The following is a 55,334-nucleotide window of genomic DNA, read 5'->3' as shown; positions in this document are numbered from 1 at the left end:
GGCGTGCAGATGGGCACTCGCTTTATCGGTACGTACGAGTGCGACGCTAGCGAAGAGTTTAAGCAAGTACTTCTTGCGGCCAAAAAAGAGGACATCGAGTTAATCAAAAGTCCCGTAGGCTACCCAGCGCGCGGCGTTAGGACAAATTTGATAAATCTAGTCGATAAACGCCAAGGGCCGAAAATCAGCTGCGTAAGCAACTGCGTAAGTCCGTGTCAGCGTGGCAAAGAGGCCAAAGAGGTAGGATACTGTATCGCGGATCGCCTCTACGACGCCTTTGAGGGGCGCAAGGAGACTGGGCTATTTTTCACGGGCGCAAACGGCTACAAGCTAAACGAGATAATAAGCGTGAAAGAACTATTTGAAAAACTGATAAATGGCGAAGATAATTAGAAAAATTTTTGTAATTTTATTTTTATTGGCGGCGGCGTTTGCGAACGACGGCTTTTTTGATAAATTCGACCGCGAATTTGACGGCGCAAGTAGCAAGAAAAAGACGGAATTTCATCAAGAACTGCGCGTGCTGTACGTTAGATCCATCATGCATAACGACAAGGAGCTAACCGCAAAGTCTCTGCAGCGTCTGATAAAAAGCGCAAAAGCTCTGGGGCTGGATACGAAGTCGTACGAAAAAGAGCTAAAGGGCCTGCCGCAGCCAAAAGCTGCACCTGCGCCTAAAAAAGAAAAAGAGGCGCCAAAGCCTAAGCAGCCCGAGGTAAAAGATCAAAAAGAAGCCAAACAAAAGCCCACCGAGCTAAAGCAACTCTCTGCGCCGGTAAACAAGAAAAACCCGGCCGAGCAGGACAAGCTTACGCTAGTTTCCGTGATCAGGGGTAGCGATAGCTTGGAGCTAAAATTTAATAGGCAGCTAAGCGGCAGCGATATCAATAAATTTACCCTAAATCAAAAAGGCTTATATAGGGATATATACCAGTTTAAGGGCGTTTGGAGCGCCGGAACGGTAGAGAGTATAAAAGGATTTTTGGTCGATGAGGTCCGTATAAGTCAGTTTGACGCGAGCACCGTGAGGGTGGTTTTCGTGAACAAATTTGAGATAAATTTAAAGCTAAGGGCCGAAGATCGGTCGCTAGTTTTTAAAAAGGCCTCTCCCACGCAAGAGCAAAAATCCGTAAAAAATGAAAATTTAAACTCCAAACAATCCGCAGCAAAAGACAATCATCAAAAATCGCAAATCTCGCAAAAACAAAACGTAGAAAAAACGATCGACCTGAAGCAGGCTCAGATACAAGCTAGGCAGATGGCCGAAAAGAAAAAAATCGAACAAGCTAAGCTAGAACAAAAGCAAGAAGCCCAAAAAAACGCGGCCAAGCCAAAGCCTGAAATAGCGCAAGCGCCGCAACAGCAAAAAACCGCTCAATCTCAAGCTCAAAATCAAAAGCTCGCTCAGCAAAAGCAGGAAAAAGCTACCGCGCAGGCCAAGACGGATGCAAAAAGTACTCAAAGCACCACTAAAAAAGACGAGCAGGAAATTGTGCTGGCGCCCGTAAAAACTACAAGCGCTAAAAAAATTACAAGCGCTAAAGGCAAAGTTATCGTCCTTGACGCTGGGCACGGAGGCGACGATCCTGGCGCCATAAACGGCTCTTTAAAAGAAAAAAACGTCGTGCTAAGTATCGCGCAAAAGGCGGGCAAGGAGCTACAAGGACGCGGCTACAAGGTTTATTACACGCGTAGCAAGGATAAATTTATCAACCTTCGCGACCGCACGAAATACGCCAACGACAAGGCTGCAGATCTCTTTATCTCCATCCATGCAAATGCCGCACCAAACAAGACTAAGGCGGCGACTATGCGCGGTATCGAGACGTTTTTCCTCTCGCCGGCTCGTTCCGAGCGCAGCAAAAACGCCGCCGCGCTGGAAAACAAATCCGACATCGAGGAGATGAACTATTTTTCTAAGCAGACATTTTTAAATTTCCTTAACCGCGAGAAAATCATCGCCTCAAACAAGCTCGCCATCGACGTTCAGCGCGAAGTTTTAGCGCGAGCTAAATCGGTGAGCTCAAAGGCATCCGACGGCGGCGTTCGCGAGGCGCCTTTTTGGGTGCTAGTAGGCGCGCTGATGCCAGCGGTGCTGCTTGAGGTCGGCTACATCACTCACCCAGACGAGGGCGAGCTCATAAATAACTCAAAATACCAAGACGCCCTAGCCAAGGGGCTTGCGGACGGCATAGACGTCTATTTTTCAAACCAGCAATGAAAAGCGCGCGAGTCGTTTTTAAAGACGGCATTCCATTTAGTCCCGAATTTGACGACATTTACTTTAATGCAGATGATCCCATAGGGCAAAGCGAGTACGTTTTTAACTCCGTTTTTGATGAAATTTGGGAGAAAAAGAGCGAATTCAACGTACTTGAGACGGGGTTTGGCGCGGGGTTAAATTTCCTCTGCGCTTTTAAAAGATTTAAAAACTCGGATAAATTTTTAAATTTCGTAAGTATCGAAAAAACGCCGATCGCTAGAGACGATCTAGCCAAAATTTACGCGAATTTTAGCGAGCTTGCGGATGTTTCTGGCAAGCTTTTGGATGCCTATCCGCCGCTTGTTTGCGGATTTCATAGGCTAAATTTGTCCCCAAACGTCACGCTTACTTTGTGCTTTGGCGACGTGGACGAGGTTTTGGACGAGCTTAGCTTTATCGCGGATGCCGTTTTTATGGATGGCTTTGCTCCCGCTAAAAACGAAGCTATGTGGAGCGAGCGGGTTTGTGCTAAAATCGCAAATTTATGCGCTCCCGGCGCCGCTGTTTGCACGTATTCGGCCTCGGGCGCGTTAAAAAGAGCCCTGCAAGATAGCGGCTTTGAGGTAAATTTGCTAAAAGGCTACGGCAAAAAGCGCGAGATGCTACGTGCTAAATTTGCGGGCGAGCGACAAGCTAGAAGCGAGATTTGGTTTAGCAGATTTGATCCCGCCACAACGATCGCTCCAAAGACGGCGCTAGTTATCGGCGGCGGCGTGGCTGGCTGCGTTTGCGCGTTTAAGTTGCGCGAGCAAGGTTTAAAGGTCACGATCGCCGAAAAGTGCGGCGACATCGCGCTAAACGGCTCTGGAAATCACTGCGGGATTTTGATGCCGCTTATCACGAAACCAACCGTAAATTTAGGCCGCATGCATATGAACGCCTTTTTGCAGGCGGCGCGCTTTTACGGCCAAAACCTCGGCGCCCAGGAGATAGAGTTTTGCGGTGCGACGGACTACGCATACGAGCAAAAGACCCTGGAGCGCTTTTACGAGTGGCGCGAATTTGACGCGGATAACGGCGTTTTTGAGCTAAAATTTGATGACGAGCCTTACGCTAGCGCGTTTATCTTTAACGGCGCAAAAGCTCGCCCTAGAAAGATGTGTAAGGCTGCAAGCGCAGACATAAAAACGCTTTTAAACTGCGAATTTACGGGCTTTGAGGCGCTTGGGGGCGGCGCGGTTAGAGCGCACTTTAAGGACGGACGAAGCATTGACGCCGACGTGCTCGTGCTTGCTATCGGCAGCGAGAGTATGGAGCTTTTTGCGGACTACGACATCAGGCTTAGCTCTGTGCGCGGCCAGGTCACGCATATCGAGCCGACCGTCTGGACGTCTGCGCCTTTTAGCGCCAAAGGCTACATTTGTCCGCCTGTAGATGGCGTGCAGGTGATCGGCGCGACTTATGATAGAAATCTTTTTTTGGACGAGTCGCGCCCTAGCGACGACGAGAAAAATTTAGCCGACGTCGCCGAGTTTTTGGACGGCAAATTTGCAAAAAACGAGCGACTAAATTTAAGTGGTGCGCAAGATACAAATTTGACCATCGGCCGAGACGGCGACGCTGAAAATTTAAATCGTTTAGAAGCGAGTAGGAACGATATAAATTTGAGTAAAAACATAGGTTTGTGCGCCAAAACCGCGAGTAACCCCGTACAGGCGCGAGATGCGTCAAATTTGGCTAGGCCTGAAAACAACAGCTCAAACATCGCGCCTAAAGTACTGCAAAACGTCCGAATAATTGGCTCAAAAGTCGGTTACCGTAGCTATAGCGGCGACCGCTTTCCGCTTATCGGGCGGCTTTACGACGAGCATTTTTATAAAGATACCTACAAATCGCTACTTTGGACGAAAGGCAAGTCCAATCCGCATCCAAAATACGTACCTAACGTATATGCGAGCACCGCTCACGGCTCGCGCGGGCTTTGTACGGCCGTGCTTGGTGCGGAGCTCATCTGCGATCTTATTTTCGACCGTCCGCTTTGTATAGAAAAATCGCTTTTTGACGAGCTTCATTTGGCGAGATTTCTCGTTAGAAAGCTCAAAAAAGGGCTGAAATAAGCGCAATCTCAAATCTCTTAAATTTTATTTGCGCGACGCTGCTTTATGTTCATAAACCAAATTTGTCAAATTTGGAATAAGGGGCGCAATATTCGTATATGTAAAGGCAAAGTAGGGGTTCATTAAAGGAAGAGAATTTGACGCTCTGTCACAGAGAAGCGGCAGTGAAAGAAAAGCGGTTTTTGGCGAGCTATAAAAAGCCGTAAATTTAGTAGAACGCAAAAAGTCCCAACGGCTAAAATAGGCGAAATTCGCCTATTTTTTACCAAAAAAGTCGCCTGCGATCCTAAAAATATCGTCCACGATCGAGCCGTCTTTGTTCTGATCTAAAAACTGCGTTAGCATCGACATCATGTAGCCGCTATCTGCAGAGCCTTGCAAATTTGAGGCTTTTAGCTGATTGTTTAGCATGCCTGCGATCATCGGCGCGATCATCGGTAGCAAGGTTTTGATAGAGTCCGCGCTGATGCCCAGCTGCGAACCCACGTCGCTAGCTAGAGCCCTGCTGTTTTCTTTTGAGCCCGTTAGTACGCCAAGCAGCTCGTTGCCCTCGGCGACGCTGATGTTTTGCGGGGCGTCAGTCATCTCGTCAAGGTTTGAGCGGCGGATCATATCTAGGAAATTGGACGAATCCGCGTCTGATTTAAAATTTTCGTTCGCTCTTTGCATGAAAATCGGCGCAATCTTAGAAACTACGGCCTCTACGTCGTTTGCCGCCAGTCCGCTTTTTTGCGACATCGCGTCTATCATACCGCTGGAGTTGCTCAAAAGTAACTTTAATATATCCATTTTTATCCTTTTGATTTTTCGATAGTTTAAACTCGGCCGCCGCTTGTTTGAGTTGAACGAAACGGTGGCCAAGCAAGCCGGGAGAGCGGCTTATTTATAATTTTTTATTGCCGCGTCCAGGATCTCTTTCGCGGCATCGGCGTCTTTAAATTCTTTAACCTTGACCCATTTGTTAGGCTCTAAAATTTTATAAGTTTCAAAGAAGTTTTTGACCTTATTTAGAGTGGCTTCAGGTAGGTCTTTGTAGCTCTTGATCCCGTCAAATCTCGGGTCGATCTTGGTTACCGGTACGGCCAGTAGCTTCTCGTCCATACCTGCTTCGTCCTCCATCACGAGCACGCCGATCAGGCGGCACTGGATCACGCTACCTGCTTGCAGCGGATATTCGTTTAGCACCAAGATATCGGCAGGATCGCCGTCTGCTGCGAGCGTGTTTGGTACGAAGCCGTAGTTTGCCGGGTAGAACATCGCCGAGTAGAGCACGCGATCGACTACGACCGCGCCGCTATCTTTGTCGATCTCGTATTTGATGTTCGAGCCGTATGGGATCTCGATCACGGCGTTGATTTTGTCCGGGTTTGAGCCTGCTTTGATTTTTGAAACGTCCATTTTAATCCTTTGTAAAGCCCCTATCTCGCCAAAAGATTTTGAGATAATTGCCTTGAAATTTAAGTAAGGGATTATATAAAATCTCGGCTAAATTTGGAGTAAAACGAGAACTTTTGCGAGCTAAAATTTGATGGGTCTTACTACGGCAAATTTGAAGCTAGAGCGCAAAATTCGCTTATCAGCAAAGTAGGGTTGGAAAACTTAAAATTAGAGGAAATTTAAGGCGGCGAACCGCCCTAAAATTATTTGATTATTTCGATAGTTTTTACGTCGATAGAGGTTTTCATAAAGTCCTTATCAACCTCGCCGTAGATACGCACGGGCGTGTTTTCATCGACGGTTACGCCTCTCCAGTCTTTGTGATCAATCTCGACTTCGATCGTGTCGCCGTTTTTATCGACGAACTGGTAGTGCTCGGGGCGAAACTCGGAGACGATCTTGCCCTCAAGCACGACGCGAGCGTCATCCGGTAGCGCTATGGCTTGTTTTACCGTGCTTGCGCTCATGGCTCCCTTGCCGACGAAGCCGCCTTTATTTGTCGTACTTTGCGCATTTGAGCTAACGCCCGTAAATCCGCCCGCAGCAAACATAGCGCTTGCAAGAGCCGCTGATAAAACTATTTTTTTAAACATTACGCATCCTTTAAATTTGATGTGATTTTCGTGAAATCATAGGGCGAATTTTAATGATATTTCGTGAATTTTTTGTTAATTTGGATTTATGGAAAGTTTAAATTTAGAGCCTAGCTTGAGGCTCTAAAATAATGTTTATAGGTTATTTACGAGAGCTTCGACGTCGGCTACAATAGGCTCGATCGCACGCTCGCCGTTTACGACGTAGAGCAGGCCTTTTTCTTTGTAAAATTTGCGTATCGCCTCGATCGGCTCTAGATAAACCTTCATGCGGTTGTTGAAAACCTCGTTGTTGTCGTCGGCTCCGCGTGCTCGTCCGAGTACTCTCTCGCGTGCGACGGCTTCGCTAACGTCCACTTCGATCACGCCTTTTAATGCGATCTCGTTTTGCGCGGCTAGAACCTTGTCTAGCTCGGTCATCTGCTCGACGCTGCGCGGGTAACCGTCGATGATGACGTTTGATTTATCTGAGCTTTTGATCGCCGAGACGATCGCGTTTACGACGACATCAAGCGGGACTAGGTTGCCCTTTGAGATAAAGCCGTCGATTAGTTTGCCAAGCTCTGAACCGCTGGCAACCTCTGCACGAAGCAGATCACCGGTCGAGAAGTGCGCAAATTTGGTATCTTCTTGCGCGATTAGCGATGCGTCGGTGGTTTTGCCGGAGCCTGGAGCGCCGATGATTAAAAATAGTTTTTTCATAAAATTTCCTTTAAAACGGCTTGTCTTTTTCTACTTATACTTCGTTGGATTTTAAATTTTAAGCTCGATGAACTACATGTTCTATCTGCGCTTAAAATTTAAAATCCGCCTCGTCTAAGCGAAAAATGCTTCACCTTCATTTTTGTTATAAAAAGTTAAAGCAGAAATATCGTACGACGATTTTAATGCTTTGCTTTTTCTTTCAATAAAAAATAAAATCAACTAAATTTGTAGCGGAAGTATCGCCAAGCTAGACTAGGCGGTTTTAAAATTTAAGCGTGCGCTAGGCGTATAGCCTGCGGAGCGCCAAATTTTAAAACCAACGACGTATAGCGCGGCGAGACGACGCTTTCAAGCTTATTTTTCTTTTTCTCGCAGCCTTAACCCCAACTCCCTTAGCTGCTCGCCGCTAGCTTCGCTAGGCGCCTTAGTTAGCGGGCACTGAGCGCGCTGGGTTTTAGGGAAGGCGATGACGTCGCGGATCGAGCCGGTTTTGTTTACTAGCATATTTAGCCTGTCAAAGCCGATCGCGATACCGCCGTGCGGAGGCGCACCGAAGCTTAACGCGTCAAGCAAGAAGCCGAATTTCTCGCGTTGCTCGGCCTCGTCGATGCCTAGTAGCTTAAATACCTTTTGCTGAACGTCGTTTTTGTGTATCCTCACGCTACCGCCGCCAAGCTCATAGCCGTTAAGCACTACGTCGTGAGCGACCGAAAGGATGTCCTCGAGATCGGGCTCGTCGATGTTTTTAGGCATGGTAAACGGATGGTGCATGGCTGAGTAGCTGCCGTCGTCGTTTTGCTCAAACATCGGGAAGTCAAGCACCCATAAAAACTCCATTTTGTTTTGGTCGATGATGCCCATTTGCTCGGCGAGGAAAATCCTAAATCGACCCATGTAGTCAAGCACGACTTTTTTCTTGCCGGCGCCGAAAAATACGACGTCGCCGACTTTTAGCTCGCAGCGAGCTACAATCTCGTCAAGGTCGCTTTGCTCGAAAAATTTGCAAAGCGGTCCTTTTAGCCCATCCTCTTTCATCTGGAAGTAGCCAAGGCCTTGAGCGCCGAATTTACGGACGAATTCCTCAAAGCGGTTCATCTCGCGCTTACTAAAGATATTATCGCCGTTTGGCACTTTTAGCGCTTTGACGCGGTTTTTCTTAGGCTCGCTCGCGATCTTGCTAAATATTTCATTTGACGAGCGCGCAAAAATGTCGATAACGTCGATCATCTTTAGATCGTAGCGCAGATCGGGTTTGTCGCTGCCGTAGGTCTCGGTAGCCTCTTTGTAGCTCATTCGGCGGAAAGGTATTTGGATGTCGTATCCGCAGGCGGCAAAGACGTCTTTTAGCATGGTTTCGGCCATATTTAGGATGTCTTCTTGCTCGATGAAGCTCATCTCGATATCTATCTGCGTAAATTCAGGTTGTCTATCCGCGCGCAAGTCCTCGTCGCGGAAGCATTTTGCGATCTGGAAATATTTATCAAAGCCAGAGCACATCAAAAGCTGTTTAAAAAGCTGCGGGCTTTGCGGTAGGGCGTAAAACTGACCCGGATATACGCGGCTAGGCACTAGATAGTCTCTTGCGCCTTCCGGCGTCGCGCGGGTTAAAATCGGCGTTTCAAACTCGATAAAGCCCATTTTATCTAGGCTGTTTCTAGCCGCGATCGCCGCTTTTGAGCGCATTTTAAAGATATTTTGAAGTTTCTCGTTTCTAAGGTCTAAAAATCTGTATTTTAGTCTGATGTCCTCGTTTACGCTCTCGTCGCCGATGACGAAAGGCAGCGGCTCGCTCGGGTTTTCTACTATCACTTCGTTTGCGACTACTTCGATCTCGCCCGTTTTTAGGCGCGGATTTACCAGGCCTTCGCCGCGAGCGCGGACTTTACCTTTTATCCTTAGCACGTACTCGTCGCGAACGTGCGATGCGGCCTCGTGAGAGCTCTTGCTATCTGCCGGATCGCAGACGATCTGGATCAGTCCCGTGCGATCGCGCAGGTCCAAAAATATAACGCCACCGTGGTCGCGGTAGGTATTTACCCAGCCGCAAAGCGTAACTTCTTTGCCTATGTCGGCACTGCTTAAATCAGTGCAGTAATGGCTACGCATTTTCACTCCTTTTGCTGTTTTTAACGCGCCGATTATACTAGAATTTTGCTTGCTCCCAGCTTTTTTAAAACAAAATGTGATAAAATCCGCCCTATGAAAAAAGAGAATTTATTGCTTCCTTCCGAGATAAAAACGGTCGGATTAGTCGCGAAAATCAACGGCGACGCGGTCAAAAACGCGCGAATTTTGCGCGAAATTTTGGCTAGGTACGGCGTTCAAATTTTGTTTGAAAACGCGCTCGCTAAACATCTAAATTTAAAAGAGGGCTCGAATTTGCAAGGATTTGAGGTGCGCGAGCTGGCTAAAAAGTGCGATTTTTTGATCTCGCTCGGAGGCGACGGCACGATCATCTCGCTTTGTAGAAATGCAGCCGAGATTTCACCCTTCGTGCTGGGCATCCACGCGGGCAGGCTAGGATTTTTGACCGATATCACGATGAATGAATGCGAGAAATTTTTCGCCGAGTTTTTTGCGGGTAAATTTGAGGTCGAAACCCCTTTTATGCTTGACGTTTTTTTGCACAAAAAAAGTGGGGAAATTTTGCATAAAATCGCATTTAACGACGCCGTAATCGTGGGCGAAAAGGTGGGTTCTATGACGCACGTGGAGGCTTTTTGGAACGAAAAATACTTTAACGCGTATTTTGGCGACGGCGTCATCGTCTCTACACCCGTGGGTTCAACCGGATACAACATGAGCGCGGGCGGGGCGATAACCTATCCTTTGAGCGAGGTGTTTTTGGTTACGCCCGTTTGCTCGCACTCGCTCACGCAGCGCCCGGTCGTGCTTCCGCGCGGATTTGAGATCAAATTTAAAACTTCAAGCGCGGCAGTGCTGGTTATCGACGGGCAGGATAGGTATAAGATGAGCGAGCTTGAGAGCGTGAGCATGACGCTAAGCGCGAGTACGGCGAGGCTAATCCGCCACGTCGGGAGAGATTATTTTCAAATTTTAAAAGAAAAACTGCATTGGGGTTATAATGATTGAGCGGATTTTGATAAAGCAAAATTTGAGTTTTGAAAACGTCGAGTTAAATTTCGGGCGCGGACTTAGCGTATTTACGGGCGTGAGCGGCGCGGGCAAATCGGTCTTGATGGGTTCGATAATGGCGGTTTTGGGGCTAAAAGATAGCGAAGCAAAGCTGATAGAGGCCGACGTCTCGCATAAATTTAACCTTGAGGAATTCGGTCTTGAGAGCGAGGAAATAAATACCTTTAAGCTTTTTCGCGACAAAACGACGCGCTACTTTATAAACTCGCAAGCCGTTTCTAAGAAAAATCTCGCCAGCATCGCAAAAGAGCACGTCAAATACCTATCCGCAAAGGAAATAAACGAATTTGAAAACGAGAGATTTTTAAATTTGCTTGATAGCTTGCAAGCCAAAAAAGACGCTAAATTTAACGAAATTTTGAGCGAATTTAGGCTCAAATTTGAGGAATTTAGCCAGATCTCGCGCGAGCTGAAAAAAATAATCGACGAAGAAAAAAGGGTGGAGGAGCTAAAGGAATTTGCCTCTTTTGAAATCAATAAAATAGAAAGCGTGAGTCCCAAAATCGGCGAATTTGACGAGCTAATGGAGCTAAAAAAACGCCTTAGTAAAAAGGATAAAATTTTAGAAGCGTGGAATAGGGCGGAGCAAATTTTTAATTTCGAGCAGGCCGTGACGGACGCGCTAAATATCAGCGATATCGATAGTAGCTTCTTTGAAGAGGCGATGAACGAGCTGCGAGTAGCGCGCGAAAATCTAAACATGGACGAGCTAGAAGACGTAGATATCGAGGGCGTGCTAGACCGCATCGAGGCGATAAACTCGCTCGTGCGTCGCTATGGCGGCGAGGAGGAGGCGCTCCAGACGCTAAAAACGCGCAAAGCCGAGCTAGCAAGATACGAAAATATAAGCTTTGAAAAGAGCGAGCTGGAGCGTAAATTTAAGCAAAACGAAGCCGCGGTAAATGCGCTGGCGGACAAAATCAGCCAAGCTCGCGTGGCAAATTTAAAGGAGCTTGAAGCGCTCATAAATTCGTTTCTAAAAGAGCTTTATATGAGCGAGATTTCATTAAAGATAAATAGTAAAACCCTAGACGCCGCCGGCAGGGACGAGGTAAATTTGAGCCTAAACGAGACGGCGCTAAAAAATCTAAGCTCGGGCGAGCTAAACCGCTTAAGGCTAGCTTTTATAGCGAGCGAAAGCAAGATCACCGGAGGCGGCGAGGGCGTCATAATCCTAGATGAAATAGACGCGAATCTAAGCGGAAAAGAGGCGATGAGTATCGCAAACGTGCTGCTAAGCTTGGCCAAATTTTATCAAATTTTCGCTATCTCGCATCAGCCGCAGTTAAGCTCTAAAGCCGATTCGCATTTTCTAGTCGAAAAGCGCGGCGAAACCTCGAACGTAAGGGAGCTAAAAAACGAGGAGCGCGTAAACGAGCTGGCCCGTATGATAAGCGGCGAACGCATAACTGAGGAAGCGATAAATTTCGCCCGTCAACTTTTGGTTGTTTAAGTTTGGCTTAAAATTTAGGTTGAAAAAAGAAAAGTAATGGTATATTTGAAAAAAATTTTGAACGAGAATAGATGGAAAAAAATAAAATTTTAATAGTAGAAGACAACAAAGCGCTGGCTAGACTGATCGCCAAAAAGATGGAAGATAAGGTCGAGATGGAGATCGATGTGGCGTACACTATGGCTGAAGCGCAAGCTTTTTTAAGCGATCCAAAAGAGTATTTTATCGCGCTGCTTGATCTAAATTTACCCGACGCTCCAAACGGCGAAATCGTGGACTACGTCATCTCAAAAGGACTGCCTAGCATCGTGCTAACGGGTAGTATGGATGATGCCACCAGAGAGAGCTTCATCCATAAAGACATCGTAGACTACGTCTATAAAGGCAATATGGACGATATAAATTATATATTTAAGATCATAAATCGCCTAAGCAAAAATAGACAATATAAGGTAATGGTTGCCGAGGACTCGGCGCCTTTTAGAAATAATCTTAAAAAAATCCTAACTAGCCTTCAGTTTCAGGTGTTTACCGCCGCTCACGGCGAGGAAGCGATGAGTTATTTTGCCGATAACCCCGACATGAAACTTGTCGTTTGCGACTATAGGATGCCCGTAAAAGACGGCCTTGAGGTGCTAAAAGAGATAAGAGCTGCGGGCGATAAAAATCAAATCGGCGTTTTAATGATGACGAGTCCGAGCGAAAACGTAAACGGCGCGATATTTTTGAAAAACGGAGCGAATGATTTTATCGCTAAGCCCTTTGTAAAAGAAGAGCTTATTTGTAGGGTAAATAATCTAATCGAAGCGATGGAAAACATAAATCAAATCGCCGATTTTGCGAACAAGGACTTCCTGACGGGCGTTTATAATAGAAGGTATTTTTACGACGATATGAACGAATACTTGGCCTATGCCGAGGAGCGTGCCGAGCCTTATGCGGTGGCGATGCTGGATATCGATCATTTTAAACAGATAAACGATACTTACGGTCACGACGGCGGCGACAGGGCGTTAAAGACGTTAGCTAAAAAGCTGATCGACGAGACCAAAAAAGGCGATTTGGTAGCGAGATTCGGCGGGGAAGAATTTTGTATCGTACTAAAAAATGTCTCAAACGAAGAGGCGGTTAAATTTTTCGTAAATTTAAGAGCTAGCATCGCAAACTGCAAAGTGCGACTAAAAAAAGAGCAGATAAAATTTACCGTCTCTATCGGAGTGGCCTTTAGTAGAAGCGATTATAGATTAGATGAGCTTTTAGAGCTTGCCGACGAGGCTCTTTATAGAGCAAAAGAAAACGGGCGAAATAGGGTAGAAATAGCCTGATGATAATAGACACTCACTGTCATTTGGACGATGAAAGCTTTGATAGCGATCTGGTAAAAGTTATAGCAAATGCCCGAGAAAACGGCGTCGGCGGGGTGCTGATACCTGGTGCTGATATTAATGATTTACCAAAAGCGGCTAAAATAACCCGCGAATTTGAAAATGTATTTTTTGCCGTCGGAGTTCATCCGTATGATAAGGATGGATTTAACAAGGACGTTCTTTATAAATTTGCAAAAGACGAAAAGTGCGTTGCCGTGGGCGAGTGCGGGCTTGATTACTTCCGCTTGCCTAAAGACGAAAATGAAAAAGAGCTTGAAAAAGCGGAACAAAAGCGCGTGTTTAGAGCGCAGCTTGATATGGCGGTAGAGTTAAATTTGCCGGTCATTTTGCATATTAGAGATGCAAACGAAGATAGTTTTAATATCTTAAAAGAGTATGCAAGCAGGCTGGTCGGAGCGGTTTTGCATTGCTATAACGCTTCGCCTTTGCTTCTAGAGCTTGCAAAGATGGGCGAGTTTTACTTTGGTATCGGCGGGGTTTTGACCTTTAAAAACGCGAAAAATTTGGTTCAAATTTTGCCCCAAATTCCGCGAGATAGGTTGCTACTTGAAACCGACGCGCCGTATCTGACGCCTGAGCCCTTTAGGGGGGGCCGTAGAAACGAGCCTGCCTTTGCGCGTCTTGTCGCAACAAAGATGGCCGAGATTTTAAATTTAAAAGAAGAAGAGGTAATGGAAATAACAACGAAAAACGCGAAGAAAATCTTTATGAAATTTAACACGTAATCAAGGAGAAAAATGAAAATCTTTAGAGTAATAATGCTGTGTCTAGCATGTACGGGGTGGCTTTTCGCGACCGCGGCTAGCAACGACGCAGAGCAAACCCAAAAGATGATATTAAAAGAATTCGACATAGACGCTAAATTTTTACAAAGCTCTCACTACGCTTCTATAAAAAATTCCATCAAGGACGGTAAGAGAAAAGAGTTTACCGATACCGTCAAAAACGGCTACAAACACATCCCGATGCTTCAAAAGATCATAAAAGACTCAGGTATACCGGAGTCGTTTTTATATCTTGCTATGACTGAGTCCGGGTTTTCAAATAATATAGTTTCCAGTAAAAAAGCTATCGGAATTTGGCAGTTTATGGAGTCTACGGCGAAGCTTTACGGCCTTAGAGTCGATAAGTACACCGACGAGCGAAAAGACCCGATGGCAGCCACCGCCGCAGCTACAAAATATCTACAAAGCCTAAAAAACGACTTTGGCAAATGGTATCTTGCGATGATGGCCTATAACTGCGGCGAAGCAAGGTTAAGAGAGGGCATCAGAAAAGCCGGAACCACTGATCTAGCTACATTGCTAGACGATAAAAAAAGCTACATCCCAAAAGAGACGAAAAGATTCGTAAAGAAAATTTTAACTATCGCGCACATAGCCAAAGAGCAGGAAAATTTACTAGCTAAAACGCAGGCTCTAAGCGGTACGAATGGCATAGAATTATCAAAAATAGACGTTCCGGGCGGCACAACGCTAATGGAGGTCGGAGACAGCATAGGGCTTAGCCTAAAAAAGATGAAAGAATACAATATGCATCTAAAATTCGTCTACACTCCGCCGACGGAAAAGCCTTATTATCTTTATATCCCATCAAACAAAAAGAAAATGTTTAGCGATAACTTCGAGGCGGCGCAAAATAGAAAATTTGAGATTTATACCGTCAAAGAAAGCGACACGTTGCTAACTATAGCTAAAAAAACTGGCGTAAATCATAAAATCATAAAAGAGTATAACGACCTTGCCTCAAATGAGATCAAGCCTAATCAAAAGCTAGTCATACCAAGCGAGCAAAACGTCAACTACCTAGCCGAGTACATGGTTAAAAGCGGCGATACGCTCGGGGAGGTTTCGCAGAAATTTGACGTAGCGCTTGAGGATTTAAAAGAAGCTAATACGCTTATGAGCTCAAACAGCTCGATCGGAGCCAAACTTGCCGCAACCGAGTAGGGCTAAATTTATATTTTTTAGTCTATTTTTCGTATTTTTTATGAGCGGCTGTTCGTTCTTGACTTCGCCGTTTGGCGGGATAACCGGTAGCGGCGGCTCAAAAAAAAGCGGCAAGATAAATAGCTCAAAGGGCATGCATGAAGCAACCATGCGCCCATACACCATAAACGGTAAAACCTACTATCCAACCGTCGTAAAAGTCGGCGATAGAGCTAGCGGTATAGCCAGCTGGTACGGTCCGGATTTTCACGGTAAAAAGACGTCAAACGGCGAGACCTATGATATGCACGCTATGACGGCGGCGCACAAGACTCTGCCGATGAACACGATGGTGCGCGTGACGAATATAAAAAACGGTAAAAATATCATCGTACGTATCAACGACCGCGGACCTTTCGTTGCAGGGCGCGTGATAGACCTGTCAAAAACGGGTGCGGTGAAACTTGACGTGTTTAACGCCGGTACGGCTCCGGTTTTACTAGAGGTCGTCGGCTTTAACGGCAATGTCGGCGGAGCAGCGGTCGTAGCATCGTCGCAGCCTAGCTCAAAACAACCTAGCTCGCAAAAACCGAGCGCTCAGACTAAGTCGCAGCCGCAACAACAGCAACAACAAACTTTTGTTGGCGGTATTTTCATGGTGCAAATCGGTGCATTTAAAAATTTAAGCGGCGCAAATGCCTTTAAGCAGCAGCATGCGGGGCAATACGGCAATGGCGCTTATGATACCGTTATAAAGTCCTACGAGCTTGACGGCGGTAAAATTTACAGAGTATTTATAAGCGGCTTTAGAAGCGAAGAGGAAGCAAAAGACTTCATAAGCGCAGGGCACATCTCTGGCGCATTTTTCGTGAGGGAATAAAATGCAAAGAAAGACAAAAGAGACGGATATTAGCCTAGAGCTTGAAATTTACGGTAGCGGTAAAGCCGAGATAAACACAGGCATAGGATTTTTCGATCATATGCTCGAGGCTTTTTGCAAGCACGCTCTTTTTGATATGAAGCTTGTCTGCAGGGGCGATTTGCACGTGGATTTTCATCATAGCGTAGAGGATGTGGGTATCGTCATCGGGCAGGCTTTGCGCGAGAAAATTTATCCGCTTAGCGGAGTCGAGAGATTTGGCGAAGCAACGGTGGTTATGGATGAGGCAGCGGTAAACTGTGCCCTTGACCTCTCAAATCGCCCGTTTTTGGTATATGAAAGTATAAACGAGGGCAAAGTCGGCGAATTTGACGTAGAGCTGACAAACGAATTTTTCCAGGCTCTGGCTTTTAATGCCGCGATTACGCTGCATATCTCTAAAATCCGCGGACGAAACTCTCATCATATTTTGGAGGCTAGCTTTAAGGCCTGCGCCGTCGCGCTAAGAAGGGCTCTGGCCAAAAACTCCAGAGTCGGCGTACCTAGCACGAAAGGCGTGCTATGATAGAGATTATATTTTTAGACGTCGATGGTTGCCTAACCGACGGCAAGATCGTCTATAGCCCAAACGGCGACGAGCTTAAATTTTTTGACGTCAAGGACGGATATGCTATCGAGAGCTGGCTAAAGCTCGGGAAAAAAGTCGCGATCATCACGGGCAGAAGCTCGCCTATCGTCGAAAAAAGGGCGCAGGATTTAAAGATAACGCACGTCTATCAAGGCGTTAGCGATAAGCTTGAAGTCGCAAAACAGATACTAGAATTTGAAGGGCTGGAGTTTGAAAGCGCTGCAGCTATAGGCGATGATTATAACGACTACAAGCTGCTAAAAAGCGTCGGATGGAGCTTTAAGCCAAAAAACGCAATCAAAGAGCTTGAAGTAAGAACGAAACTAAACTACAAAGGCGGCAACGGCGCGGTGCGCGAGATGATAGAGATACTTATCCGTAGCGAGGGCCTAATGCAAGAGTGGGCTAAACGTTGGTTATAAGGATTTTTTACCTAGTCGTTAGCGTTTTTAGCGTGGCGATGGTTTATTTGGCGATTGAGGAGCCTTACTATAGCGATCTTTTAAGCGGCGGCGAGGTGAGCGCGAGCATGCAGATGAGCGTGGTCACGGACTACGAGATGAACGCCACTGCAGTAAACGCCAGATATGAAGCCGATACGTGCAATAGATATAAAGATAGAGACGAGTGTTTAAAATTTAAAGGCGTGGCGATAATGGGCGACAAGGAGCACAATATCAGTTCGGATGAGGCGATTTATCAAGAAGATTTATTAAAATTTAAAAATAATGTTAGATATATAAACAACGAAAACCTTAAATTTGTGTCTAATGAAGCCACTTATGATATAAAGAAAAAAATAGCCATCAGTAATACCCCGTTCGTTATGACTCAAAACGGGGATAAAATTACCGGCAATAGTTTAATTTATGATTTGAATTTAAAAACAACTAAAATAAAAGGATTTCAAGGATGGATAGAGCAAGAAAGGCGATAGGAACTCTGCTGGTATTTTGCTTTCTGCCGTTATTTGCCGAGCAGGTAGAGGTTAATGCCGATAATTTTTTTGCCGACGAGAGTAAATTTATGGGCGAATTTAGCGGCAAAGTAAAAATCACCAAAGGTAAAGACGTATTGACGGCGGACAAGGTTATTATTTATTTTGATTCCAAGAAAAATCCAACCAAATACGTAGCCTCGGGCAACGCCAAATTTAGAGTATTTATCAAAAATAAAACATACGACGGTAGCGGTAGCGAGCTTATTTACGAGCCTGCGCCGAATTTATATACGATAAACGGCAACGGATTTTTACACGAGATAGAAACCGATAAAAAAGTCTACGGCGAAAAGATCACCGTCAATCAAAACAGCGGAACGTATAACGTAAACAGCGGCAAAAAAGAGCCGGTTAAATTTATATTCCAGGTCGAGGACAAAAAGTGATCCGCGTTTTAAACGCAAAATTTCTCGTTTCAGCGCCCGACATCTCGCTGGCTCCGCCTGCAAATTCTAGCGAAGTAGCGTTTTTGGGGCGCTCAAACGTCGGTAAAAGCAGCCTCATAAACGCCCTGGTTAATCAAAAAGGCCTAGCCAAAAGCAGCTCGACGCCGGGCAAAACGCGCCTCATAAATTTTTTCGAGGTCGAGTATGCGCGCGGTATCAAAAACGAGCAAGGCGAACTAAGCGAGGAGAGGGCAAATTTGACCTTCGTCGATCTGCCGGGCTTTGGATACGCCAAAGTGGCTAAAAGCATGCACGCGCAGTGGAAAAAAAACCTTGACGAATATTTAAAATTTAGAGCCAACATCAAGCTTTTCGTGCATCTCATCGACTCGCGCCAGTTTGATATGCAAATCGATAGGGACGTGAATGATTATCTGCAAAGCTTCCTGCGCCCCGATCAAAAAATTTTAAATTTTCTCACAAAATCAGACAAGCTAAATCAAAGCCAAAAAAGTGCGGTTTTAAAAGTCTATCCGGGCGCGCATTTCGTTTCGGCGCTTAAAAAAACGGGCGTAGAAAAGGCAAATGGGCTTATATATCTAAACGCGCTGGGGCTGTAATGAAATCAAAAAGCCGCAGGCAAATTTTGGCATTTTTACCATCAAATTTCCTAGCTAAATTTGCAAATTTAGCTAAAAACCTATAACGATGCGAACGAGTGCGGCGATGCGAAGACTTGGCGCGGAGAAGCGGTTTTTAAAGCAGCTTGCTTGGGTTGCTTTTCTTGTGTTTTATCAGAGCATAACGACCGTATTTACGCATCTGCCGCCTCTTATAGGGATATTTTTTACTTACATGATCATGCTAACCTTGCAAAAACAAAAGACGCTCAAGGAGTTTGGCAAGGAGTGGTATTTTTGTCTATTTTACCTCACTTTTGCCGAGCAGGCGCACGGATTTGCTCTGTTTTCGGCGGTGATTGCGTTTATGCTTTTTTATTATTTGATGTCTGATTGGCTCATCGTTACGCTAAAATCAAGAGAGCTTTTGACTGTCGGATTCGTCGCTAGCGGTTATGTTTGGACTTGTGCCACCAGCTCTTTTATCTCTTACGCGGCAAATTTGCCGATGCTAAAATTTGACTACGAGTACCTGATCTACGTCGGCGTAGAGTCCGTTTTAGCGGTAGTTTTGTTTAAGGGGCGCTTATGAGGATGCGTATAGTGTTTGGCATCATATTTAGCGTCTGGGTGCTTTTGCTGGTGCGCGTTTATTATCTTAGCGTCAAATCAAACGACTTTTACGAAGAGATCGCCGAGCAAAATGCGGTAAAAACGCAGTATCTAGCTCCCGTTAGAGGACTGATTTTGGACGCCAAAGGCCGTCCGATGGCAGTAAATCGCCTCGGTTTTTCCGTCGCGTTAAAGCCGCATCTAAGCGGCAAGAGGGCGGAGATTTTAGACGCCGAGCTTGCAAATTTACAAAATTTGTTTGAGGACTTAAACGTCACGAAACTAAAGCGCGAATACGTCAAGGCCGACTCGCCTTATAATCAAGATTTTATTCAGATTATCGATTTTATGGATTATGACAAGATGATACCGCGTATAGCCGAGCTTTCTCTGCGAGAAAATTTAGAGGTTAAACCGGCATCCAAGCGCCACTATCCTTATGCAAATTTAGCCTCGCACATCATCGGCTACGTCGGCCGCGCAAACCAGCAAGACGTCGAGTCCGACCCTGTCGCAAAGCTAACCAATCACACGGGTAGAAGCGGCACGGAGCGCTTTTATAACTCCGTCTTGCAGGGGCAAGAGGGCGTGCGAAAGGTAAAAGTAAACGCGCTAAATCAGGAGGTCGAGGAGATATCCGTGAGCTACCCGCAAAGCTCGGATATATCGCTTACGATCGACCTTGAGATGCAAAAATACATCGAGGAAATTTTCGGCGATAACGCGGGCGTCATCATCGTTATGGACGTGAAAGACGGCTCGATACTGGCTGCTGGCAGCTTCCCCGAGTATGATCTAAATCCGTTTGTTACGGGGTTATCGCAGGCTAAATGGGACGAGCTTGTTAAAAGTATCGATCATCCCTTTACGAACAAGCTCGTAAACGGCCTTTATCCGCCGGGCTCGGTTATAAAAATGGGCGTGGCGATGGCGTTTTTAGACACCGGCAAGATGAGCCGCTCCGATGGGTATTTTTGCTCTGGCTCATTTGAGCTTGGAGGACGAAATTTCCGCTGCTGGAACGTCTATGGACACGGTTTTATGGATATGAACTCGGCCATCCGAGAGAGCTGCGACGATTATTTTTATAAAGGCAGCTTAAAGGTCGGTATCGACGCTATAACCCCGGTTTTAGAGCGGTTGGGTTTTGGGCAAAAAAGCGGAGTGGATCTACCTAACGAATTTGTCGGTATCGTGCCAGGACGCGAGTGGAAGATGCAAAAATACGCTCAGCCGTGGTATCAGGGCGAGACGCTAATCACCTCGATCGGACAGGGCAACTTCCTCGTGACGCCGATGCAGGTGGTGCGCTATACGGGCATCCTGGCTACGGGGAAAAATATCGTCCCGCATTTTTTACGCAGCGTAAACGGCGAGGAGGTTAAATTTGAGCCGGAGGACGATATCCTTACGCCGTTTGAGAAAAAGCAACTCCCGTACATCCAAAAGGCGATGTATGAGGTCGTAAATCATAAAAAAGGCACCGCGCATAAATATTTTAAAGAGGCAAAGATAACGCTAGCGGCAAAAACGGGTACCGCGCAGGTCGTGGGCATCTCACAGGCTGAAAAAAAGCGTATGAAAGAAGAGGATATGGAGTATCTACGCCGCTCGCACGCATGGGTCACGACTTACGGACCATACGAGGAGCCTCGTTATGCCGTTACCGTTATCATCGAGCACGGCGGACACGGCGGTCTGGCTGCCGGACCTCTCACGGCTAAAATCTTTAATAAGCTACTAGAAATGGGCTATATCGATAAAAAATACGAAATCACCTCGCTAGCAGATACCGAGGCTGCACAAAAGAAGAAAAATTAAAATTCCGCGTTTAAATTCGGCGTTAAATGCCGTCAAATTTGATCAAATTTCTAAAATTCTAGCGGATTGGTTGCGAAGTAAAATTTGAGTTAAATTTATGAAATCGGCAAGCCGAATTTATCCCTCAAACATCTCCAAAAGTTCGCTTGTAGCGATATTTACGATTTTATTATTTGCGTCTAGTTCAATCAAATTTTGGGTTTTAAATTTCGCCAATATCCTTGAAAACGTTTCCGGAGTGATGTTGAGGATGGAAGCGATTTTGATGTGTTTTAGCTCGTTAAAAAGATCGGCGTGGTTAACGAGAAAGCTCGCGACCTTGGCCTCGGAGTTTAGCACAAGTTCTTGGTGTATCAGCTCGCTTGCGATTTTTAGCTTTTGCGAGAGCGATTTGATTATTTGTAGCGATACGCGCGGGTTTGATAAAAACTCGGCGTAAAATTTATCGTAGTCGATTTTTAGTACCTCGCCGCCGGTTAAAAATATCGCCGTCGCCGGAAATTTGATATTTTCAAAGTTGGCAAGCTCGGCTACGAAGCTAATCCCGTTAAACTGATGCATAAAAATCTCTTTGCCTTTAGGGCCGATTTTATAGAGCTTGAGAGAGCCTTTTATGAGGAGGTGGAGCCACTTTGACTCCTCGCCCTCCATAAATAAAAACTCGCCTTTTTTATATTTTTTTAGGATGCTGATATTTTCTAGTCTTTTTAGTTCAGCCTCGTTTAGCTCCTGAAAAAACGGGATTTGCTCTAGCATTTGCGTTCTTATTTATTTTTTAAAAGATCTCTGATTTCGGTTAGAAGCGCTATATCCTCAGGCACCGGCGCAGGCTCCTGGGCTTTTGGCTCCTCCGCTTTTGGTTTTTTGAGCGAATTTATAGCCTTAACGACGCAGAAAATACAAAACGCGATAATCGTAAAATCGACCATCGTTTGTATAAACGAGCCGTAGTTTACGGTTACGGCAGCCGTATCACCGACCGCGTCTTTTAGCGTAAATTTTAAATCCGTAAAATTTACGCCGCCCGTCAGTACGCCGACTATCGGCATGATCACGTCGCCCACTAGCGAGCTAACGATCTTACCGAAAGCCCCTCCGATCACGACGCCCACGGCCATGTCGATGACGTTACCGCGCATCGCGAATTCTTTAAATTCCTTAACGAAACTCATGTTTTTCCTTTGCATTTTAAAATTAGATATCAATTATATTTATTTTAGCTTCACAAAAGATAAAAAAGCCAAGTTAAATGCTTAAAATGCTATAATCGCCCCTAAAAATCAATAAGGAAACAAAAATGTATCGTTTTGCGCCGTCGCCGACAGGCGATATGCATCTGGGAAATTTAAGGGTTGCGATCCTAAACTACGTCTGTTCGCTTCAGGATAAAAGCGGCTTCATCATCCGCATCGAGGATACCGACAAGGAGCGCAATATCCCCGGAAAAGACAAGGAAATTTTAGAAATTTTGGAGCTTTTCGGTATCAAATGGGACACGCTTTATTATCAAAGTAAAAATTTGAAATTTCACCGCGAATTTGCAGCAAAGCTTTTGATAGATAAAAAGGCGTTTTCGTGCTTTTGCACCGAAAGCGAGCTAGAAGCTAAAAAAGAAGCCGCCAAGGCTAGAGGCGAAGCTTACCGCTACGACGGAACGTGCGAGCATCTAAGCGACAATGAAGTGCTAAATAACCAAAAACCTTTCGTCGTGCGCATGAAAAAGCCGCTAGGCACGATGAAATTTAAAGACGCGATAAAGGGCGAGATCAGCTTTGAGCCTGAAAACGTCGATAGCTTCGTGATTATGCGGGCTGATTTTACGCCGACTTATAACTTCGCCTGCGCGGTCGATGATATGCTAGAGGGCGTCACCTTCGTAATCCGCGGCGAGGATCACGTCAGCAACACGCCAAAGCAAGACCTCATCCGCGAAGGACTAGGCTATACGCAAAAGATAAACTACGCCCACCTGCCTATTATCCTAAACGTCGAGGGTAAAAAAATGAGCAAACGCGAGAACGAAAGTAGCGTAAAATGGCTGCTCTCGCAAGGCTTTATGCCAGAAGCCATCGCAAACTACATCGTTTCTCTTGGTTACAAGGCGCCGGTTGAAATCTTTACGATAGAAGAAGCCGCGCAGTGGTTTGATATCTCGAAGGTTTCGGCGTCTCCGGCTAAATTTGACGTCAAGCAGCTTGAGCACATCAACCGCGAACACATCAAAAGAGCAAGCGATGCAAGACTAGCCGCACTAATGGGCATAAAGCCCGAATTTGCCCCGCTTGCTAGATTTTATACTCAAGAAAGCAGCCTGCTAACCGAGATAAAAGCCAAGGTCGATGCGATTTTTGCGACCAAATTTATCCCGGATGAGTTTAAGGCGGGTTGCGAGGCTATAAAAGCCGCCGCCGCTTCGTTAAATTTGAGCGAGTTTGGCGAATTTAACGAGCTAAAAAAAGCTCTCATGGACGCCACGGGGCTAAAAGGCAAAGGCTTTTTTATGCCGCTTAGGATTTTACTCACGGGGGCCGAGCACGGCCCCGAGCTTAGCGAGCTATATCCGCTCATCAAACCGTATCTAAAGGAAATTTTACGATGATATTTTCGGTATTTTTAGAAGCAGTCGGCAGTATCCTGCATATCGTTATCAGCGCCTACACGTGGATCATCATAGGCGCAGCGATCATAAGCTGGGTGCGCCCTGATCCATATAATCCTATCGTGCAGCTACTCTACCGTCTCACCGAGCCCGTTTACGGCGCTATCCGCCGCGTGATACCGACGGTTTTCGGCGGTATAGATATAGCGCCTATTATCGTGCTTTTGTCGCTTCAGTTTATAGATAGATTTTTTGTAAGGCTCATGTTTGCGTACGCTGCTTAAATTTATCCTGCCTGCGATTTTTGCGGCGGCGGCGTTTGGCGGAGTTAAGAGCTTTGAGGAGATAAAAGACGAGCCTAAGGGGCTTGCTAAGGATTACTACTTTTACCGTCTTTTAACCGAAGGCGACTACACCAAGGAGCAGGCGCAAATTTTGAGCACTGACGTCTTTCGCCGAGCGGGCGTACTGGCAAAGAAGCTGGCCGAAATTTTGCCGCCTAAAAAGACCAAAGGAAACTGCGATAGCGTAAGCGCGAAAAATATCCTAGACGCAAACGTAACCTGCCAAAAACAGCGCCTCAGAGTGCCTTTTATGATGAAGCTAAAAAAGGAAACGAGGCAAAAGCTAGCGGATAAATTTAAAGACTCCGATCTGCTTCTTTATCGGCGCTTGAGCTCGCTAAACGAGAAGCACCCCGAGGACGAATTTGCCAAATTTAGCGATACGGACGCGTTTTTGGTTTATTTTAACCAGTCCTCGCACAAGGATAAATTTGATAAGATATTTGATGCAAATTTTATAAATTTACTCGCGGCTAAAAAAGAGTTTCATACTCTGGCAAACAATCTGATAATCGATAAAAAGTATGCTAAATTTAGGAAAAATTTTCTCGCTATAAAGGAAACCGAGCTTGCCGGCAAGGACGCCTTTATGCTCGGCGTCAATGCGATTTTGTTAAATTCTCCAAAAGACGCGGCTAGGTTTTTTACTAGAGCTGAGGCGGCCTTTGAGAGGCAAGACCGCAAGGATAATGCCGTATTTTGGCTATATCTGCTAAGTAAGAACAGAAGTTATCTTGAGAAGCTAAATCAAAGCCGCGACGTAAATATCTATACCCTCTACGCAAACGAGCTAACGGGAGCAAGTCCGGCCGTAAATATCGTCACGCCGACGCCTACGAAAGAAAAGGTAGCGGACTACGATATAAAAGATCCGTTTTTGTGGCAAAAAACCTTTAAAATGATAAAAGAGATGAGCGCGCAGGACGCCGCAAAGCACTCCGAGACTTTTAACACCAAAGAGACGCTAGGTCAGTATGCCTATCTGATGGAAAAAGCAAGCGGCTACAAGGATAGTTACTTCGTTATGCCGTTTGCTGATGAGCTAGAGGATGTAAACGCGACTAGAAAAGCGCTTCTTTACGCGATCGGCAGGCAAGAAAGCCGCTTTATCCCAGCCGTCATCTCGACTTCTTATGCGCTTGGTATGATGCAATTTATGCCGTTTTTGGCTAACCATATCGGCAAAAAAGAGCTGCAAATCCCAAATTTCGATCAGGACGATATGTTTGACCCGCGTCTTGCGTTAAAATTTGCGGATCATCATCTAAATTATTTAGAGAAATACCTCTGCCACCCGCTTTTCGTCGCTTACGCGTATAACGGCGGTATCGGCTTTACTAAGAAAATGCTTCAGCGAGGCGACCTTTTTAACGAGGGCGAGTATGAGCCGTTTTTATCCATGGAGCTCGTACCCTTTGCCGAGAGTCGCGACTACGGCAAAAAGGTACTTGCAAACTATGTTATTTACCTAGGGATTGTCCGTTCCAGTACATCGATTTCGACACTTTTTGAAAGCTTAAAGACGCCTTCTTTGACGGATAAATTTCGAAATCAAGATTGATTTTGTCGTTTGAGATTTCCGGGGTGCTGACCTCAAAGTACTGAGCCCACGGAACCTCAAAGCTAACTTTTTCTAAAAGCGGATCGTCTGCGGCCAGGCGTCTAACTAGGATGCCTCGCTGCGAGCCGTTTGCCGTGAAGCTCTCGTCTAAAATTTTAGCTTCTTTGGGATGTACGGCCACTACGAATTTCTCTCTTTTTTGCTCATCGATCAGCTCGTTATAGATCGGATTTAGATAGGTCGCGACGATTAGGATATTCGTATCGGCATCTATGATCTCAGATTTGCTCGTATACGCTAAAAGCTCGTTTTTTAGCGGTTCGTGGATATATTTTTTATCCGCGCATCCGGCTAGCGTCAAAATAAAACTTAAAAAAAATATGCTCTTTTTCATTTTAAAAACCTCGCTAAATTTGGCCTTATTTTAGATAAATTTTGCTTTTAAAAAGCCTAAATTTGCTATAATCCGCGTAAATTTCAAAAATTCGGAGAAAAATGAAGAAAGCGGCGATGGCGTTTTCAGGACCTTCAAATAGCGGCAAAACCACGCTTATTTTAAAGGTCGCCAAAAAATTTATCGATGACGGGCTAAAAGTCGTGATCATCAAGCACGACCCGGGCGACAAGGCGAGATTTGACGTCGAGGGCAAGGATAGCTATAAATTTAGCCAAATAGGCGCCGAGGTAGCGGTCATGAGTCCGACGCGCACGACTTTTTTCTCGCAAGAGAGCAAGAGCGTAGAGGACGTCGTAGCGATGGCGGGAGAGTTTGACCTACTGCTAGTAGAGGGGCTAAAGACCCTACCGCTGCCGCGCATTAGCGTATTTAAGGACGAGATAAACGAGGATTATCTTAGCTTTTCAAACGCGATCGCAAGCTATAAAAAAGACTACGAGATCGATAAGCCAAATTTCGATCTAGATGATACGCAGGCTATCTGCGAGTGGATACTAAAAAACGCAAAGGTTTTAAAATGAACGAAATTTTCGAAACGATTAAAAAGATCGCCGTAAAAATCGGCGAGGAGATAAAGTACGCCGACCTAGGCTACACGGATCACGCCAACGCCACGGGCGACACGCAGCTAAAACTAGACGTGAGAAGCGACGAGATCATCACGGCCGAGTTTGCAAATTTAGCCTGCGTAAAAGCGCTCGTTAGTGAAGAAAAAGAGGATATGCTGGCGCTAAACGAGAATGCAAAATTTATCGTCGCCTACGATCCGTTAGACGGCTCTAGCCTAGTGGACGTAAATTTTTCTATCGGCTCGATTTTCGGCATTTACGAAAACGAACTAACTCCGCAAAATCTAAAAGCCGCCGCCTACGTCGTTTACGGCCCGCGCTTAGAGCTCGTGCTTTGCGAGGGCGAGACGGCTCCCGCGCTTTACCGCCTAGGCAGGGACGGCGAGTTTAAATTTATCAAAAATCTAGCGCTCGCGCAAAAAGGCAAGCCAAACGCCACGGGCGCGACGCAAAAAGGCTGGAGCGAAACTCATGCTAAATTTATCCGCGAGCTGTTTTTGCAGGGGTATCGCCTCAGATACTCGGGCGCTATGGTGAGCGATTTGCATCAAATTTTGCTAAAAGGCGGCGGGCTTTTTAGCTATCCTGCCACGACCGACGCGCCAAAGGGTAAGCTAAGAGCGCTATTTGAGGTGCTGCCGTTTGCATTTATCTACGAGCGCGCCGGCGGGGCGACTAGCGACGGATACTCGGCAACGCTTTTTGATATGAATGTAGAAAAAATCCACCAAACCACGCCTTGTTTTTTTGGCTCCAAAGACGAGATAAATTTACTGCATAAATTTTACGGAAGCGCGAAATGAGCGAGCATGCAGCGCAAACGGCTCAAAAGGACGAATTTGAGCTGGAGCTTGATCGCCAAAGAGAAATTTTACAAGCTTGCCAGAGCGAAAAAGGGCTAAACTCGTGCTTTGCCTGCGAGGCGATGTTTGAGTGCAAAACCCGCAAAAACTACGTAGATGCCGTATATAGCTCGATGTCCAAAGGCGACGGCGGCGGATTTGATTTTTAAATTTAAAAAGGAAAGATATGAACACGACTTATATTACGACTCCGATTTATTACGTAAACGACGTGCCGCACATCGGACACGCCTACACGACCGTGATCGCCGACACGGTAGCGAGATTTGCGAGGCTAAAGGGCGATGATACGTACTTTATGACGGGTACCGACGAGCACGGGCAAAAGATCGAGCAAGCCGCCGCAAAAAAGGGCTACACGCCGCAAGCCTACGCCGATGAGATAAGCGCGAAATTTAGGGAGCTGTGGGATAAATTTGAGATCAGCTACGACCATTTTATCCGCACGACCGACGACTATCACAAGCTCACGGCGCAAAACGCATTTCTGAAAATGTATCAAAAAGGCGATATCTACAAGGGCGAATACGAGGGATACTACTGCGTTAGCTGCGAGAGCTTTTTTACGCAGACGCAGCTTTTGGAGGACGAGAGGTGTCCTGACTGCGGTAGGCCGACGAATTTGGTGAAAGAGGAGAGCTATTTTTTCAAACTTTCAAAATACCAAGACGCACTACTAAAATGGTATGAGGAGAACGAGGACTGTATCGTGCCGCGCGGCAAGAAAAACGAGGTCGTGAGCTTCGTAAAAGGCGGCCTGCGCGATCTATCGATCACGCGCACGAGCTTTGAGTGGGGCATCAAGCTGCCTGCGAGCCTAAACGAACCAAGGCACGTGATGTATGTCTGGCTGGATGCGCTTATAAATTACCTTAGCACTCTAGGCTACACCCGCGGCGATGATAAGATGAACTACTGGAATGGCGCTACGCATGTCGTAGGTAAGGACATTTTGCGCTTTCACGCGGTGTACTGGCCGGCGTTTTTGATGAGTCTTGATCTGCCGCTGCCTCGCTGCATCGCAGCTCACGGCTGGTGGACGAGAGACGGCGAAAAGATGAGCAAAAGCAAGGGCAACGTCATAAATCCAAGCGAGGTCGCAGACGCGTACGGACTGGAAAATTTCCGCTACTTTATGCTACGCGAAGTGCCGTTTGGGCAGGACGGAGACTTCTCGCAAAAGGCGATGATCGAGCGCATAAACTCCGAGCTTAGCAACGATCTGGGCAATCTTTTAAGCCGTATAGTCGGCATGAGCGAGAAATACTCGGACTTTGAGATAAAGAGCGAAAATTTACGTAAATTTTACGGCGAGGTTTTAGATAGCGGCAACGAATACCTGCAAAACGCTATCAAAAATTTAGAGAGTTTCGCCACGAACCGCTACCTCGAGGAGCTCTTTAAGGCGCTAACGCTCGCAAACGCGAGCATAGCTAAATTTGAGCCGTGGAATCTAATAAAAAACGGCAAAAAAGACGAAGCAAACGCGCTCGTATCGCTATGCGCTAACCTGCTGGCTCGCGTGGCCGTCCTGCTAAGCCCCGCGATGCCAAGAACCTGCGAAAAGATCGCGCAGACGCTTGGCTTTGAGATCTCGACGGCGACTTACGAAAAAATCATCTTAAACAACGAAATCTTGGACTTTAAAGCGCAAAAAACGCAGCCGCTTTTCCCGAAAATCGAAAAAGAGCTGATGGCGACTGCGGTGCCGAGCGTAAGCGAACCTGCCAAAACCGCCGCCGTGCCGCAAGAAAAATCGGACGCGAAAATAAAAATCGACGACTTTAAAAAGTGCGCCATAAAAGTAGGTACCGTACTTGAGTGCTCAAACATCGAAGGCAGCGAGAAGCTGCTTAAATTTAAGATTGATCTGGGCGAAGAGCAGCCGCGTCAAATTTTATCGGGCATAGCCAAATTTTACGCTCCTGAGGGTCTCGTCGGCAAGCAGGTCTGCGTGCTAGCAAACCTAAAACCTGCTAAAATTTTCGGCCATATATCAGAGGGCATGATCCTTAGCGCAGAGGACGGATCGCTGTGCCTCATCGCGCCGATGGCTGCGGTCAAAAACGGCTCAGAAATAGGCTAAAACAGCGTGAATATCGAAAACCTAAGGCGCCTCATCAACGGCGAAGCGCTAAATAAACCGAGCGTCAGCGCCGTGGAGGGCTTTGCGTTTGAGAGTAAAAACGTGCGCCAAGGCTACGCCTACATCGGGCTTGGCGCGGGCGCGGACGAGATAGCTGCAGCCGTCGCAAACGGCGCTTATGCCGTGCTCGTCGAGCAAAGATGCGAGGTTATCGATCCTGAAGTCGCTTTTATCAAGGTCGATAGCCTGAGCGCCGCGCTTATGCGGCTGATGCGCTTTGAGGCCAGCTACAAAAATCTCAAATTTTGCTCTGTTAATCCCGTGCAAAAGGCCCTGCTCGCGCGTATGAGCCTAGGCAAAAACGCCGGCGGCAATGCAGCTAGTTTGCTGCCCGAGGATGCGACGCGGCTTTTTATAAAGATAATGAAAGCAAGCGCGGGGGATCTATTTTTCACGGACGATCTTAAAATTTTATCCAAGATCGCGCCGCTATACGACACCGTTTTTAGCGACGTGGACGCGGTTTGCGCGCAGGGCGGTTCGCTATTTGCCTCTAGCGTCGTTTGCGAGGGCGTTTACTATCCAAACTTAAATTTTCCAAAAGTTTTCACGCACTATCTTTGCGGACTTTTAAAGTATCTGATCCGCGCGGGCTTTTCTTTCAAGCTTGGCGACACGCGAAATTTGGGGCATTTCGAGCCAGTTTTTATAAATAAAAATTTTCGCGTTGTACCTTTTGGTGCGAGCTCTCAGGCCTTTATCGCAGAGAGCGACGACGAGCTTTTTGATATGGAGGCGGCGTTTCTATCGCGAAATTTTAGCGGCGGTATCGAGATCTGCGTGCCGGAGGACTTTGCTGGAAGTGCGGCCGCTACGATGAGATTTAGGGATCTTGCCGAGCTAAAAAATCTTTCAAATTTTCACTATGCGCTCGTTAAATGCCAAAAAGAGGAGCTTGAAGCGATGCTAAATTTAGCCACGCCAGAGCCTGATTTGTTCGGCGAAATTTTATAAAAATCTCAAATTTAGCGCGTATTTTCGCCTTTATCTGTTACAAATTTGATCTAATCCTTAAAAACCATTTGCTTTCTAGCCGCAAATTTGCCGATAAATTTGACGGAAAAATGCGTAAATCGGCAGAGCTTGCCCTGCGAGTTTTTAAGTAAAGCGTCTAAATAGTGCTTCCATTGCGAGGCATACCGCGGACTTTGCGCAGGCGGCTGGAGTAGCGGTGCAGATGCGAGAACATTTAAAGGAGGCGTTTTGTTTTCCGTCCTTAAAGCGGATATTGCCAAATACCTACCGTCTAAAATCCGTAAAAACCGACGTTGCAACCCAATTTGCCGAACAAAAACGGCGACAGGGCAGTCGTAGTATTTCGGCGGATAAATTTATTTCGCGCTAAATTTGCGGACGGGTCCATGCCGATTTTTAGAAATTTTACTTTAAATTTACGTATTTTATCCTATCTTTTTCGCCCGCAAGCTCAAATCCTCGCAGTCTTAGGCGGCAGCTGTCGCATTCGCCGCAAGCCTCGTCCTCGCGCTCGTAGCAGCTCCAGGTTAGCTCCAGCGGAGAGCCCGCCTCGAGCGACTTTCGCACGATGTCAGCTTTGCTTAAATTTACTAGCGGAGTGACGATGCGCAGGCTAAAGTCCTTTGAGGTGCCAGCATTTACGGCGCTTTCTATCTTGTCGATAAAATCCGCCGTGCAGTCGGGGTAGCCCGAGCCGTCCTCCTCGACGATGCCGATATATAGCGCCTGCGCGCCTTCTTTTTCGGCTAGTGCGGCGGCGATAGAGATAAAGATGCCGTTGCGAAACGGCACGTAGGTGCTAGGGGTGTCTGGTTTGGCGCCGTCTTTACGGATGGCTAGGCTCTCGTCCGTTAGCGCGTTGCCGCCGATGCTTGCTATGAAACTAGCGTCTAAATTTACCTTTTTTAGCGCTCCGATACGCTCGCAGATCTGCTCAAACGCTAGCTTTTCGCGCTTCATCGTGCGCTGCCCGTAGTCAAAATGCAGCGCAATGATCTCGTAGCCTGCGCGTTTGGCGAGGACGGCACACAGGGTGCTGTCCATGCCGCCGCTCATTATGCAAACCGCTTTTTTCACTTTTTCTCCTTTTTAGTCGGCTCGTCTCGCGAGTGCTTTTCCGAGATTTCGCAAAATTTTCGCTCCGCAGGCTATATGCCTAGCGCACGCTTAAATTTTGCTTCAAAACTCGAAAAATCATCTCGCGATACTTCGCCTTATCGTCTTACGTTCAAATTTATAAATTTCAACCTCAAATTTGACGCCGATGTCGTTTGTTGCAAATTTGGCTTTATTAAATTCGACCGAAATTTTCGCTAAAATCATACTCAAATTTTACTAAAGGAAAGCCAAAAATGATACTTTGCGAGGACGATTATCCTAGGATTTTGGATCAAATTTGCGACTATTTGACCGCGGGTGAGGTGGAGCTTAGCTTTGTTGACGCCGAGGAGATGAAGGAGATAAACGTCCGCCAGCGCGGCATTTATGAGACTACGGACGTGCTGAGTTTCCCGCTTGAGATGCAGCTGCACGCGCCGCTTGGCTGTATCGTGATAAACACCGAGCTAGTCGCCGCCAAAGCCGCCGAGCTGGGCCACGGCGAGGATGACGAGACGGCGCTGCTTTTCACGCACGGGCTGCTTCACGTGCTGGGCTACGATCATGAGAGCGACGCGGGTGAGATGAGGGCCAAAGAGTGCGAGGTGATCGAGAAATTTAACCTGCCAAAGAGCCTCATCGTACGAACGGAGGAAGCGGGCGAAGAATAGGCAAAATCTCGGTAGCTTCGTAAAGGTGCGGGTCATGCCAAGCGTAAAGCTAAGAGCGGCGATAAAATTTGGATTAGCTGCCTGCTAAAATGCGTTTTAAGCAGCCCGTAAAATCAAATTTGCATTTTGACGTCGTGAATCAACGCGGCGTTAAGCGCTAAATTCGTTCAAACAAGCTATCAAATTTACCCTCCGTCCGCACGGATATTGCCGCGTAAAAAAGACGTTTCTAGCGTACGCTTTGCCTCTGCGTTTAAATTTCCTCAAATTTGCCGCGCGCAGTGGTTAGATATTTAATAATTTTGGCTAAATTTACGAAATGTTTTATGTTTTATCGTCTTTAGTCATTATTTTTATGAATTACGTTTCTTATCGCGGGCTTTTTGCGGATGCTGCGCTCAAGCCGCTTGCCGTGCATAAAAGGGCGCTTGGGCTGTTTTTCCTGACGCTTGCTATGGGCGGCGTCGCGCTTGCTTTTTCGCTGCGGTTTAACTTTTTGGGACCTAGCCTTCGTATCGCCTGTTCGCTGATGCTGGCGCTGACGTTTATTATCTTTTCGTTCGTACTTTTTACGAACGTCGTCGCTTTTGCCGCTCGCCCCGTAACCAAGCGCGCGTTTAGCGAGAGCAGGCGTAAATTTTTGCGCCTTTATCTTGACGTCACGATACTTATCTTGGCGTTTAGCTACTTTTTTAGAGGTATCTTTAACGCCGTAAAATTGCCTGAAGTAAAAGCCCAAGATATCGAGCTAAAGGGACTAAATGGCGAGCTAAAAATCGCGGTTTTAACAGATATTCATCTAGGCGATTTTTTAGGAGCGGACTTTGCGCGGGCGGTAACTAGACGCGTAAGTGAGCTGGACGCCGACGCGGTCGCGATAGTGGGCGATATCGCCGACGTGAAGCCGCACCGTTTGGCCGAGTTTATCGCGCCATTTAACGAGCTAAAGAGCAAATACGGCACCTTTTACGTGCCGGGCAACCACGAGTACTATAACGGCATCGACGGCACGATAAAAGTTATCCGCGAGACGACGAATTTTAAAATTTTAGGCAACGAAAACGCGCGAGTCGGCGGAGTAAATTTAGCCGGCGTTTATGATATCATCGGTTTAAGATTTAAAGCGTACGAGCCCGATCTGGTCGCGGCTCTGGATGGTCGCGACGTAAATTTGCCAACCGTTTTGCTCGCTCATCAGCCTAAATTTTTAAAATACATGGACGAAAGCGCGCCCGTGGATCTAGTGGTGAGCGGACATACGCACGGCGGACAGATTTTTCCGTTTTCGCTGCTAGTAAGGTTAGATCAAAAATACGTCGCCGGGCTATACCGCGCGAACAAAAATACGCAAATTTACGTTAGCTGCGGCACCGGGTTTTGGGGGCCGCCGGTGCGCGTGATGGCGCCTAGCGAGATTTCGTTATTAAGACTAAAAGGAGTTGTATGAGGGGACTTATCTCTAGGATATTGGGGTTTGTTGCGGCGGTTAAATTTCCGAGATTTTTGCAAACATTTATCAATGAAAAATACGTAAGCGGCTTTAAGATCGACATGAGCGAGTTTAAAGAGCCAAAGGAGTACGAGAGCCTGACGGCGCTTTTTACCCGCGAGCTACAGCGTCCGCGAAATTTCGACGTTTCGCCCCAGGCTTTCATTAGTCCTAGCGACGGCACGTGCCTGGAGCACGGAGTTAGCAAGGAGCTAAAAGCGATAAGCGTCAAGGGGCACGAGTACGGTATAGCAGAACTCCTAGGCGATAGTATGGAGCGCAGAGAGCAAGACGCCGAGCTAGAGTACGTAAACATCTACCTAAGCCCGCGCGATTATCACCGCTACCACGCGCCTTGCGATATGAGAATTTTATCCGCGCTTTACGTGCCGGGCGAGCTATATAGCGTGGCCGTTAGCGCGCTGCTAAAGGTACCTAATCTATACGCCAAAAACGAGCGCGTGGTGCTAAAATGCGAGCTTGCAAACGGCAAAAAGATGTGGCTGGTCTTCGTCGGCGCGCTAAACGTGGGCAAGATGAAATTCGACTTTGACGCGCGCATACAGACTAACGCCTACGCCGGCAACGTCGCGCTTTACGAATACGAAAATTTAAGCGCGAAAAAGGGCGAGCAGCTAGGGATGTTTGAGCTGGGCTCTACGATCCTCATCCTTAGCGAGCAGGGCGCGGTCAAATTTGATCTAGTGGCCGAGCAAAAGCTAAAATACGGCGACAAAATAGGAACTATCAACTAAGGAGGCGCAATGGGAACGCAGCTGGTCGAACAAAACGAGCTAAAAGAGACACTAGAACTAAAAGAGCGCATCGAAAATAACACCGTCGTCGAGCTCTGGGAAAACAGCGAGGACTACGAGCGCCTGGCTAACGCGACGCGCAAGACCATGCGATATATCAACGACGAGCAGATAAAGAGCTTTGCCGATGCGCTAAATCAAACGAATGAAAAGATCTTAAATTTGACCTTTGAGGGTGTGAAAAAGCATCACGAAAAGAAATTTGAGCAGATCAGAAAAAAGCAGAAAATCTACGTCGCTTCGGCATTTGCGGGCGGCGTTTTGATCGGTGCTTTAGCGGTTTGGATAGTGTTTAGGATTTTTGCGGGATAGATTTGGTTTTAGGCTCGGCCGCTTGCGATGCCTGCGCGCCGACCCGTTTTTATGCTGCGCTAAATTTGGGCGCCTGGCTTCAAATTTAAGCGCGACCGCTTGTAAAATTTGCGTATCGTTACGTGGTTGGGTCAAATTTGATCTCTGGCGGCGTTAGTAAATTTGACCTTATATTTTGGCGCGCCGACCATTAAGCTTGCATCTACTTTTTGCGCATTACGTCAAGCGCGTTTGCTTCTTAAATTTTATAAAAACTTAAAGCCCAAATTTGCTCGCCGCTAGCTTGCGTGTCTGCACAAAAGCTAAATTTTGATCTTTCTCGTCGCGTGACGGATGATTTGCTGCATGTTTTTGTTTTGCGAGCTTTGCCAGCGCACGAGCAGCTCCTTTGCGGCGGCGAAATTTACCTTTAAATAGTCGGCGACGTTGTTTGCGACCGAGCGCTGTACAAAGCGCACCTCATCCTCTTTAAGGATCTCCAGCACCGCAAAAACCGGGCTCGGATCGCTGATGAAAAGCTCTAGTTTGCTAGCCCACGGCAGCTTTGGTCGCAGACCCTCGGACGCTAGCCTACGAAGGTGGAAATTTGACGAGCGCGCCCACTGCGTCATGGTTTTTAGCGAGTCTTGCGGATATTTTTTGATAAAGGCGCGCACCGCATACTCGCCCGTGCCGCGCTTCGTGATTTCCCCAATCGCGCCCATCGAGACTTCAAAGTCGTCTAGACCGTAAATTTCGACGTATTTGGCAAGCGGCAAAGTCCAGTAAAAGCGTTTAAACATACCCGTTTCGTTCGGGTTTTCTTCGCCTAAAATCGCGACCAAAATCTCCGCCGCGCGCTTAAAATCCGGGGGCAAGAGTTCATTTAGCGCGTTTGCGTGTGCCAAAATCCTTTGCGAATAGCCGAAATTCGGCGTGCTCGCCGCGATTCGCCCGCAGTAGCTCTGCGCGTCAAATTTGGGATAAACCGCCTTTATCTTTTGCGATAAAATTTGCGCTAAATTTTCTCCGAAATACACAGCCAGTCCGCCGTTTTCCATGTTTTTCCTTTGGGTAGTTTTATCTAACGTTTAAGCAGGCGTGAAGCGTAAAATTTGCCGCCCAAAACCAGGCGGCGTTAAATTTGTAGCCGTTACGTTCGTCAAATTTAACCATCGGCGCAAGTAAAGCGTCAAATTTGTTGTAGTTTGCGGGCTAAATTTTAAAATTAGTCCGCAAAAATGGCGTTAAATTTAGCAAAAACTAAAAAAACGCCCGAAATTAAAATTATTTGCACTCGACCTGCGGCATCTGCGCTAAAAATATCGGCATTTTTTGCTTGATTAGCGTATGAAATTTGCTTCTATCCGCGATATTTAGAAACTTTAGCGCGTAGTGCGTGACTCTAAGCCCGCAGTTAAGGCTTTTTACGTTGATTAGATTGATCTCGTAGTTGTCAAAATCCGGATTGCCCGCGATCGGATAGTAGATCGTGTAAGCTTGATACTCTTTGTCGTTTATAGACTTAAAATCATACTCCGCTTTGCCGAACTGCCCGCTTTTTAGCGCGGTCATAAAGGTCCTTTGGTATTCGTTGATGTCGGCGTTTTCATCGACGGTGACGCTCACTAGCTTGGTCCATTTAAAGCCCACTTTTTCATTAGGTAGATAAAATTCCGCCGTTCTTGCGTTTTTTTGCTTTAAGACGAATTTTTCGCCGTCTATGGCTACCTCGTTTGGTAGATTTACGCTATCTAGCGCGCTTTTTGGCAGCTCTATCTGCGCGGTTCTAGGCTGGGTGCAGCCGCCTAAAAATAAACAAACGGCCGCAACGGCGGCAAGCGAAACTTTTTTAAAACTCATGTTTTTCTCCTTTATTGGTTGATTTTTTAAACTCCATGCACTTTTTAGCTAGCCCCGCCTCGCACTCTTTTTCGTGCAGCTTTTGCGCCTTTTGGCGTAGTGCGGTGGCTTGCTTTTTATCGCTACTTTCAAGACGGCGCGCTAGATTTAGACACCCGCGCGCGTCGCCGGCCTCGCAAGCCTCGCGAAAAAGGCTCTCGGCCTCGTTTTCGTCCGCTTTTATCGCTTCGCCTACGCCTCTTTCGTAGATCGCGCCCAGGTTCGTGCAGGCCGGTTTTAGCCTGTTATGGCAGGCGATTCCGTAAAAGTTAAAGGCTTTTGCTATATCTTGCGGCGCGTTCGTGCCCTCAAAATACGCGTCCGCTAGGCTCTCGCAGGCATCCAACCGCCAAAGCAAGCAGGCCTTTTCAAAAAGCTCTAGCGCGCGCGGAACGTCCTTTTTTGCGCCGCGTCCCTGAGATAGCATCTCGCCAAGCTCGGCGCAAGAAGCTCCAAAGCCGCCTTCGCAGGCTTTCTCGTGAAATTTGACCGCCAGCTCGCTATCTTGCCGCGCTCCGCCGAGCCCCTTTGCGTAGAGCTCTCCTAGCGCCGCGCAGCCGTTTACTACGCCTCTATCGCACGCCTCTTTGCCGAGCTCGTAGGCCGACTCAAACTGCCCGCTTTGATACTGCGTCCAGCCGCCCTGTAGCTCGTCTAGACGCTCGCTGCCGCTGCATTTGTAGGCATTTGCGGCGCAGGCCTTGTCGTAGTAGGATCTAGCGGCCTTGATATCCTGCGCAAAACCCGCCTCGCCGTCCTCGTAAAGCCTGCCCAAAGCTTCGCACGCTTCGTAAATTTTACCATCGCACGCAAGCGAGTAAAATTTGAGTGCGTTTTTCGAGTTTTTCGCGGCTTCGTCGTTTGCGCCCATTGCACCGTCCGCGTATATGCCGCCTAGATAGTAGCAAACTACGGCGTATCCGCGCTCGCAGGCCTTTACGTAGAGATCTAGCGCTTTGCTTTCATCCGGCGCGACGCCGCTGCCCGCTTCGTAAATTTGAGCTAGATTATAGCAGCTTAAACCAAATCCTTTTTCGCAGGCTTGCTCAAAAATCGCGGCGGCTTTAGCATGTTCACCGCTGTTTTGGTGTAGCAAGGCTAGGCTGTCGCAGCCTCTTAGCTCGCCCGCGTCGCAAGCTTTTTGGTAAAATTTACCGGCTTTTGCGTCATCTTGCTTTACGCCTCTGCCGCTTTGGTATAAAAATCCAAGCCTTACGCATCCGCGCGCCTCGCCTGATTCGCACGCTTTTTGCCAAATTTTTGCCGCCGTTTGTTCATCGCCCGCGTCGTAGGCGGTTTGAGCTTCGTTCGTCAAATTTGCGAGGGCGAAATTTAGAGCAAGAAGCAGTAGCAAGAGCTGTTTTATCATCGCGCTCCTTTGTTAAATTTTATTAGCTTTATTTTTCTCAAATTTAACCTATTTTGTTTCTTTGTAGAGTTTGCATACTGCTGTCGATAGGTCGGTAACATCTGGGCGCGATGCCTAAGTAGTGCGACGATGCGCTAAAACTACGCAATCTTGGTGTCCTTGAATATTATTTGTGTATGGAGTAAATTTGATACAGTTACGCAAACGGCTATGATCTTTTTCAAATTTTTCCTTAAATTTAGCGCGAGTCAAATTTGAGCTACAAAACCCGCGCCGAGCCAAATTTAACCGCATCTTTAAAGACTAAAATTTTATGGAGCGGTTATTAGAGTAGCCAAGACTCCGACGCAAAAATTTATCTTGCCTGCGCTTAGGTTTGTAAATCGCGCGTCAATAAAGAAAAGGCGGTCAAATTTAGCCAAGAACCGCTCGGCTAGCAAAGCCAAATTTGACCGATTTGCGCTTAAACGTTAAATCTAAAATGCATCACGTCGCCGTCTTGAACGACGTAGTCCTTGCCTTCTAGGCGCATTTTGCCCGCCTCTTTGGCCGGGTTTTCGCCGCCGCACGCGATGTAGTCCTCGTAGCCGATGACCTCGGCTCTGATAAATCCTCGCTCAAAGTCGTTGTGGATGACGCTGGCGGCTTTTGGCGCTTTCCAGCCTTTTACGATCGTCCATGCGCGCACCTCGACGACGCCCGCGGTAAAATAGCTTATCAAATTTAGCTTCGCAAACGCCGTTTTGATGATCTTTTCTAGGCCACTCTCGTTCGTGCCTAGCGAGCTTAAAAACTCATGCGCCTCTTCGTCGCTAAGGCCTACTAGCTCCTCTTCGATCTTGGCGCAAAGCTTGATGACCTCGTGCCCCGAGCGCGCGGCAAATTCGCGAAGCGCCTGTATGTATTTGTTATCCTCCGAGATACCGTCCTCACCCACATTTGCGCCGTAGACGACCTCTTTTGCGCTGAGTAGTCTTAGTTCTTTGTTTAAATTTATAAACGCGTCGTCGTCCTTGCCGCCGAAGCTGCTCGCACTTTTGCCGTCGTTTAGGTGAGCTAGCAGCGCGTTTGCCGTCTCTAGCGCCTCTTTCGCGCCTTTTGCGTTTGCTTTGGCTTCGCGGGTTAGGCGCTCGATTTTTTTATTTAGCTGCTCGATGTCGGCGAGGATGAGCTCGGTCTCGATGATCTCGACGTCCCTGACGGGATCGACGCCGCCCTCTACGTGCGTGATGTTTTCGTCCTCAAAGCAGCGCACGATGTGCAGTATCACCTCGGTTTCGCGGATGTTTGAGAGAAATTTATTTCCCAGCCCCTCGCCAGCGCTTGCGCCCTTTACGAGTCCCGCTATATCGACGAATTCGATCGTGGAGTATTGGATTTTGTTTGGATTTACGATTTTTGCTAGCTCGCCTAGTCGCTTATCGGGCACTGGCACGACGGCTTTATTGGGCTCGATCGTGCAGAACGGATAGTTCGCGCTCTCGGCGTTTTGCGCTTTGGTTAGCGCGTTAAATGTGGTTGATTTGCCGACGTTTGGCAAACCTACGATACCTACTGCTAGTCCCATTACAGCTCCTTTGCCATAGCGCATAGATAATAAAGATTCATTCGCACGCCCGCTCCCGTCGCGCCTGCCTGGTTATATCCCCAAGCTTTTTCGGTGTATGCGGGGCCTGCGATATCTTGGTGTATCCACTTGTCTTTAAATTCGTCTTTTATAAATTTGTCTAGGAAAATGCCCGCCGTGATCGCGCCGCCGTAGCGACTGGACGCCGTGTTGCTGACGTCTGCGATCTGGCTTTTGATCAGCTCGCGCAGGTGCGGATTAAACTCTAAAATCGTATTTAGCTCGCCGCTTTTTGCCGCTTTTGCTTTAAATTCCGCCTTTAGCTCCTCGTTGTTGCCCATTATGCCGCTTGTGTATTCTCCAAGCCCGACCACGCAAGCGCCCGTTAGCGTCGCCATGTCGATGAGGATGTCGGGCTTAAAATCCTGCGCATAGCTAAGGCAGTCTGCGAGTACCAAACGACCCTCGGCGTCGGTATTTCGCACCTCGATACTAACGCCGCTGCGAGAGATCAGCACGTCGTCGGGTTTATAGGCGTTGCCGCCGATCATATTTTCGGTCGCGCCTAAAATCGCGTGAATTTCAAACGGCAAATTTAGCTCCGCCGCGCCTTTAATTATACCCATCGCCGCAGCTGCGCCGCTTTTATCGGCTTTCATGGTTAGCATAAAATCAGCCGGCTTTAAGCTAAGCCCGCCGCTATCGTAGGTTAGTCCCTTGCCGACGAAGATTATACGCTTTTTCGCGCCTTTTGGCTTATAGATAAGATGGATGAGGCGAGGCGGATGGACGCTGGCTCTGTTTACTGCTAAAAATGCGTTCATCTTTTCTTTTTCGAGGAATTTTTCGTCGTAAATTTTGCAGCTTAAATTTGGATAGTTTTTAGCTAGATTTTGAGCCTCTTCCGCCATCTTTTGCGGGGTGTAGATTTCAGGTATTTCGTTTACGACGTCTTTGGTGAAATTTGTCGCCGAAGCGATTATCTCGCCGTGGGCAAAGCCGTCTTGCGCATCGTTTTCGCGCACGATCTCGCCGCTAAATTCTTCGCTGCTAAAAATAATATCTTTTAGCGCGTATTTTTCTTTTTTTTCTTTGTATTTGTTAAATTCGTAAGCGCCCAACAAAAAGCCTTCGGTTAGAGCCTGAAAGCTCATTTTTTGGCAGCCTGCGACGTATGAGGCTAGTTTTAGGCTTTTGACGTTTAGCGATTTTACGGCGTTATAGGCTTTTGCCGCAGCTATGCGAAGTTCGTCGTAGCCAAGCTTGCCGAGTGGTACGTAGATCCTGCCGCTTTCTAGCAAAAGCAAGACGCTCTCGCCTTTGTAGTTGGCAAATTTAAACGCCTTTTCGTCTTTTATAAATTTATGTTTTAGGTTTTTATCTACGACGAAAATCAGCTCCAAATCAGCCTTGATTTCGCTTAGTTTTTTATTGGTTATTTGAAATCGCACTTCTGTGTCTCCTATCGTTTAAAATTTTATTTTCTATGCGCCTAAAGCCCCAAAGCAAAATGCCCAAAAATAGCGCTACTACCGGTACGGCTACGTACCAATGCTCTTTTGCCTTGTGCAGGATATCGAGTATGTGCTCGCCTAAAATCCATGCAGGAATTATCGTGATCGTGGCCCAGCACCACGCGCTGATTAAATTTATAAAGGCGTATTTTTTCGCGCTGTAGCCCGTTAGACCGATACACATCGGGATGATGACGCGAAAGCCGTACATATAGCGCTGTATAAAGATGATCGGCCAGCCGTATTTTTTCAGCATTATGTGCGCGATGGCGAATTTACGGCGCTGCGTGTGTAGTTTTTTGGCGATATATTTTTTGTTGTAGCGGCCTAGATAAAAGTAAATTTGATCTCCGACGAAGCCGCCAAGACCCGCGATAAAGATGGCCGGCACGATATGTATGTGCGTCGTGTGAGCCAGGATGCCGGCCATTATGAGCGCCATCTCGCCTTCCATTATGCACCATAAAAAAAGTATGATGTAGCCGTACTCGGTGAGTAGTTTTATGAAAAATTCTTCCATCTCAGATCTCAAGTATGCTGTAAATTTTGGTTAGAGGGCGTAAATTTTTGCTACCGCCAAGCTCCTTTAAATCTATCAAAAAGCAGGCCTCTACGCAAACGGCGTTTGTTTGATTGATTAGCTCTACTGAGGCTTTGGCCGTGCCCCCAGTAGCGATTAGATCGTCGATTAAAAGTACTTTTGCGCCCGCTTTTTCGCCGAATGCGTCGACGTGAATTTGCACTTCGTCTACGCCGTACTCTAGGCTGTATTTTTGCGAGATCGTGATGTATGGCAGTTTTTTAGGCTTTCTAATCGGTACGAAAGGCAGCCGCAGCCTAGCCGCCAAAGCCGCTGCGAATATAAATCCGCGCGACTCGATACCCGCGATAAAATCGATATTGGCGTTCTCGTAGCGAGCTGCGAGGTGATCGATTAAAAAATTAAACGCCTCTTTGTTGTTTAGCAGCGTCGTGATGTCTCGAAATACTATGCCCGGTTTTGGAAAATCGTTTATACATCGGATGGAATTTAATAAAAATTCCTTCCCCGCTTTGTCTAGTTCTTTCATTTTTTTGCCTTTAAATTTGATTTATAGCAGCGCTTCGATTTTGCCCTCTAGCTCGCGGATGCGCTGACGGAGTTTGTCGTTTTCCAGGCGGTACTGCGAGTTTCTAGTGCGAAGGGCGTTGGCATCGTTTTTGACTTTGTTTAGTTCGTCGGTGAGGATGTCGATGTTACCCAGACCGCGCTGGAGCTGGACTTGCAGCTTGCGGATGACGACTTCGGTATCTTGGAGATTGTTTTTCATAAAATCGCGCGTCGTGCGCTCTTTTTTAAGCAAGGTCTTAAAGTAAAACACCATAACGGTGAGATAGATACAAATGCAGATCAAAACCGTAAGTACGAGCCAATCGGTCATTTCTCGCCTCCTAGCTTTTTCACGCGTCTTTCGTGTCTGCCGCCGGCAAATTCGGTAGCGAAAAAGGCCTTTATCATATCTGCCGCGACCGCGTCGCCGATCGTTCTAGCGCCCATGGCTAGTACGTTTGCGTCGTTGTGCTCGCGGGCTAGTTTTGCCGTGGTGACGTCGTGACAAAGCGCGCAACGAACGTGCGCATGGCGGTTAGCCGCGATACTGATGCCGATACCCGTGCCGCAAATTAGCACGCCGTATTCGTTACTGCCGCGTAAATTTTGCGCCATAAGCTCGGCAAAATCGGGATAATCAACGCTATCTTTACTATGCGTTCCTAGGTCGAATACGTCAAAACCTTCGTTTTTTAAAAGCTCGCAAATTTGCGCCTTAAGATCAAAGCCCGCGTGGTCGCTCGCGATAAAAATTTTGTCTATTTTCATGAAATTTCCATAAGCTAAAAAATGCTTAATTATAGCAAAAAAGCATTAAAGTAAAATTTCGCCGCGAGCCTTTAGGAGCGAAATTTGGGCTAAATTTTAAAATTTGCCGTTTACAAAAACATCCTCATGATCGTAGCGGCGTATCGTATCGGCTCGAAAAAATAATCTTTTAGCGGCGAGATCACGATGATAACTAGCGCGATAAATCCGTATCTTTGCATACTGTTTAGCCGGTTTGCCGCGCCGTGAAGCCCGAAAATACGCAAAAGATACTCAAGCGCTTTCGAACCGTCAAGAGGCGGGATAGGGTAGAGGTTAAAGAGAGCTAGGACTAAATTTACGGCTGCGAGCATGAAAACAAACTCCGCTACCGCGCCGTCAAAAAAACCGTCAAAACCTATAAATTTAAACGCGCAAAACGCTAACGCAAAAAGGACTAGGTTGTATGCGATGCCCGCAAGCGCGACGACTATAGCTGCCTTGTAGCCGCCGTTATAGAGCACGGTGCGTAAATTTATAGGTACCGGTTTAGCCCAACCAAACGTCACTCCGGTGCTAAGATACATGAGCGCGGGCACTAAGATAGTGCCTAGCGGATCGACGTGTTTTATGGGATTTATGCTGAGCCGCCCCAAATTTTTAGCGGTTAGGTCGCCGTATCTGTATGCGGCGTATCCGTGCGCGATCTCGTGCCCGACGACGGAGATAACGAGCACGGCGACTAGGATCGCTACCTGAGCGAAGTCGATGTTGTCAAGGTTCATTCGATCTTATTTCCGTCGTTTTTAGCTTCTACTCTGGCGGCATCTAGCAGCTCGGGCGAGTTTTGTATAAAATCCACGCTCTTACCGACTCTGTTCCATCTGATTTTGTATTCGTCGTCCCAGCTAAAATAGACAAACCACGGCTTGCCGACTATGTTTTTATAGGCTACCGGCCCCCAAAAACGGCTGTCGTTTGAGTGGTCGCGGTTATCGCCGATCATGAAAAACTCGCCCTCTGGAACCTGAAAATAAAATGCGTTAAACGGATAGTTACCTACGCTGGGTAGTTCGTTTACGATAACCGGTTGCATAGCGAATTTGCTCGCGTTTAGGTAGTTTACGGCTAGTTCAAATAAATTTACCTTCTCGTCATAGTGGATGCCGCCGAATTTATAGGGCTCTTTGACGAAAAGTTTGCCGCCGAATTTAACGATATCTTTTTCGTCAAAATTTGCCTTTATAAACTCCTCGCCCTCGTGCGGGTGCAAAAATAGCGCTTTTTCCGTAAATATCACTTCATCGCCGCCGACTGCGAAATTTCGCTTGACGTAGTGGATTTTTTCATCGTGCGGATAGCGAAAAACCACGATATCGCCGCGCTGCGGTTTGGCTCCTTCGATGAGGTGGCCGTTACCGTTAAAATCGGGCAAAACCTTGACCTCTATCCACGGGATGCGCGGTGTCGAGATGCCGTAGCTAAATTTTTTAACAAAAAGATGATCGCCGACTAAAAGCGTGTCCTTCATCGAACCAGACGGTATCACGAAGGCCTGCGCGACAAAGAAAATCACGAGCAAGACGATGACGACCGTGCCCGTCCAGCTGTTTGAAAAATCTAAAAATTTATTAAACGCTTTTTTCAAAATTTATGCCTTTTTCGCGCGGTTTTTGGCTGATTTTATGGTGTTTGATAGCAGCATCGCGATGGTCATCGGGCCTACGCCTCCCGGAACTGGAGTTATAAACGAGCATTTGGGCGCTACCTCGTCAAATTTGACGTCGCCTTTTAGCTTGCCGTCGTCCATGCGGTTTATGCCTACGTCGATCACTACCGCACCCTCTTTTACCATATCGGCCGTTACGAAATCCGCCCTACCGATAGCGGCCACTAGGATATCGGCGTCCGCGCAAATTTCTTTTAAATTTCGCGTTTTGCTATGCGTCACGGTTACGGTCGCGTTGGCGTTTAGTAGTAGATTTGCCATCGGTTTGCCCACGATGTTGCTGCGTCCGATCACGACGGCCTTTTTGCCCTCTAAATTTATATCGTAGGCTTTAAAAATTTCCATTATGCCTAGCGGCGTGCACGGCACGAAGCCGTCAAGTCCGCTAGCTAGCTTGCCGACGTTTATCGCGGCAAAGCCGTCCACGTCTTTTGCGGGGCTAATAGTTTCTAAAATTTTATTCGTATCTATATGCTTTGGTAGCGGCAACTGAACTAGGATGCCGTCGATGCCGTCGTCTAAATTTAGCACGTCTATTAGCGCGATTAGCTCGCTTTGCGTCGTAGATTCGGGCAAGCGGTGCATTACGCTTTTTATCTCGCAGGCTATGCAGGCTTTTTCTTTTGCCGCGACGTAGGTTTGGCTGGCTTTATCTTCGCCCACTAGTATCACCGCGAGTGCAGGCTCTATGCCTTGATTTTTCAAATTTAGCGCTTCGTTTTTTACTCTTTCTTTCACCTGTGCGCTTACGTTTTTGCCGTCTAATATCGTCATTTTCGTCCTTTATTACTTTTTAATCGCAAAGATTGTATGATAGCTAATTTTAGATTAAATTTACGAAAAAGCGAAAGAATTTATGAAAATTTGGCTGATTTTAGGGCTACTTTGCGGCGTAGCGTTTGCGAGCGATTTTATCACGAAAAACGAATACGCGAAGATGCTCTATCAAAACCCGCGCGGCATCGGCTGCGACAAGTGTCACGGCAAGGGCGGCGAGGGTTCGCTCATATCAAAATATAGACATTTTGATAAAAAAACGAAGCAGGTCATCGACGACGAGCTAAGAGCTCCTCGGATAAACAATCTTGATTTTGAGACGTTTAAAGAGGGCGTACTAAGCGCAAAAAGCGTGATGCCTAGCTACTTTCTTACCGACGAAGAGATAAATTTACTTTACGAATACGTTATAAATTTCAACAAGGATAAAAAATGACGAACAAAGAAGCTTTTGGACTGGCGAAAATTTATATCCCGGGCGGCGTAGATTCGCCCGTTCGCGCGTTTGGCAGCGTCGGCGGCGAGCCTTTTGTAGTAGATCGCGGCGAGGGCGCGTATCTAGTCGATATCGAGGGAAACCGCTATCTGGACTTCATCCAGAGCTGGGGGCCGCTTATCTTCGGGCACTGCGACCCGGATATCGAGAATGCGGTGATAGCGACGGCTAAAAAGGGACTAAGCTTTGGCGCTCCGTCAAATTTAGAAACGAGGCTAGCTAAACTAATCTGCGACGAGTTTAAAAACGTAGAAAAGGTGCGTTTCGTAAGCTCGGGCACCGAGGCTACGATGAGCGCGATACGCGTAGCGCGCGGCTTTAGCGGCAAGGACGGACTGATAAAATTTGAAGGCTGCTACCACGGGCACAGCGACGCGCTTTTGGTAAAAGCCGGTAGCGGCGCGACCACCTACGGCAATGCTTCAAGCGGCGGAGTGCCTGCGGACGTGGTGAAAAACACCTATCTAGCGCGCTACAACGATATAGAAAGCGTGAGAGCGATATTTGAGGCAAATAGAGGCAAAATCGGCGCGCTGATAATCGAGCCGATCGCCGGAAATATGGGACTAGTGCCTGCCGATAACGAGTTTTTAAGCGAGATTAGACGCCTTTGCGACGAAAACGGCGCGGTGTTAATTTTTGACGAGGTCATGAGCGGATTTCGCGCGAGCAGACACGGATCGTTCGAATTTAACGGTATCGAGGCCGATCTAGTGACGTTTGGTAAAGTTATCGGCGGAGGCTGCCCGGCGGCTGCGTTTGGCGGAAAGGCTGCGATCATGGACTGCCTAAGTCCCGAAGGCGCCGTATATCAGGCCGGTACGCTAAGCGGCAATCCCGTAGCCATGGCCGCAGGCATCGCAAGCCTAAGTAAAATTTTTGCCGACAACGAGCTTTATGACCGCCTAAACAAGCTAGCCGTGCTATTTGCTCACGGACTAAAAAGCGTCGCCACGAAGCACGGCATCGCTCTGCAAACGACGGTGAGAGGCTCGATGTTTGGATTTTTCTTTACGGCAAACGAGGTCAAAAACTACGACGACGCGCTAAAAAGCGACGTTAAACTTTACGCTAAATTTCACGCCAAAATGCTTAAAAAAGGCGTTTATCTAGCGCCTAGCCAGTTTGAGACGGGCTTCATCTGCGACGCGATGAGCGAGGACGATATCAAATTTGCCGTTAAGGCCGCGGACGAGAGCTTTGCCGAGATAGCTGCGGAGAGCGCTAGCGAGAACGAGGAGATGCGCGAGGTAAAAGCAAGGATCGCCGATCTGGAAGAGCGTCTAAAAGAGGCTAGAAAAGAGCGCGAAGCGATACAAGAGCGCATGAAAAATAGCTGGGGATTTGCCTAATGGCAAAGATAAATTTGGGCGACGTCGTAAAGGGCGCCGAGCAGCTAAGCCTGGGCATATCTATCGTCGTAGCGCTTGCTATCGGGGCCGGGTTTGGCTACTGGGTGATGAAGGAAACGGGCTGGACGTGGACGCTGTTTGCGGGCGTCGCCGTCGGTATCGCCGCAGCCGCGCTAAACGTCAAAAAGGCCTACGACGCGCAGATAAAAAGTCTCGACGAACTAAAAGACAAAGATAAATTTAAACCCGCAAAAGACGACGACGAGGACGATGAGTGAATTTTAAGCTCCTTGCCGTTTACGGCGCGTTTGAGGCTTTGCTCTTGCTGGGCTCGGCGGCATTTGGCCGCGCGTGGTTTTACAGCTCGCAGGTCGCGTTTGCGGGCTCGCTTTTGGTGCTGGCTGCTACATTTAGAGCCTACAAAAAACGCGTAGAAAACGGCGTGCGAGACTATGACGCCTCCGCGGATGACGATATAGACGAGTGGGGCGAAAATCACGAGGAGTTTCCCGATCGCCCGGCGGAGGCTAAATTTGACGGGCATGACCCGCACCGCGAAGATGCTAAGCGCCCAGACGCGTTAAATTCGGAGGACTACGCAAAAACGGACGCGCAGCTAAATTTAAAAGACGAAAACGAGTGGGTTAAATTTGGCGAGCAAAATTTAAACGACGCAAGCCAAAGCGGCGGGCCAAATTTAAGCCTGGCAAACGAGTCAAATTTGAGCAAATCAAATCAAAGCAGCGAAACTAAGCCCTCAAAAAAGCAAAATTTCGCGCGTAATTTAAAGCAAAATTCGCCCAACTACTTCACCGCTTTCGTGCCTTTTCGGCTGATCGCGTATGCGGTTTTAGTCGTCGGATTTTTGGCGCTAAAAAGACAAGACAATCTTGATATAGCCGCGTTTTTGATCGCGCTTGCGGCGATGCCTGCGGGCGCTTTGATATACGGAGTAAAAAGCAATGAGAAATAGCTCTATAATAACGATCAGATCGATGTTTGCGCTATTTGTAGGGATGGCGTTTTTGTTCGTGGGAAACGGCCTTATCATCAGTTCTGCGGGCGTCGAGCTAAAAAAAATGGGCGCGGACGAGCTGGAGACGGGATTTGTTATCGCGGTATTTTTCGTTGGAGCTATGGCGGCTACGATATTTTCGCATAAAATCGTCTCAAAAGTCGGCCATATCAGGAGCTTTGGGATTTTTGCGTCGCTTTTCGGTATCGCGGCGATGTTTCACGTTTTTAGCCAAAATCTCTATTTTTGGGCGTTTTTACGCGGATGTTTAGGATTTTGCTACTACTCGATCTTGATGATAATCGAAAGCTGGCTCAACGCGCGCGCTAGAAACGAAGTGCGCTCGCGAGTACTGGCCTTTTACGAGGTCACGTTTTACGTCTGCTTTGGGCTGGGCATCCTCGTGCTATCGCTAAATTTATCCACTTCGCACGTGCTTTTGCTTAGCGCGGCGCTTATTTTGTTTTCGAGCATTCCGTTAAATTTGATACGCATCAAAGAGCCGCCGATCCCCGAAAAAAAGAGCGTCTCGATCCCGAAGGTCTTTGCGCTCGTGCCTTTGGCGCTGATTACTAGCATCGTCGCGGGTATCCTTACAAACGGCTTCTTCACGATGGGCAGCGTTTATGTTTTGCTCCAGGGATACGGAGCGGTCGAGGTTTCGTTTTTTATGACGATAGCGATGGCTGGAGGCTTTATCGCGCACTCGTTTATCGGTAGCGTCTCGGATAAATTCGGCCGCCGTCCAGCGATAATGGTATGTTCAGCCGTCTCGCTGTGCGCCGCTATTTGCTTTTTGGCGCTTAAACCCTCTATCTACGCGCAGTACGTCTTGTCGTTTTTTCTAGGCTCGGGAGCCTTTTGCCTCTACGCGCTATCGCTTGCTCGCGCCAACGACGTTTTAAATTTAAAACAGAAAAATCAAGGTATCGAAGTAGGGCGCGCGGTGCTTTTTAGCTACTCTTTCGGTTCGCTTCTTTCGTCCGTGATAATGGGCGCTAGTATGAAAATTTTAGGCTTTGACGGCTTTATGTGGGTTTACATAGCGTTGCTTGCGTTTCTCATCGCGTTTTGCCTCACGCAAAAGACCGTTCCGCTTGAAAGCAGAAGCGACTTTGAGCATAGCCCCGGCACGATGGCAAATAGCTAATGAAAATCTCAAATTTGACGATATAGCCGTATGGAATCAGTAAATAACGCTATAAGCTCGCAAATCGCGACCCAGGCCGCAGTCGGCGGCGCGCTACCCAAAACAGGCGGCGTAGGCGGCGCAAACGCCGGACAAACGGGGCAGGCGGGCGAAACCAAAAATATTTTTAAAAATCAGCCCGCGCCCTCGCAAAATTTAGGCTCCGAGGCCGCGGATAACGCCGTAAAGGATCTAGATAGGCTCGTAAATAAGCTTCTAAACGAGCTAAAATCAAGCCCGACGCAGGCCAAAGAGCTAGCCGCGCAGGCTAAAAATCTCCAGCTCTCGCCAAATCTCGCAAAAGATATGAAAAGCCTCGTCGCGCTTGCCGAAAACGAGCCCGATCTAAAGGAATTTGCGCTTAAACTAAAGGAGTTTTTAAAACCAGTCGCGGATCTAAAAAACGCGCCGCTAAACGAGCAGATAAAAAACTCAGGCATCATGCTGGAGGCAAATTTAAAAGACGCGCTAAACGGCAAATTTAACCTACCTAGCGCGATAAATAAGCTGTTTGGCGATATAAAAAATCTCTCGAATCAGCAGCTTTTGGAGCAAATTTCAGCTCTAGCTAAGGATGACAGCCTAAGTACGAACGAAAGCTTTGCTAAGCTTGATCAAATTTTACAAAACGTTAAAACCGCAGCCAAAGATACGCTAGCGGGATCGCCGTTTAAGCAGCTTTTTGAGACCTCTGCCAAGCTAGAAAACGCGGCTAAATTTATGGATAAACAGGCAAACGCCATGAGCGGTAGCGGGCTAAGCCTAAACGAAAAAACGCTAAACAATGAGCTAAATAAAATCTCGCAACTACTGGCAAACGTGGGCGAAAAAATGCAAAATTTAAACAGCGAAAAGCTAAGTCAAAACAGGGGCTTTGCTTTAAATTTCGCCGAGCTAAAAAACGCGCTAAAAGAGCTAATGGACGAGCTTGGCGCGCTTGCGGGCTCGCAGGATAAATTTAACGATTTCGCGCAAAAAATCGTCCGAGACGGCGCGGATGGGAGCGAGGGCGCGACGCTGCAAGACAAGCTGCAAAATGCGGCTAGAAAGCTAAATTTCGCCCTGCAAATCGCCGATAAAGCGGGCTTTGAAGCAAAAAATAGCCTAGATGAGGTCGGCAAGCTAATCAAACAGCAAAACATCGCTCGCGCCGAGCTTGGCGCCGTAACGCCAAAAAGCGCCGAAGAGACGGCAAAGGTGTTACAAAACGATGTAAAAAGCGCGCTTTTAAACATGCAGTCAAAGTCTCCTGATGCTAGCCCCGTAAAAGACGCCGCCTCAAAACTGCTCGCTCAAATCGAGATGCACCAGCTAGCCTCCGCGGTCGCAGGCGGCGTGCAGACCTATCTGCCCTACGTATGGGAGGGCGTAGAGGGCGGAAATATCAGGTTTAAGCAGGGTAAAAAGCAAAAGCACTACGCGCAAATCGACCTAAATTTTCAAAATTTCGGCCAAATCAACATCATGGTGGCGCTTAGCGAAAACAAATACATCGACCTTGCGATCGCGACGCAAAAAGAGGAGTTTAAGGAGCTGATTTTAAGCGGCGCGAAGGAGCTAAAAAGGGCTATCGGCGAGCAGGGCTTGATAGTGTCGAATTTTAGCCTAAAAACTATGCCTAAACTGCGCCTTAGCGGCGTTTACGGCGGTCTAGATAAGCTTGATATGGGCTTTGATAAAAAGGCGTAAATTTGGCAAAAGTACAAAAAACTAAAAAAGCCGTGGCTCTTGGCTACAATCGCCAAAAAGATAACGCGCCCAAGGTGCTGGCGACGGGTTCTGGCGAAGTGGCGAAAAATATCATAAATCTAGCCAAATCTCACGACATTCCGATCAAAGAGGACGCCGATCTAATCGAGGTTCTAAGCAAGGTCGATCTAAACGAGGAAGTCCCGCCAAATCTCTATAAAGCAGTCGCCGAAATCTTTAGCTTTTTGTATCAAATGACGAATAAAAAATAGGGTGCCTACGGCAAAATAGAAGCGAGAGCAGGCTGATTGCAAGCGTAAATTTGAGCGCGAACTAGGAAATTTAAATGAAAAAGACGGTCGGGATAATAGCGATTTTAGCCTTGCCTTTGTTGATCTTATTTTCGGCTCTAGTTTTTGCTAGCGGTAATGCTTCAAAAGGCGCAAACTATCCGAAACACGCGCTAGAAAAAACGGTAACGCACGATAAAAAAGAGCCTCATCTAAAGAAGATAAAACCGCCTGCTATAAAGTAAAATTTGGCGGAAATCTCGTAGCAAAAAGCCGTAAATTTGAAGATAAATACAAGAAAATGCATAAAATTTAGGTAAAAACGCCGAGTTTAAAGTAAAATTTGACGACTATTCCGCCGCCGCCGCAGGCATTAAAATATCATCCAAAATTTACCGCAGCATCCAGTTATCATAAAATTATTTGCACTATTTTATGTATTTTACCTTATAGCTAAATTTAATATAAATAAAGATAAAATAGCCGTAAAATTAACTCAAAAAACGGAATAAATTTTGAAACAAAAACTGGTCTTAGTCGGCGCCTCGACGGGCGGTCCGGGACATTTAAAAAGGCTTTTTAAGGGGCTTGATCTAAACGGAGCTAGCGTCGTTATCGCGCAGCATATGAGCCTAGCTTTTATCCCGAGTTTTATCTCGCAGTTTGACAAGGAGTGTGCGGCGGAGGTGGTTATGCTGGGCACGCCCGTGCAGCTAAAAAGCGCGATATATATCTGCGAAAAAAACTCGGAGATAATCTCTGCTAGCCCCCTCATGGCCGGCATGTGCTCGCCGGCAAAGGAGACCACGTATAACCCCAACGTAGACGTGCTTTTTCACTCCGGCGTGCAGGCTTGTAAGTTTGCCGACGTCATGGCGATCCTGCTAACTGGCATCGGCGACGACGGTGCGCGCGGGCTAAACGAGCTATACAAAGCCGGCGCTAAATGCGTCGCCGAAAACGAGGAGAGCGCGATCGTCTACGGCATGCCAAAACGCGCGAAAGAAATCAACGCAAATTTAAAGTCGCTACCCATCGGCGGTATAAGAGCGGAACTGGAAAGGTTTTTACATGGTTGAAAATGCAAATTTGACGCCCGCTCCTAGCGATGCGGCGGGGCTGAATAAATTCGTCGAAGTTATCAAAAATATGTGCGGCGTGGATCTGGAGTCCAAAAAGGACATGATAAAGCAGCGCCTAATAAATTTCTGCCAAGCAAACCGAATCCCGAGCTTTGAAGCTCTAAGCTCAAAAGTCGTCGTAGACCGCTTTATGAGGCAAGAGATCGTAAATTTGATCACCACGAACGAGACTTATTTTTACAGAGAGTTGCCGCAGCTACAAGCCGCGATCTACTACGCCAGAGAGGAGCTTGATAGCGTGCGGATACTGTGCGCGCCGTGCTCGACGGGCGATGAGGCGTACTCGCTAGGTATGCTCGCGCACTCAAATTTGCTCGACGTAAACCGCGTTAGTATCGTTGGTATCGACATAAACTCGGAGGCTATCGATAGCTGTAAAAAAGGCGTTTATAACGAGCGTTCATTGCACCGCTTAAACGACAATCAAAAAAATATCTACTTCACAAAACGCGACGGCAAGTACGAAATCAAGCGCGAGATGCTGCCTAGATGCGAGTTTAGCGTGGCAAATATCTTTGACGACGCGATCTTTAAGCTCGGCAAATTCGACATCATTTTCTCGCGAAATATGATGATTTATTTTAACGAGGAATTTAAGCTAAAAACGGTCGAGCGCTTTCATAAAATTTTGAGCGATCACGGCAGGCTCTACGTCGGACATGCCGATCTGGTGCCGTTTACGACGCTTTATAAAAAGCATATTTCAAACGGAACGACTTATTATGCTAAGGCCTGAGCGAGATAAATTTGAGGTCAAATTCGGCTCAAGTTTGCTTAAATTTGACGCGAGCGGACGGCTACGTTTTTTGACGCGGACGGTAAATTTGTGCGTTTAATTTTGCCTTGCTAGGCCCGCGCCGCAGAGCAAATTTACGCTAGCTCGTCTTTGTAAATTTTACGCACGAATAGCCAGTAAATCGCTCCGGCAAAAAACATACAGCCTATCAGCGCCGTGATTAGCGAGAGGCTAAGCCCTAGCTCAAAAAGAAGTCCTATGCCGCTAGAAATCACCGCCGCGACGCCCAGGTAAACCATGTCGTTATAGGCTATGATACGGCCGTAAAACGCCGGATCGCACTTTTGCTGGATGAGCGTGTAGGTGTAGCTCCAAAGCGTCGAGGTGAAAAATCCCGCGCAAAAAATCCCGATAAATCCGATATAAAAGTTAAACTGCAGCGCGCTCCACGCTATGACGCCAAGCCCATGCCCGACGTAGATATAGACGAGATTTGCGTTTGAGACAAATTTGCTAAGCACTAGCGGACCGACGATGAGGGCGACGGCGCGGCAGGCGTTGATGTAGCCGATGATGAGAGATGCCGAGAGCAGGCCCGCGTACGGATAGTCGGCTAGCAGCGCCACGAGCGCGTCGTAGCTGGTCACGCCTACAACCGCGTGCAGCATGATGAGATGCGCGATGAGGGGGTTTTGTTTTACGTATTTTAGGCCGTTTTTTAGCATCTCGCGGACTTTTTCGCCGCCTTTTTTAGCTCGCACGGTGATATCTGTTTCAAGCAGGACGATGAGTGCTACGCCGTAAAGAGCGCAGTCTAGCAAAAAGGCGCTTTTTATCCCGAAAAAATGAATATAAATGCCTGCCAGCCCCATGCCTGCGGTGTATGAAAAGGCCCAGATGAGCGAGTGGATTTCGTTTGCGGTTTTTAGGTCGTCTTTGTTTAAAATTTTGGGGAAAAGGCTCATCTCGACCTGAAAATACGTTCCGCCGGCCCCGACTCTGATAAATATTATCATAAATAGCAGCCACATCAAGGAGAGTTTGTCGATAAAAACGAGCATAAAAACCGTCACCATCTCTACGACCGTGAGCGCTATTAGCATAGGTTTTGGGCTAAATTTATCCACCACGATACCGCTAAAAGGCGATAGCAGCACGCCCGGCACGAAAGCTAACGCAGCCGCCGCCGTGATAGCCCAAACGGGCGCGTCAAGCTCGATAAGTAGCGTAAAAATGCCCGTGTGCGAGAACCAAACGCCAAAATAGCAAATCAGCTGTATGAGCGAGAGGCGCGCGAAAACGGGTTGCGTTTTTAGTAGGTCGATAAATTTATTCATTTTGGCTTCGGGTCAAATTTGAGCGCTAAATTTGCCGTTTAGTTGGCTTCTAGCTTTTTATAGATGCGCTCCTGGGCGAAATTTTCTTTGATAAAGCTGTTTTGGTTGCTGATCTGGCGCAATGTATCGCCGTTAATCTCGAAATTTAGCTTTTCGCGGTATTGATTTGTCACTCTTAGGGTGTTGCCCTCTATCTCGTATTTGCCATTTTGTAGCTCTCTTTGCGCGATCTTTTTTTGATAAACGGTGTCGATTTTAAACGTACCGTCCGCGTTGAGCGTTAGCGTACTTTTTGAGTTTTCGCCGCAACCGTCGCAAAACACCTTAGCCTCGTAAACGCCGATCAAATTTTCCTTATCTACCTCGGTGCCGCACGTTTCAAAAACCTCCGTGCCGCCGCATTTTTTGTTATTTACGGCGCTTCCGCCGGTCGCACAGCCCGCAAATATCATCGCAGCCGCGGCTAAAAATAAAATATTTTTCATGATTTATCCTTAAAATTTTGGCTAATTATACTAAAAATTTTCCGCCAAAATGGCGAAATTTTAGCAAAAAGCGGCTAAAATCATAAAAAATATTTTAAGGAGT

The 55,334-nt window shown here is 47.2% G+C and carries 62 protein-coding genes (1 of these 62 cut by a window edge); 38 read left to right on the top strand and 24 right to left on the bottom strand.

The genetic code is table 11. The features are described from left to right. The 3 genes in view from E4V70_RS02255 to mnmC are tightly spaced (each overlapping or abutting the next) and all read left to right on the top strand, a layout consistent with a single transcriptional unit that may run on beyond the window. A protein-coding gene (locus E4V70_RS02255) for a nitronate monooxygenase (protein WP_122862070.1) crosses the window boundary here: on the top strand, positions 1–393 show its final stretch. The gene continues 699 nt to the left of window position 1, outside the view; 393 of the gene's 1,092 nt are visible here — the last part of the coding sequence; the start codon falls outside the window, past its left edge; it ends in the stop codon at positions 391–393. Continuing rightward, positions 377–2,221 carry an N-acetylmuramoyl-L-alanine amidase gene (locus E4V70_RS02250; protein ID WP_122862071.1) on the top strand — a complete coding sequence of 615 codons (1,845 nt, stop codon included), beginning with the start codon at positions 377–379 and terminating at the stop codon, positions 2,219–2,221. The genes E4V70_RS02255 and E4V70_RS02250 overlap by 17 nt, the downstream gene beginning before the upstream one ends. After that, a complete protein-coding gene (gene mnmC, locus E4V70_RS02245; protein ID WP_122862072.1) occupies positions 2,218–4,320 on the top strand; it encodes a bifunctional tRNA (5-methylaminomethyl-2-thiouridine)(34)-methyltransferase MnmC2/FAD-dependent 5-carboxymethylaminomethyl-2-thiouridine(34) oxidoreductase MnmC1 in 2,103 nt (700 codons plus the stop codon). The genes E4V70_RS02250 and mnmC overlap by 4 nt, the downstream gene beginning before the upstream one ends. A 255-nt stretch (positions 4,321–4,575) precedes the next feature. On the opposite strand, the gene E4V70_RS02240 is transcribed toward mnmC, so the two are convergent. The 5 genes from E4V70_RS02240 to aspS all read right to left on the bottom strand — a co-directional run bounded on the left by E4V70_RS02240 (position 4,576) and on the right by aspS (position 9,161). Further along, positions 4,576–5,109, bottom strand: coding sequence for a DUF937 domain-containing protein (locus E4V70_RS02240; RefSeq protein ID WP_122862073.1), 534 nt, complete (start codon positions 5,107–5,109; stop codon positions 4,576–4,578). Between the two features lie 90 nt (positions 5,110–5,199). Continuing rightward, entirely contained in the window at positions 5,200–5,718 is a 519-nt protein-coding gene (gene ppa / locus E4V70_RS02235) for an inorganic diphosphatase (RefSeq protein ID WP_122862074.1), read from the bottom strand. A 242-nt stretch (positions 5,719–5,960) separates the two neighbouring features. Next, entirely contained in the window at positions 5,961–6,350 is a 390-nt protein-coding gene (locus tag E4V70_RS02230) for a YgiW/YdeI family stress tolerance OB fold protein (protein ID WP_122862075.1), read from the bottom strand. A 135-nt stretch (positions 6,351–6,485) separates the two neighbouring features. Continuing rightward, positions 6,486–7,052: an adenylate kinase gene (locus E4V70_RS02225; RefSeq protein ID WP_122862076.1), complete on the bottom strand. Its 567-nt coding sequence runs from the start codon at positions 7,050–7,052 to the stop codon at positions 6,486–6,488. Positions 7,053–7,409: 357 nt separating this feature from the next. Then, positions 7,410–9,161: an aspartate--tRNA ligase gene (gene aspS, locus E4V70_RS02220; RefSeq protein WP_122862077.1), complete on the bottom strand. Its 1,752-nt coding sequence runs from the start codon at positions 9,159–9,161 to the stop codon at positions 7,410–7,412. Positions 9,162–9,254: 93 nt separating this feature from the next. On the opposite strand from aspS, the gene E4V70_RS02215 reads away from it, so the two are divergent. The 13 genes from E4V70_RS02215 (at position 9,255) to mrdA (ending at position 20,927) form a co-directional block, all read left to right on the top strand. Further along, positions 9,255–10,148, top strand: coding sequence for an NAD(+) kinase (locus E4V70_RS02215; RefSeq protein ID WP_163026439.1), 894 nt, complete (start codon positions 9,255–9,257; stop codon positions 10,146–10,148). Further along, a complete protein-coding gene (locus E4V70_RS02210; RefSeq protein ID WP_122862079.1) occupies positions 10,141–11,664 on the top strand; it encodes an AAA family ATPase in 1,524 nt (507 codons plus the stop codon). The genes E4V70_RS02215 and E4V70_RS02210 overlap by 8 nt, the downstream gene beginning before the upstream one ends. A gap of 71 nt (positions 11,665–11,735) precedes the next feature. Next, complete coding sequence (locus E4V70_RS02205; RefSeq protein ID WP_122862080.1) at positions 11,736–12,989, top strand: GGDEF domain-containing response regulator; 1,254 nt, start codon at positions 11,736–11,738, stop codon at positions 12,987–12,989. Then, entirely contained in the window at positions 12,989–13,777 is a 789-nt protein-coding gene (locus E4V70_RS02200) for a TatD family hydrolase (protein ID WP_122862081.1), read from the top strand. The genes E4V70_RS02205 and E4V70_RS02200 overlap by 1 nt, the downstream gene beginning before the upstream one ends. 12 nt (positions 13,778–13,789) lie before the next feature. After that, a complete protein-coding gene (locus E4V70_RS02195; protein WP_122862082.1) occupies positions 13,790–15,001 on the top strand; it encodes a lytic transglycosylase domain-containing protein in 1,212 nt (403 codons plus the stop codon). Beyond that, positions 14,985–15,860, top strand: a complete 876-nt coding sequence (locus E4V70_RS02190) for a septal ring lytic transglycosylase RlpA family protein (RefSeq protein WP_172603243.1) — start codon at positions 14,985–14,987, stop codon at positions 15,858–15,860. The genes E4V70_RS02195 and E4V70_RS02190 overlap by 17 nt, the downstream gene beginning before the upstream one ends. 1 nt (position 15,861) lies before the next feature. Beyond that, a complete protein-coding gene (gene hisB, locus E4V70_RS02185; RefSeq protein WP_122862083.1) occupies positions 15,862–16,425 on the top strand; it encodes an imidazoleglycerol-phosphate dehydratase HisB in 564 nt (187 codons plus the stop codon). Continuing rightward, positions 16,422–16,910 carry a KdsC family phosphatase gene (locus E4V70_RS02180; protein ID WP_122862084.1) on the top strand — a complete coding sequence of 163 codons (489 nt, stop codon included), beginning with the start codon at positions 16,422–16,424 and terminating at the stop codon, positions 16,908–16,910. Before hisB ends, E4V70_RS02180 begins: the two co-directional genes overlap by 4 nt. After that, a complete protein-coding gene (gene lptC, locus E4V70_RS02175; RefSeq protein WP_122862085.1) occupies positions 16,901–17,425 on the top strand; it encodes an LPS export ABC transporter periplasmic protein LptC in 525 nt (174 codons plus the stop codon). The genes E4V70_RS02180 and lptC overlap by 10 nt, the downstream gene beginning before the upstream one ends. Next, positions 17,401–17,874: a lipopolysaccharide transport periplasmic protein LptA gene (gene lptA / locus E4V70_RS02170; RefSeq protein WP_122862086.1), complete on the top strand. Its 474-nt coding sequence runs from the start codon at positions 17,401–17,403 to the stop codon at positions 17,872–17,874. The genes lptC and lptA overlap by 25 nt, the downstream gene beginning before the upstream one ends. Next, entirely contained in the window at positions 17,871–18,494 is a 624-nt protein-coding gene (yihA, locus tag E4V70_RS02165; RefSeq protein ID WP_122862087.1) for a ribosome biogenesis GTP-binding protein YihA/YsxC, read from the top strand. Before lptA ends, yihA begins: the two co-directional genes overlap by 4 nt. Before the next feature lie 106 nt (positions 18,495–18,600). Next, positions 18,601–19,086 carry a hypothetical protein gene (locus E4V70_RS02160; protein WP_122862088.1) on the top strand — a complete coding sequence of 162 codons (486 nt, stop codon included), beginning with the start codon at positions 18,601–18,603 and terminating at the stop codon, positions 19,084–19,086. Then, positions 19,083–20,927 (top strand): penicillin-binding protein 2, encoded by a 1,845-nt coding sequence (gene mrdA, locus E4V70_RS02155; protein WP_122862089.1) that lies wholly within the window; start codon positions 19,083–19,085, stop codon positions 20,925–20,927. Before E4V70_RS02160 ends, mrdA begins: the two co-directional genes overlap by 4 nt. 117 nt (positions 20,928–21,044) lie before the next feature. Here the strand turns inward: mrdA and E4V70_RS02150 are convergent, their stop codons facing one another. Both E4V70_RS02150 and mscL read right to left on the bottom strand, forming a co-directional pair. Next, entirely contained in the window at positions 21,045–21,683 is a 639-nt protein-coding gene (locus E4V70_RS02150; RefSeq protein WP_122862090.1) for a Crp/Fnr family transcriptional regulator, read from the bottom strand. A gap of 8 nt (positions 21,684–21,691) precedes the next feature. Further along, the gene (gene mscL, locus E4V70_RS02145) at positions 21,692–22,099 is read right to left on the bottom strand and encodes a large-conductance mechanosensitive channel protein MscL (RefSeq protein WP_122862091.1); all 408 of its coding nucleotides are present in this window, start codon (positions 22,097–22,099) and stop codon (positions 21,692–21,694) included. Between the two features lie 125 nt (positions 22,100–22,224). On the opposite strand from mscL, the gene gltX reads away from it, so the two are divergent. From gltX to E4V70_RS02130, 3 genes are read left to right on the top strand one after another with little or no spacing between them, the layout of a single operon-like run. After that, a complete protein-coding gene (gltX, locus tag E4V70_RS02140; protein ID WP_122862092.1) occupies positions 22,225–23,526 on the top strand; it encodes a glutamate--tRNA ligase in 1,302 nt (433 codons plus the stop codon). Next, positions 23,523–23,810: a YggT family protein gene (locus E4V70_RS02135; protein ID WP_122862093.1), complete on the top strand. Its 288-nt coding sequence runs from the start codon at positions 23,523–23,525 to the stop codon at positions 23,808–23,810. Before gltX ends, E4V70_RS02135 begins: the two co-directional genes overlap by 4 nt. Beyond that, positions 23,794–25,431: a lytic transglycosylase domain-containing protein gene (locus tag E4V70_RS02130; protein ID WP_122862094.1), complete on the top strand. Its 1,638-nt coding sequence runs from the start codon at positions 23,794–23,796 to the stop codon at positions 25,429–25,431. The genes E4V70_RS02135 and E4V70_RS02130 overlap by 17 nt, the downstream gene beginning before the upstream one ends. On the opposite strand, the gene E4V70_RS02125 is transcribed toward E4V70_RS02130, so the two are convergent. After that, positions 25,331–25,825 carry a membrane lipoprotein lipid attachment site-containing protein gene (locus E4V70_RS02125; RefSeq protein WP_163026440.1) on the bottom strand — a complete coding sequence of 165 codons (495 nt, stop codon included), beginning with the start codon at positions 25,823–25,825 and terminating at the stop codon, positions 25,331–25,333. The two genes, E4V70_RS02130 and E4V70_RS02125, sit on opposite strands and share 101 nt — an antisense overlap. 101 nt (positions 25,826–25,926) lie before the next feature. Here E4V70_RS02125 and mobB point away from each other — a divergent pair, with 101 nt between their 5' ends. From mobB to E4V70_RS02100, 5 genes are read left to right on the top strand one after another with little or no spacing between them, the layout of a single operon-like run. Continuing rightward, the gene (gene mobB, locus E4V70_RS02120) at positions 25,927–26,409 is read left to right on the top strand and encodes a molybdopterin-guanine dinucleotide biosynthesis protein B (protein ID WP_122862095.1); all 483 of its coding nucleotides are present in this window, start codon (positions 25,927–25,929) and stop codon (positions 26,407–26,409) included. After that, entirely contained in the window at positions 26,406–27,260 is an 855-nt protein-coding gene (locus E4V70_RS02115; RefSeq protein ID WP_134482474.1) for a class 1 fructose-bisphosphatase, read from the top strand. The genes mobB and E4V70_RS02115 overlap by 4 nt, the downstream gene beginning before the upstream one ends. Further along, the gene (locus E4V70_RS02110) at positions 27,257–27,469 is read left to right on the top strand and encodes a hypothetical protein (protein ID WP_122862097.1); all 213 of its coding nucleotides are present in this window, start codon (positions 27,257–27,259) and stop codon (positions 27,467–27,469) included. Before E4V70_RS02115 ends, E4V70_RS02110 begins: the two co-directional genes overlap by 4 nt. 17 nt (positions 27,470–27,486) lie before the next feature. Beyond that, complete coding sequence (gene metG / locus E4V70_RS02105) at positions 27,487–29,406, top strand: methionine--tRNA ligase (protein WP_122862098.1); 1,920 nt, start codon at positions 27,487–27,489, stop codon at positions 29,404–29,406. A 6-nt stretch (positions 29,407–29,412) separates the two neighbouring features. Next, positions 29,413–30,420, top strand: a complete 1,008-nt coding sequence (locus E4V70_RS02100; protein WP_122862099.1) for a ferrochelatase — start codon at positions 29,413–29,415, stop codon at positions 30,418–30,420. A 426-nt stretch (positions 30,421–30,846) separates the two neighbouring features. On the opposite strand, the gene queC is transcribed toward E4V70_RS02100, so the two are convergent. Then, complete coding sequence (gene queC / locus E4V70_RS02095; protein ID WP_122862101.1) at positions 30,847–31,518, bottom strand: 7-cyano-7-deazaguanine synthase QueC; 672 nt, start codon at positions 31,516–31,518, stop codon at positions 30,847–30,849. A gap of 117 nt (positions 31,519–31,635) precedes the next feature. Then, positions 31,636–31,764 (bottom strand): hypothetical protein, encoded by a 129-nt coding sequence (locus E4V70_RS11050; protein ID WP_269472411.1) that lies wholly within the window; start codon positions 31,762–31,764, stop codon positions 31,636–31,638. 29 nt (positions 31,765–31,793) lie between these two features. On the opposite strand from E4V70_RS11050, the gene ybeY reads away from it, so the two are divergent. From ybeY to E4V70_RS02070, 4 genes are all read left to right on the top strand, one after another. Further along, positions 31,794–32,210: an rRNA maturation RNase YbeY gene (gene ybeY / locus E4V70_RS02085; RefSeq protein WP_122862102.1), complete on the top strand. Its 417-nt coding sequence runs from the start codon at positions 31,794–31,796 to the stop codon at positions 32,208–32,210. A 355-nt stretch (positions 32,211–32,565) separates the two neighbouring features. Then, positions 32,566–33,657, top strand: coding sequence for a metallophosphoesterase (locus tag E4V70_RS02080; RefSeq protein ID WP_122862103.1), 1,092 nt, complete (start codon positions 32,566–32,568; stop codon positions 33,655–33,657). Further along, positions 33,654–34,454, top strand: a complete 801-nt coding sequence (locus E4V70_RS02075; RefSeq protein WP_122862104.1) for a phosphatidylserine decarboxylase — start codon at positions 33,654–33,656, stop codon at positions 34,452–34,454. Before E4V70_RS02080 ends, E4V70_RS02075 begins: the two co-directional genes overlap by 4 nt. A gap of 9 nt (positions 34,455–34,463) precedes the next feature. Beyond that, a complete protein-coding gene (locus E4V70_RS02070) occupies positions 34,464–34,826 on the top strand; it encodes a hypothetical protein (RefSeq protein ID WP_122862105.1) in 363 nt (120 codons plus the stop codon). Between the two features lie 302 nt (positions 34,827–35,128). On the opposite strand, the gene E4V70_RS02065 is transcribed toward E4V70_RS02070, so the two are convergent. From E4V70_RS02065 to folD, 12 genes are all read right to left on the bottom strand, one after another. Next, positions 35,129–35,866 (bottom strand): DNA alkylation repair protein, encoded by a 738-nt coding sequence (locus tag E4V70_RS02065; protein ID WP_122862106.1) that lies wholly within the window; start codon positions 35,864–35,866, stop codon positions 35,129–35,131. Positions 35,867–36,092: 226 nt separating this feature from the next. Next, a complete protein-coding gene (locus E4V70_RS02060) occupies positions 36,093–36,668 on the bottom strand; it encodes a hypothetical protein (protein WP_122862107.1) in 576 nt (191 codons plus the stop codon). After that, positions 36,658–38,076, bottom strand: coding sequence for a tetratricopeptide repeat protein (locus E4V70_RS02055; protein ID WP_122862108.1), 1,419 nt, complete (start codon positions 38,074–38,076; stop codon positions 36,658–36,660). The genes E4V70_RS02060 and E4V70_RS02055 overlap by 11 nt, the downstream gene beginning before the upstream one ends. A gap of 463 nt (positions 38,077–38,539) precedes the next feature. After that, entirely contained in the window at positions 38,540–39,643 is a 1,104-nt protein-coding gene (gene ychF, locus E4V70_RS02050; protein ID WP_122862109.1) for a redox-regulated ATPase YchF, read from the bottom strand. Next, positions 39,643–41,094 (bottom strand): leucyl aminopeptidase, encoded by a 1,452-nt coding sequence (locus E4V70_RS02045; protein WP_122862110.1) that lies wholly within the window; start codon positions 41,092–41,094, stop codon positions 39,643–39,645. Before E4V70_RS02045 ends, ychF begins: the two co-directional genes overlap by 1 nt. Continuing rightward, on the bottom strand, positions 41,072–41,677 hold the full coding sequence (locus tag E4V70_RS02040) for a DedA family protein (protein WP_122862111.1): 606 nt from the start codon (positions 41,675–41,677) through the stop codon (positions 41,072–41,074). Before E4V70_RS02040 ends, E4V70_RS02045 begins: the two co-directional genes overlap by 23 nt. Position 41,678: 1 nt before the next feature. Continuing rightward, positions 41,679–42,227, bottom strand: coding sequence for an adenine phosphoribosyltransferase (gene apt / locus E4V70_RS02035; RefSeq protein ID WP_122862112.1), 549 nt, complete (start codon positions 42,225–42,227; stop codon positions 41,679–41,681). 21 nt (positions 42,228–42,248) lie between these two features. Next, positions 42,249–42,578 carry a hypothetical protein gene (locus E4V70_RS02030; RefSeq protein ID WP_122862113.1) on the bottom strand — a complete coding sequence of 110 codons (330 nt, stop codon included), beginning with the start codon at positions 42,576–42,578 and terminating at the stop codon, positions 42,249–42,251. After that, complete coding sequence (gene rpiB, locus E4V70_RS02025) at positions 42,575–43,015, bottom strand: ribose 5-phosphate isomerase B (RefSeq protein WP_122862114.1); 441 nt, start codon at positions 43,013–43,015, stop codon at positions 42,575–42,577. Before rpiB ends, E4V70_RS02030 begins: the two co-directional genes overlap by 4 nt. Positions 43,016–43,125: 110 nt before the next feature. Next, the gene (locus E4V70_RS02020) at positions 43,126–43,779 is read right to left on the bottom strand and encodes a site-2 protease family protein (RefSeq protein ID WP_122862115.1); all 654 of its coding nucleotides are present in this window, start codon (positions 43,777–43,779) and stop codon (positions 43,126–43,128) included. Then, positions 43,776–44,642: a signal peptidase I gene (lepB, locus tag E4V70_RS02015; protein WP_122862116.1), complete on the bottom strand. Its 867-nt coding sequence runs from the start codon at positions 44,640–44,642 to the stop codon at positions 43,776–43,778. Before lepB ends, E4V70_RS02020 begins: the two co-directional genes overlap by 4 nt. A 3-nt stretch (positions 44,643–44,645) precedes the next feature. After that, a complete protein-coding gene (folD, locus tag E4V70_RS02010; RefSeq protein ID WP_122862117.1) occupies positions 44,646–45,497 on the bottom strand; it encodes a bifunctional methylenetetrahydrofolate dehydrogenase/methenyltetrahydrofolate cyclohydrolase FolD in 852 nt (283 codons plus the stop codon). Positions 45,498–45,579: 82 nt separating this feature from the next. On the opposite strand from folD, the gene E4V70_RS02005 reads away from it, so the two are divergent. The 10 genes from E4V70_RS02005 (at position 45,580) to E4V70_RS01960 (ending at position 53,409) form a co-directional block, all read left to right on the top strand. After that, positions 45,580–45,936 carry a c-type cytochrome gene (locus E4V70_RS02005; protein ID WP_122862118.1) on the top strand — a complete coding sequence of 119 codons (357 nt, stop codon included), beginning with the start codon at positions 45,580–45,582 and terminating at the stop codon, positions 45,934–45,936. Next, positions 45,933–47,348 (top strand): glutamate-1-semialdehyde 2,1-aminomutase, encoded by a 1,416-nt coding sequence (hemL, locus tag E4V70_RS02000; RefSeq protein WP_122862119.1) that lies wholly within the window; start codon positions 45,933–45,935, stop codon positions 47,346–47,348. The genes E4V70_RS02005 and hemL overlap by 4 nt, the downstream gene beginning before the upstream one ends. Beyond that, positions 47,348–47,626: an AtpZ/AtpI family protein gene (locus E4V70_RS01995; RefSeq protein WP_122862120.1), complete on the top strand. Its 279-nt coding sequence runs from the start codon at positions 47,348–47,350 to the stop codon at positions 47,624–47,626. Before hemL ends, E4V70_RS01995 begins: the two co-directional genes overlap by 1 nt. Further along, positions 47,623–48,321 carry a potassium transporter TrkA gene (locus tag E4V70_RS01990; RefSeq protein WP_122862121.1) on the top strand — a complete coding sequence of 233 codons (699 nt, stop codon included), beginning with the start codon at positions 47,623–47,625 and terminating at the stop codon, positions 48,319–48,321. Before E4V70_RS01995 ends, E4V70_RS01990 begins: the two co-directional genes overlap by 4 nt. Then, complete coding sequence (locus E4V70_RS01985) at positions 48,311–49,513, top strand: MFS transporter (RefSeq protein ID WP_122862122.1); 1,203 nt, start codon at positions 48,311–48,313, stop codon at positions 49,511–49,513. The genes E4V70_RS01990 and E4V70_RS01985 overlap by 11 nt, the downstream gene beginning before the upstream one ends. A gap of 30 nt (positions 49,514–49,543) precedes the next feature. After that, positions 49,544–51,241 (top strand): flagellar hook-length control protein FliK, encoded by a 1,698-nt coding sequence (gene fliK, locus E4V70_RS01980; RefSeq protein WP_122862123.1) that lies wholly within the window; start codon positions 49,544–49,546, stop codon positions 51,239–51,241. 2 nt (positions 51,242–51,243) lie between these two features. Next, positions 51,244–51,513, top strand: coding sequence for a FlhB-like flagellar biosynthesis protein (locus E4V70_RS01975; RefSeq protein WP_009493814.1), 270 nt, complete (start codon positions 51,244–51,246; stop codon positions 51,511–51,513). A 74-nt stretch (positions 51,514–51,587) separates the two neighbouring features. Next, positions 51,588–51,776, top strand: coding sequence for a hypothetical protein (locus E4V70_RS01970; protein ID WP_122862124.1), 189 nt, complete (start codon positions 51,588–51,590; stop codon positions 51,774–51,776). A gap of 270 nt (positions 51,777–52,046) precedes the next feature. Then, positions 52,047–52,610, top strand: a complete 564-nt coding sequence (locus E4V70_RS01965) for a CheB methylesterase domain-containing protein (protein WP_122862125.1) — start codon at positions 52,047–52,049, stop codon at positions 52,608–52,610. Beyond that, on the top strand, positions 52,603–53,409 hold the full coding sequence (locus E4V70_RS01960; protein WP_122862126.1) for a CheR family methyltransferase: 807 nt from the start codon (positions 52,603–52,605) through the stop codon (positions 53,407–53,409). The genes E4V70_RS01965 and E4V70_RS01960 overlap by 8 nt, the downstream gene beginning before the upstream one ends. Positions 53,410–53,543: 134 nt before the next feature. Here the strand turns inward: E4V70_RS01960 and E4V70_RS01955 are convergent, their stop codons facing one another. Beyond that, complete coding sequence (locus E4V70_RS01955; protein WP_122862127.1) at positions 53,544–54,746, bottom strand: MFS transporter; 1,203 nt, start codon at positions 54,744–54,746, stop codon at positions 53,544–53,546. 38 nt (positions 54,747–54,784) lie between these two features. After that, positions 54,785–55,231: a copper resistance protein NlpE N-terminal domain-containing protein gene (locus tag E4V70_RS01950; protein ID WP_122862128.1), complete on the bottom strand. Its 447-nt coding sequence runs from the start codon at positions 55,229–55,231 to the stop codon at positions 54,785–54,787. Between the last annotated feature and the right edge of the window lie 103 nt (positions 55,232–55,334).

The sequence above is a fragment of the Campylobacter showae genome, from assembly GCF_900699785.1.
GTDB lineage: Bacteria > Campylobacterota > Campylobacteria > Campylobacterales > Campylobacteraceae > Campylobacter_A > Campylobacter_A showae_D.
The sequence above is the reverse complement of the archived record's forward strand: the minus strand, read 5'-3'. Positions and strand labels throughout refer to the sequence as shown.

Excerpts from the sequence above, each read along its gene's own strand:
- E4V70_RS02250 (WP_122862071.1), top strand. The coding sequence starts at position 377 with ATGGCGAAGATAATTAGAAAAATTTTTGTAATTTTATTTTTATTGGCG.
- mnmC (WP_122862072.1), top strand. The coding sequence starts at position 2,218 with ATGAAAAGCGCGCGAGTCGTTTTTAAAGACGGCATTCCATTTAGTCCC.
- E4V70_RS02240 (WP_122862073.1), bottom strand. The coding sequence starts at position 5,109 with ATGGATATATTAAAGTTACTTTTGAGCAACTCCAGCGGTATGATAGAC.
- ppa (WP_122862074.1), bottom strand. The coding sequence starts at position 5,718 with ATGGACGTTTCAAAAATCAAAGCAGGCTCAAACCCGGACAAAATCAAC.
- E4V70_RS02230 (WP_122862075.1), bottom strand. The coding sequence starts at position 6,350 with ATGTTTAAAAAAATAGTTTTATCAGCGGCTCTTGCAAGCGCTATGTTT.
- E4V70_RS02225 (WP_122862076.1), bottom strand. The coding sequence starts at position 7,052 with ATGAAAAAACTATTTTTAATCATCGGCGCTCCAGGCTCCGGCAAAACC.
- aspS (WP_122862077.1), bottom strand. The coding sequence starts at position 9,161 with ATGCGTAGCCATTACTGCACTGATTTAAGCAGTGCCGACATAGGCAAA.
- E4V70_RS02215 (WP_163026439.1), top strand. The coding sequence starts at position 9,255 with ATGAAAAAAGAGAATTTATTGCTTCCTTCCGAGATAAAAACGGTCGGA.
- E4V70_RS02210 (WP_122862079.1), top strand. The coding sequence starts at position 10,141 with ATGATTGAGCGGATTTTGATAAAGCAAAATTTGAGTTTTGAAAACGTC.
- E4V70_RS02205 (WP_122862080.1), top strand. The coding sequence starts at position 11,736 with ATGGAAAAAAATAAAATTTTAATAGTAGAAGACAACAAAGCGCTGGCT.
- E4V70_RS02200 (WP_122862081.1), top strand. The coding sequence starts at position 12,989 with ATGATAATAGACACTCACTGTCATTTGGACGATGAAAGCTTTGATAGC.
- E4V70_RS02195 (WP_122862082.1), top strand. The coding sequence starts at position 13,790 with ATGAAAATCTTTAGAGTAATAATGCTGTGTCTAGCATGTACGGGGTGG.
- hisB (WP_122862083.1), top strand. The coding sequence starts at position 15,862 with ATGCAAAGAAAGACAAAAGAGACGGATATTAGCCTAGAGCTTGAAATT.
- E4V70_RS02180 (WP_122862084.1), top strand. The coding sequence starts at position 16,422 with ATGATAGAGATTATATTTTTAGACGTCGATGGTTGCCTAACCGACGGC.
- lptA (WP_122862086.1), top strand. The coding sequence starts at position 17,401 with ATGGATAGAGCAAGAAAGGCGATAGGAACTCTGCTGGTATTTTGCTTT.
- E4V70_RS02160 (WP_122862088.1), top strand. The coding sequence starts at position 18,601 with ATGCGAAGACTTGGCGCGGAGAAGCGGTTTTTAAAGCAGCTTGCTTGG.
- mrdA (WP_122862089.1), top strand. The coding sequence starts at position 19,083 with ATGAGGATGCGTATAGTGTTTGGCATCATATTTAGCGTCTGGGTGCTT.
- E4V70_RS02150 (WP_122862090.1), bottom strand. The coding sequence starts at position 21,683 with ATGCTAGAGCAAATCCCGTTTTTTCAGGAGCTAAACGAGGCTGAACTA.
- mscL (WP_122862091.1), bottom strand. The coding sequence starts at position 22,099 with ATGAGTTTCGTTAAGGAATTTAAAGAATTCGCGATGCGCGGTAACGTC.
- gltX (WP_122862092.1), top strand. The coding sequence starts at position 22,225 with ATGTATCGTTTTGCGCCGTCGCCGACAGGCGATATGCATCTGGGAAAT.
- E4V70_RS02135 (WP_122862093.1), top strand. The coding sequence starts at position 23,523 with ATGATATTTTCGGTATTTTTAGAAGCAGTCGGCAGTATCCTGCATATC.
- E4V70_RS02125 (WP_163026440.1), bottom strand. The coding sequence starts at position 25,825 with ATGAAAAAGAGCATATTTTTTTTAAGTTTTATTTTGACGCTAGCCGGA.
- mobB (WP_122862095.1), top strand. The coding sequence starts at position 25,927 with ATGAAGAAAGCGGCGATGGCGTTTTCAGGACCTTCAAATAGCGGCAAA.
- E4V70_RS02115 (WP_134482474.1), top strand. The coding sequence starts at position 26,406 with ATGAACGAAATTTTCGAAACGATTAAAAAGATCGCCGTAAAAATCGGC.
- E4V70_RS02110 (WP_122862097.1), top strand. The coding sequence starts at position 27,257 with ATGAGCGAGCATGCAGCGCAAACGGCTCAAAAGGACGAATTTGAGCTG.
- metG (WP_122862098.1), top strand. The coding sequence starts at position 27,487 with ATGAACACGACTTATATTACGACTCCGATTTATTACGTAAACGACGTG.
- E4V70_RS11050 (WP_269472411.1), bottom strand. The coding sequence starts at position 31,764 with ATGATTTTAGCGAAAATTTCGGTCGAATTTAATAAAGCCAAATTTGCA.
- ybeY (WP_122862102.1), top strand. The coding sequence starts at position 31,794 with ATGATACTTTGCGAGGACGATTATCCTAGGATTTTGGATCAAATTTGC.
- E4V70_RS02080 (WP_122862103.1), top strand. The coding sequence starts at position 32,566 with ATGAATTACGTTTCTTATCGCGGGCTTTTTGCGGATGCTGCGCTCAAG.
- E4V70_RS02075 (WP_122862104.1), top strand. The coding sequence starts at position 33,654 with ATGAGGGGACTTATCTCTAGGATATTGGGGTTTGTTGCGGCGGTTAAA.
- E4V70_RS02070 (WP_122862105.1), top strand. The coding sequence starts at position 34,464 with ATGGGAACGCAGCTGGTCGAACAAAACGAGCTAAAAGAGACACTAGAA.
- E4V70_RS02065 (WP_122862106.1), bottom strand. The coding sequence starts at position 35,866 with ATGGAAAACGGCGGACTGGCTGTGTATTTCGGAGAAAATTTAGCGCAA.
- E4V70_RS02060 (WP_122862107.1), bottom strand. The coding sequence starts at position 36,668 with ATGAGTTTTAAAAAAGTTTCGCTTGCCGCCGTTGCGGCCGTTTGTTTA.
- E4V70_RS02055 (WP_122862108.1), bottom strand. The coding sequence starts at position 38,076 with ATGATAAAACAGCTCTTGCTACTGCTTCTTGCTCTAAATTTCGCCCTC.
- ychF (WP_122862109.1), bottom strand. The coding sequence starts at position 39,643 with ATGGGACTAGCAGTAGGTATCGTAGGTTTGCCAAACGTCGGCAAATCA.
- E4V70_RS02040 (WP_122862111.1), bottom strand. The coding sequence starts at position 41,677 with ATGGAAGAATTTTTCATAAAACTACTCACCGAGTACGGCTACATCATA.
- apt (WP_122862112.1), bottom strand. The coding sequence starts at position 42,227 with ATGAAAGAACTAGACAAAGCGGGGAAGGAATTTTTATTAAATTCCATC.
- E4V70_RS02030 (WP_122862113.1), bottom strand. The coding sequence starts at position 42,578 with ATGACCGATTGGCTCGTACTTACGGTTTTGATCTGCATTTGTATCTAT.
- rpiB (WP_122862114.1), bottom strand. The coding sequence starts at position 43,015 with ATGAAAATAGACAAAATTTTTATCGCGAGCGACCACGCGGGCTTTGAT.
- E4V70_RS02020 (WP_122862115.1), bottom strand. The coding sequence starts at position 43,779 with ATGAACCTTGACAACATCGACTTCGCTCAGGTAGCGATCCTAGTCGCC.
- folD (WP_122862117.1), bottom strand. The coding sequence starts at position 45,497 with ATGACGATATTAGACGGCAAAAACGTAAGCGCACAGGTGAAAGAAAGA.
- E4V70_RS02005 (WP_122862118.1), top strand. The coding sequence starts at position 45,580 with ATGAAAATTTGGCTGATTTTAGGGCTACTTTGCGGCGTAGCGTTTGCG.
- hemL (WP_122862119.1), top strand. The coding sequence starts at position 45,933 with ATGACGAACAAAGAAGCTTTTGGACTGGCGAAAATTTATATCCCGGGC.
- E4V70_RS01995 (WP_122862120.1), top strand. The coding sequence starts at position 47,348 with ATGGCAAAGATAAATTTGGGCGACGTCGTAAAGGGCGCCGAGCAGCTA.
- E4V70_RS01985 (WP_122862122.1), top strand. The coding sequence starts at position 48,311 with ATGAGAAATAGCTCTATAATAACGATCAGATCGATGTTTGCGCTATTT.
- fliK (WP_122862123.1), top strand. The coding sequence starts at position 49,544 with ATGGAATCAGTAAATAACGCTATAAGCTCGCAAATCGCGACCCAGGCC.
- E4V70_RS01970 (WP_122862124.1), top strand. The coding sequence starts at position 51,588 with ATGAAAAAGACGGTCGGGATAATAGCGATTTTAGCCTTGCCTTTGTTG.
- E4V70_RS01960 (WP_122862126.1), top strand. The coding sequence starts at position 52,603 with ATGGTTGAAAATGCAAATTTGACGCCCGCTCCTAGCGATGCGGCGGGG.
- E4V70_RS01955 (WP_122862127.1), bottom strand. The coding sequence starts at position 54,746 with ATGAATAAATTTATCGACCTACTAAAAACGCAACCCGTTTTCGCGCGC.
- E4V70_RS01950 (WP_122862128.1), bottom strand. The coding sequence starts at position 55,231 with ATGAAAAATATTTTATTTTTAGCCGCGGCTGCGATGATATTTGCGGGC.